This is a genomic window from Paracoccus sp. IB05, assembly GCF_016405985.1.
GTDB lineage: Bacteria > Pseudomonadota > Alphaproteobacteria > Rhodobacterales > Rhodobacteraceae > Pseudogemmobacter.
Map to the genome: position 1 here is coordinate 1 of NZ_JAEFCF010000044.1, position 45,282 is coordinate 45,282.

45 protein-coding genes and 3 pseudogenes are annotated in these 45,282 nt (G+C 62.8%); 25 read left to right on the plus strand and 23 right to left on the minus strand.

What is annotated here, in order from left to right:
• The first annotated feature begins 171 nt into the window (after positions 1 to 171).
• Entirely contained in the window at positions 172 to 429 is a 258-nt protein-coding gene (locus tag JC607_RS21285) for a type II toxin-antitoxin system ParD family antitoxin (protein ID WP_198838827.1), read from the plus strand.
• Positions 426 to 725, plus strand: coding sequence for a type II toxin-antitoxin system RelE/ParE family toxin (locus JC607_RS21290; RefSeq protein WP_198838828.1), 300 nt, complete (start codon positions 426 to 428; stop codon positions 723 to 725). Before JC607_RS21285 ends, JC607_RS21290 begins: the two co-directional genes overlap by 4 nt.
• Positions 726 to 727: 2 nt before the next feature.
• On the opposite strand, the gene JC607_RS21295 is transcribed toward JC607_RS21290, so the two are convergent.
• The 4 genes from JC607_RS21295 to JC607_RS21310 form a co-directional block, all read right to left on the minus strand.
• Positions 728 to 1,438, minus strand: coding sequence for a UPF0149 family protein (locus JC607_RS21295; protein WP_198838829.1), 711 nt, complete (start codon positions 1,436 to 1,438; stop codon positions 728 to 730).
• A 109-nt stretch (positions 1,439 to 1,547) separates the two neighbouring features.
• Positions 1,548 to 2,474, minus strand: a complete 927-nt coding sequence (locus tag JC607_RS21300) for a DUF2493 domain-containing protein (protein WP_198838830.1) — start codon at positions 2,472 to 2,474, stop codon at positions 1,548 to 1,550.
• A gap of 315 nt (positions 2,475 to 2,789) precedes the next feature.
• The gene (locus JC607_RS21305) at positions 2,790 to 3,833 is read right to left on the minus strand and encodes a toprim domain-containing protein (RefSeq protein ID WP_198838831.1); all 1,044 of its coding nucleotides are present in this window, start codon (positions 3,831 to 3,833) and stop codon (positions 2,790 to 2,792) included.
• Entirely contained in the window at positions 3,833 to 8,167 is a 4,335-nt protein-coding gene (locus tag JC607_RS21310; protein ID WP_198838832.1) for a strawberry notch family protein, read from the minus strand. The genes JC607_RS21305 and JC607_RS21310 overlap by 1 nt, the downstream gene beginning before the upstream one ends.
• 636 nt (positions 8,168 to 8,803) lie before the next feature.
• Here JC607_RS21310 and JC607_RS21315 point away from each other — a divergent pair.
• From JC607_RS21315 to JC607_RS21325, 3 genes and pseudogenes are all read left to right on the plus strand, one after another.
• On the plus strand, positions 8,804 to 9,757 hold the full coding sequence (locus JC607_RS21315) for an ATP-binding protein (protein ID WP_198838833.1): 954 nt from the start codon (positions 8,804 to 8,806) through the stop codon (positions 9,755 to 9,757).
• Positions 9,729 to 10,489, plus strand: a pseudogene (locus JC607_RS21320) (IS5 family transposase). The gene JC607_RS21315 and the pseudogene JC607_RS21320 overlap by 29 nt, the downstream one beginning before the upstream one ends.
• Positions 10,490 to 10,595: 106 nt before the next feature.
• Positions 10,596 to 11,651: pseudogene (locus JC607_RS21325) on the plus strand (hypothetical protein).
• A 17-nt stretch (positions 11,652 to 11,668) separates the two neighbouring features.
• Here the strand turns inward: JC607_RS21325 and JC607_RS21330 are convergent.
• The 9 genes from JC607_RS21330 to JC607_RS21370 all read right to left on the minus strand — a co-directional run bounded on the left by JC607_RS21330 (position 11,669) and on the right by JC607_RS21370 (position 19,092).
• Positions 11,669 to 11,968: a type II toxin-antitoxin system RelE/ParE family toxin gene (locus tag JC607_RS21330; protein ID WP_198838835.1), complete on the minus strand. Its 300-nt coding sequence runs from the start codon at positions 11,966 to 11,968 to the stop codon at positions 11,669 to 11,671.
• Entirely contained in the window at positions 11,965 to 12,222 is a 258-nt protein-coding gene (locus JC607_RS21335; RefSeq protein ID WP_198838836.1) for a type II toxin-antitoxin system ParD family antitoxin, read from the minus strand. The genes JC607_RS21330 and JC607_RS21335 overlap by 4 nt, the downstream gene beginning before the upstream one ends.
• Positions 12,223 to 12,623: 401 nt before the next feature.
• Positions 12,624 to 13,319 carry an ATP-binding cassette domain-containing protein gene (locus tag JC607_RS21340; protein WP_198838837.1) on the minus strand — a complete coding sequence of 232 codons (696 nt, stop codon included), beginning with the start codon at positions 13,317 to 13,319 and terminating at the stop codon, positions 12,624 to 12,626.
• 12 nt (positions 13,320 to 13,331) lie between these two features.
• The gene (locus tag JC607_RS21345; protein ID WP_198838838.1) at positions 13,332 to 14,504 is read right to left on the minus strand and encodes an FtsX-like permease family protein; all 1,173 of its coding nucleotides are present in this window, start codon (positions 14,502 to 14,504) and stop codon (positions 13,332 to 13,334) included.
• Positions 14,501 to 15,718: an HlyD family efflux transporter periplasmic adaptor subunit gene (locus JC607_RS21350; RefSeq protein WP_020952599.1), complete on the minus strand. Its 1,218-nt coding sequence runs from the start codon at positions 15,716 to 15,718 to the stop codon at positions 14,501 to 14,503. Before JC607_RS21350 ends, JC607_RS21345 begins: the two co-directional genes overlap by 4 nt.
• 28 nt (positions 15,719 to 15,746) lie before the next feature.
• Entirely contained in the window at positions 15,747 to 16,238 is a 492-nt protein-coding gene (locus tag JC607_RS21355; protein WP_041528415.1) for a cytochrome b, read from the minus strand.
• On the minus strand, positions 16,235 to 16,882 hold the full coding sequence (locus JC607_RS21360) for a protein-disulfide reductase DsbD N-terminal domain-containing protein (RefSeq protein WP_198838839.1): 648 nt from the start codon (positions 16,880 to 16,882) through the stop codon (positions 16,235 to 16,237). Before JC607_RS21360 ends, JC607_RS21355 begins: the two co-directional genes overlap by 4 nt.
• A gap of 109 nt (positions 16,883 to 16,991) precedes the next feature.
• Positions 16,992 to 17,624, minus strand: coding sequence for a DsbA family protein (locus JC607_RS21365; protein ID WP_198838840.1), 633 nt, complete (start codon positions 17,622 to 17,624; stop codon positions 16,992 to 16,994).
• A 79-nt stretch (positions 17,625 to 17,703) separates the two neighbouring features.
• On the minus strand, positions 17,704 to 19,092 hold the full coding sequence (locus JC607_RS21370) for an SLC13 family permease (RefSeq protein ID WP_198838841.1): 1,389 nt from the start codon (positions 19,090 to 19,092) through the stop codon (positions 17,704 to 17,706).
• A gap of 75 nt (positions 19,093 to 19,167) precedes the next feature.
• On the opposite strand from JC607_RS21370, the gene JC607_RS21375 reads away from it, so the two are divergent.
• Positions 19,168 to 19,983: a helix-turn-helix domain-containing protein gene (locus tag JC607_RS21375; protein WP_198838842.1), complete on the plus strand. Its 816-nt coding sequence runs from the start codon at positions 19,168 to 19,170 to the stop codon at positions 19,981 to 19,983.
• Between the two features lie 81 nt (positions 19,984 to 20,064).
• On the opposite strand, the gene tsaA is transcribed toward JC607_RS21375, so the two are convergent.
• The 5 genes from tsaA to JC607_RS21400 all read right to left on the minus strand — a co-directional run bounded on the left by tsaA (position 20,065) and on the right by JC607_RS21400 (position 23,093).
• Positions 20,065 to 20,475, minus strand: coding sequence for a tRNA (N6-threonylcarbamoyladenosine(37)-N6)-methyltransferase TrmO (tsaA, locus tag JC607_RS21380; protein WP_198838843.1), 411 nt, complete (start codon positions 20,473 to 20,475; stop codon positions 20,065 to 20,067).
• Positions 20,472 to 20,828, minus strand: a complete 357-nt coding sequence (locus JC607_RS21385; protein WP_198838844.1) for a DUF5368 domain-containing protein — start codon at positions 20,826 to 20,828, stop codon at positions 20,472 to 20,474. Before JC607_RS21385 ends, tsaA begins: the two co-directional genes overlap by 4 nt.
• A 12-nt stretch (positions 20,829 to 20,840) precedes the next feature.
• Positions 20,841 to 22,178 carry an NAD(P)/FAD-dependent oxidoreductase gene (locus JC607_RS21390; protein WP_198838845.1) on the minus strand — a complete coding sequence of 446 codons (1,338 nt, stop codon included), beginning with the start codon at positions 22,176 to 22,178 and terminating at the stop codon, positions 20,841 to 20,843.
• Between the two features lie 63 nt (positions 22,179 to 22,241).
• Positions 22,242 to 22,691, minus strand: a complete 450-nt coding sequence (locus JC607_RS21395) for an OsmC family protein (protein ID WP_198838846.1) — start codon at positions 22,689 to 22,691, stop codon at positions 22,242 to 22,244.
• A gap of 30 nt (positions 22,692 to 22,721) precedes the next feature.
• Positions 22,722 to 23,093: a DsrE family protein gene (locus tag JC607_RS21400; RefSeq protein ID WP_198838847.1), complete on the minus strand. Its 372-nt coding sequence runs from the start codon at positions 23,091 to 23,093 to the stop codon at positions 22,722 to 22,724.
• A 224-nt stretch (positions 23,094 to 23,317) separates the two neighbouring features.
• Here JC607_RS21400 and JC607_RS21405 point away from each other — a divergent pair, with 224 nt between their 5' ends.
• The 9 genes from JC607_RS21405 to JC607_RS21445 all read left to right on the plus strand — a co-directional run bounded on the left by JC607_RS21405 (position 23,318) and on the right by JC607_RS21445 (position 29,288).
• Positions 23,318 to 23,980, plus strand: a complete 663-nt coding sequence (locus JC607_RS21405) for a Crp/Fnr family transcriptional regulator (protein ID WP_198838848.1) — start codon at positions 23,318 to 23,320, stop codon at positions 23,978 to 23,980.
• A gap of 69 nt (positions 23,981 to 24,049) precedes the next feature.
• Positions 24,050 to 24,262, plus strand: a complete 213-nt coding sequence (locus JC607_RS21410) for a DUF2892 domain-containing protein (protein WP_198838849.1) — start codon at positions 24,050 to 24,052, stop codon at positions 24,260 to 24,262.
• A complete protein-coding gene (locus JC607_RS21415; RefSeq protein WP_198838850.1) occupies positions 24,259 to 24,687 on the plus strand; it encodes a YeeE/YedE family protein in 429 nt (142 codons plus the stop codon). The genes JC607_RS21410 and JC607_RS21415 overlap by 4 nt, the downstream gene beginning before the upstream one ends.
• Before the next feature lies 1 nt (position 24,688).
• Positions 24,689 to 25,123: a DUF6691 family protein gene (locus tag JC607_RS21420; protein WP_198838851.1), complete on the plus strand. Its 435-nt coding sequence runs from the start codon at positions 24,689 to 24,691 to the stop codon at positions 25,121 to 25,123.
• Positions 25,124 to 25,164: 41 nt separating this feature from the next.
• The gene (locus tag JC607_RS21425) at positions 25,165 to 26,049 is read left to right on the plus strand and encodes an MBL fold metallo-hydrolase (protein WP_198838852.1); all 885 of its coding nucleotides are present in this window, start codon (positions 25,165 to 25,167) and stop codon (positions 26,047 to 26,049) included.
• A gap of 13 nt (positions 26,050 to 26,062) precedes the next feature.
• Positions 26,063 to 26,395, plus strand: coding sequence for a TIGR01244 family sulfur transferase (locus JC607_RS21430; protein ID WP_198838853.1), 333 nt, complete (start codon positions 26,063 to 26,065; stop codon positions 26,393 to 26,395).
• A 66-nt stretch (positions 26,396 to 26,461) separates the two neighbouring features.
• Positions 26,462 to 28,198 carry a SulP family inorganic anion transporter gene (locus JC607_RS21435; protein WP_198838854.1) on the plus strand — a complete coding sequence of 579 codons (1,737 nt, stop codon included), beginning with the start codon at positions 26,462 to 26,464 and terminating at the stop codon, positions 28,196 to 28,198.
• A 67-nt stretch (positions 28,199 to 28,265) separates the two neighbouring features.
• The gene (locus tag JC607_RS21440; protein WP_198838855.1) at positions 28,266 to 28,700 is read left to right on the plus strand and encodes a hypothetical protein; all 435 of its coding nucleotides are present in this window, start codon (positions 28,266 to 28,268) and stop codon (positions 28,698 to 28,700) included.
• A 15-nt stretch (positions 28,701 to 28,715) separates the two neighbouring features.
• Entirely contained in the window at positions 28,716 to 29,288 is a 573-nt protein-coding gene (locus JC607_RS21445; RefSeq protein ID WP_198838856.1) for a rhodanese-like domain-containing protein, read from the plus strand.
• A gap of 74 nt (positions 29,289 to 29,362) precedes the next feature.
• On the opposite strand, the gene JC607_RS21450 is transcribed toward JC607_RS21445, so the two are convergent.
• Positions 29,363 to 30,265: a LysR substrate-binding domain-containing protein gene (locus tag JC607_RS21450; RefSeq protein WP_198838857.1), complete on the minus strand. Its 903-nt coding sequence runs from the start codon at positions 30,263 to 30,265 to the stop codon at positions 29,363 to 29,365.
• 104 nt (positions 30,266 to 30,369) lie between these two features.
• Here JC607_RS21450 and JC607_RS21455 point away from each other — a divergent pair, with 104 nt between their 5' ends.
• From JC607_RS21455 to JC607_RS21495, 9 genes are all read left to right on the plus strand, one after another.
• Positions 30,370 to 31,008: a peroxiredoxin gene (locus tag JC607_RS21455; RefSeq protein WP_066816245.1), complete on the plus strand. Its 639-nt coding sequence runs from the start codon at positions 30,370 to 30,372 to the stop codon at positions 31,006 to 31,008.
• Between the two features lie 62 nt (positions 31,009 to 31,070).
• Positions 31,071 to 32,414 (plus strand): bifunctional sulfur transferase/dioxygenase Blh, encoded by a 1,344-nt coding sequence (blh, locus tag JC607_RS21460; RefSeq protein ID WP_198838858.1) that lies wholly within the window; start codon positions 31,071 to 31,073, stop codon positions 32,412 to 32,414.
• Between the two features lie 385 nt (positions 32,415 to 32,799).
• Positions 32,800 to 34,461, plus strand: coding sequence for a thiol reductant ABC exporter subunit CydD (gene cydD, locus JC607_RS21465; RefSeq protein ID WP_233093072.1), 1,662 nt, complete (start codon positions 32,800 to 32,802; stop codon positions 34,459 to 34,461).
• Positions 34,458 to 36,146, plus strand: coding sequence for an amino acid ABC transporter ATP-binding/permease protein (locus JC607_RS21470; protein WP_198838860.1), 1,689 nt, complete (start codon positions 34,458 to 34,460; stop codon positions 36,144 to 36,146). The genes cydD and JC607_RS21470 overlap by 4 nt, the downstream gene beginning before the upstream one ends.
• Positions 36,147 to 36,201: 55 nt before the next feature.
• A complete protein-coding gene (locus tag JC607_RS21475; protein WP_198838861.1) occupies positions 36,202 to 37,779 on the plus strand; it encodes a cytochrome ubiquinol oxidase subunit I in 1,578 nt (525 codons plus the stop codon).
• Positions 37,780 to 37,783: 4 nt separating this feature from the next.
• Positions 37,784 to 38,935 carry a cytochrome d ubiquinol oxidase subunit II gene (gene cydB / locus JC607_RS21480; RefSeq protein ID WP_198838862.1) on the plus strand — a complete coding sequence of 384 codons (1,152 nt, stop codon included), beginning with the start codon at positions 37,784 to 37,786 and terminating at the stop codon, positions 38,933 to 38,935.
• Between the two features lie 12 nt (positions 38,936 to 38,947).
• Positions 38,948 to 39,088 (plus strand): cytochrome bd-I oxidase subunit CydX, encoded by a 141-nt coding sequence (gene cydX, locus JC607_RS21485; RefSeq protein WP_198838863.1) that lies wholly within the window; start codon positions 38,948 to 38,950, stop codon positions 39,086 to 39,088.
• Between the two features lie 255 nt (positions 39,089 to 39,343).
• A complete protein-coding gene (locus JC607_RS21490) occupies positions 39,344 to 40,273 on the plus strand; it encodes an SDR family NAD(P)-dependent oxidoreductase (protein WP_198838864.1) in 930 nt (309 codons plus the stop codon).
• A gap of 164 nt (positions 40,274 to 40,437) precedes the next feature.
• On the plus strand, positions 40,438 to 40,554 hold the full coding sequence (locus tag JC607_RS21495; RefSeq protein ID WP_198838865.1) for a DUF454 family protein: 117 nt from the start codon (positions 40,438 to 40,440) through the stop codon (positions 40,552 to 40,554).
• A gap of 92 nt (positions 40,555 to 40,646) precedes the next feature.
• Here JC607_RS21495 and JC607_RS21500 read toward each other — a convergent pair.
• Positions 40,647 to 41,597: pseudogene (locus JC607_RS21500) on the minus strand (IS481 family transposase).
• Here JC607_RS21500 and JC607_RS21505 point away from each other — a divergent pair.
• Positions 41,580 to 42,797, plus strand: coding sequence for a hypothetical protein (locus JC607_RS21505; protein ID WP_198838866.1), 1,218 nt, complete (start codon positions 41,580 to 41,582; stop codon positions 42,795 to 42,797). The pseudogene JC607_RS21500 and the gene JC607_RS21505 sit on opposite strands and share 18 nt — an antisense overlap.
• Before the next feature lie 209 nt (positions 42,798 to 43,006).
• Here JC607_RS21505 and JC607_RS21510 read toward each other — a convergent pair whose 3' ends face one another.
• The 3 genes from JC607_RS21510 to JC607_RS21520 all read right to left on the minus strand — a co-directional run bounded on the left by JC607_RS21510 (position 43,007) and on the right by JC607_RS21520 (position 44,989).
• Positions 43,007 to 43,570 carry a hypothetical protein gene (locus tag JC607_RS21510; RefSeq protein ID WP_157971292.1) on the minus strand — a complete coding sequence of 188 codons (564 nt, stop codon included), beginning with the start codon at positions 43,568 to 43,570 and terminating at the stop codon, positions 43,007 to 43,009.
• Positions 43,571 to 43,697: 127 nt separating this feature from the next.
• Complete coding sequence (locus JC607_RS21515) at positions 43,698 to 44,555, minus strand: hypothetical protein (RefSeq protein ID WP_198838867.1); 858 nt, start codon at positions 44,553 to 44,555, stop codon at positions 43,698 to 43,700.
• On the minus strand, positions 44,552 to 44,989 hold the full coding sequence (locus JC607_RS21520; RefSeq protein ID WP_112313472.1) for a hypothetical protein: 438 nt from the start codon (positions 44,987 to 44,989) through the stop codon (positions 44,552 to 44,554). Before JC607_RS21520 ends, JC607_RS21515 begins: the two co-directional genes overlap by 4 nt.
• Positions 44,990 to 45,282 lie beyond the last annotated feature (293 nt).

Sequence of the window (45,282 nt, forward strand, 5' to 3'; positions counted from 1 at the left end):
ATGATCGAAGAGGCCGGAAAGAGGGAAAGACTGAGCCCTGTGCGCTCATGACGACGGGAAAATCCGACAACAATCCCGACGAAAGGCAGGAAGGCAGCGCCATGATCGCCACAAGGATTGATAACAGTTATCAAGCGTGGCATTGTGAAACCAGCAATAGCGGAGGTCGAGATGATCAGTGCCGATCTGGGAACACAGCTCGAGAGCTTCGTGGCGAAGCTGGTCGAAACCGGCCGCTACAATTCCAAGAGCGAGGTCCTGCGCGAAGGCATCCGCCTGATCCAGGAACGCGAAGCCCGCCTTGCCGTGCTGGACCAGGCTTTAGCCCGGGGGCTCGCAGATGCTGATTCCGGGCGGGTCAAACCGGCCGGCGACGTATTCGCGCAGCTCGAGGCAAAGTATCAAGCGATGGGCACACCTGCGAAATGATCGTCGAGATCACCGCCGAGGCCGAAGCGGACCTGGAGGCCATCGGCGATTACATCGCACGGGACAATCCCGCCCGCGCGGTCAGCTTTGTCCGCGAACTCGGGCGCAGTTGCATGGATCTGGCTGACTTCCCCGAGGCCTGGCCGGTCATCCCACGATATGAGACACAAGACATCCGGCGCCGCGTGCACGGGCGCTACCTGATTTTCTACCAGATCCGCAGGGATAAGGCGACAGTGCTTCATGTCCTGAGCGGCGCGATGGACGTTGACGCGGTCCTGTTCCCGCAAGGCTGAGGTCAGTGAACAGCGCCGCAGCATTTCTTGTACTTGCGCCCTGAACCGCAGCTGCACGCATCATTGCGACCGGGCTTCGATGCCGCTGAGGGCGCAGCAGTCAGATTGGCGGCCAGCGGCAGACCGGGCATGGATTTCGCCGTATGCGCCTTGGCGAAGGCGTTCAGATCCTCGACCATATCGGGGATCAGATCATGGGCCTCGCGCGACAATTTCGTAGCCTTCCAGCCTTTCCCTTCGGCGAACCCGGTCGAGATACGCGAGAGTTTGCCTGCGAGATTCAGCGCCTTCTTCGCCCGCCGGTCCTTGCTGTCCTCAATCAGATCCCAGGCGTCAGGCCGCAGTCGCATCGCCGCGACGAAACCCATCATCCAGAACTCCCAGATAATGTCCCCGTTGCGCTGATCCTCGTCGAGGACAGGGAAATACTCCCCCGGGATCATCAGCATTCCGGCGACACGGTTGTAATGCGCCATGATGAGATCGAGAGACGCCTGAAGCTCTTCGGCGCTGTCGAACTCAGGCGGGCCGCCAGTCCCCCAGACCTTGGCAAGCCAGACAGACGGCGAAATCATTTCCGGACAGGTGATGAGACCCGCACAAAAACCATCGAATTCGGCGAGGATCATCGGATCGTTGTCTTCGGGCAATGCCGAAAGCACCGCATCGAGGCGATCAAGGTCTTCATCGCTATGCCAAAGTGTAATCGTCATGCTGAGCCTGCCGTCAGGGAGTACGTTCATGTCTTTCCTATACGGGTTCGCTTTGCTGCAAAACACCCGGCCGCAGGTCTGAGCCGTCGGAACCCGTATGGGGTGGCGCTCACGCGCCACCCTTTGCCATGCGGTAGACCGGGATGCCCATCTTGCGGGCCTTGTCAGCGAGATTTTCCTGAATGCCGGTGCCGGGAAAGATGATGACGCCGATCGGCAGGCAGTCGAGCATCTGGTCATTGCGCTTGAAGGGGGCCGCCTTGGCGTGTGTCGTCCAGTCGGGCTTGAAGGCGACCTGCGGCACCTTGCGGTTGCTGGCCCAGGTGGCGGCGATGCGCTCGGCGCCCTTCGGGCTGCCACCATGCATCAAGACCATGTCCGGATGCTTGGCGTGGATCTGATCGAGACGGTCCCAAATCGTGCGGTGATCGGTGGTATCCCCACCCGAGAAGGCAACCTTCGGCCCCGGCGGCACCAGCATCTCGGTTTCCGCGATCTTTTTGGCGGCGAGGAAATCGCGACTGTCGATCATCGCGGCTGTCAGATGGCGATGGTTGGTGCGTGATCCCGAACGCGGGGCCCAATGGGTGCCGGTCACGCGCAGGAAGATGTCGGCGGCGGTTTCGCGGAAGAGTTCCAGGCTCTCGCGGCGTTCGATCAGATTGCCGCCGATGCCGATCAGGCTCTCGAGCTGGACGGATTTAACTTCGCTGCCATCCTGCTCGCGCTGAAGGCGTTTCTGCGCCTGCTCGTTGTCATCCAGTTTACGCTCGATCCGCTCGGCGGCGCGGTGGAAGGTGTTGACGGTCGACCAAAGGATTTCGTCGAGGTCGAAATCGAGGCTGGTATCGGCCATGGTAGAGATGAGGGCGTCGAAGATGTCGGAGACTGCGGTCTGGATGGCCTGGTCTTCGGGGGTGGGCCGGGGATCTGCCTCGCCCTCAGCGGGACGGTAGCCATAGAGCTGCATGTCCTCGATGATATGGCCGGTCGGGGAAATGGTGTGATCGGGCTCGAAACTATCCTGGGCATACATGGGATGCATCCTTCGGCTTGGACCGCGACCGTCGCGGCCTTCTGGCGACGACAAGCCCACGGGGGCTCCGGCCGGGCAGCCCGCGCATTCGCGGGCCCTGATGGCAAAGCCCGGCTGATTTGCTTCGCGATGTAAAGGCGGGGCTTGCCCCGCCGACGGAAATCAGTCGGGCGCCGCCATTGCCGGGCCGGAGCGTTTGTGGGCCGCTCGCCCTCTGAGAAGGCCTCGGCGCGGTCCTCTCGCCGAAGGGGGTTGCTTCCTCTGTCTGCCCGGGCAGGAGCGCGCCCGCCCGATCACCCACCCCGTTCCGGCGGATCAGCGAACGGTCATGAAGCGGCTGACGTCCTCGGGGGCGAGTTGCCCCCGGACCTGCGCCCGAAGTGCCTCCAGACCCGGCCCCGTTAGATCGTCGTTGAAATCCCCCAACATGGGCGAGAGCGGGATAGCCTCGATACCGACCTCGTGTGCCCGGGCGACCAGGCTATCCCGCGCGCCGTCGCCGGCGGGATCATTGTCGCGGATGATATAGAGCCTGCGCAGATCTGCCGGGAAGAGGATGGCTGCGAGATGTCCCGCGGAGAGAGCCGCAACCATCGGCATCTTTGGCATGATCTGACGCAGCGAGAGCACGGTCTCGATGCCCTCTCCTGCCGCCATGACATCTTGCGCCTGACCAAACCGAACCGCGTTGCCGAGCAAATCCCCCATCGCCTTGCGCGGGGACCCGAGAGGCGCTTTCCCGCTGCCATCGCGGGTGAGCCAGGTGCGGTGCACGCCGGTAAGCTTGCCGTCGAGGTCGGTGATCTTGCCGATCAGCGCGGGCCAGGTCTCGGTCGGACCCTCGCATTCCGGACGGTAGTAGCAGTCAGGGTGGAAGCGAAGATTGTCCGTGTCTCGCAAATCCGTCAGGCCACGCTTGCGCAGATAGGTGCCGGCCAGCGTGCCCCGGATGGACCGGGACATGCGCCAGAGCCGTTCTGCAGCGTCAGGTGAACCGGAGGGTGCTGGTGCCGATCTGAGCCTTTTCGGCTCCGGTGCCGGTTCCAGCTGCGGCAGGCTGAGGAACCGCCGGGCCTCCTCGGCGACATCGGCGAAGTTGCTGAGGCCGAGGGTTTCGCGGATCACATCTAGCAGGTCGCCATGCTCGCCGCTCTGGCCATCGGTCCACTTACCTGCTGCCCCCTTGCCCGAGGCTGGCCCGGTGAGGCGGACGAACATCGACCGCCCCGGTTCATTGCGCACATCGCCGACCTGCCAATAGTTGCCCTGTTTGCGGCCATTCGACAGATAGTGCCGGCACACCGCCTCGGCCTGTTGGCCGAGACGCTGCGACAGATCGGCGGCATCAATGCGAGCCATTACGACGCCTCGCGCTCGGTGATGCGTCTGATCGGATAGACCGCCAGCAGCTTGCCAAGGATCGCGGCACCATTCGCACCCACCGGCACGAAGAAACGCAGCTTCCAAGAGATGATCTCGCTGAAGAGCCCCCAGGCCCGAAGCCGCTCCCGCATCGCTTCCGAAAAGCCGGTCAGTTCGATCCGGTTCGCGCCCATTATGCGTGACCGGCGCAGTTGCAGGCCCTCGGCAAGATCGAGGACGGTCCGTCCGTCGAGCAATGCCGCATAGGCCTGCTCCGGCGTCAGGCTCGACGCCCCGCTTGCGGTGGCGTTCGCGGCCCAGGCGGGCGAAACCCGGCGGCCGATGATCCGCTCGCCGTCATCGGTCTGCAGGCGATAGACGCGGGTCTCATCTTGCGGCAGGCGCTTCCAGACCGGCAAAAGCAATCCCGAGACCACATGCAGCGTGGCATCCGAGAATTCCGGCACATCGGCGACCTCGGCCCGCCATGCGGCCGCGAAGGTCTTTTTGTCAGTCTCAACCCAAAGCGTGTCACTCATCATCCTGATGGACATGCTGAAGGCTTCCATCGGACGGATCAAGCGCACACGGCGCTCGATCTCGCCATCGTCAAGCATGATCGAGGTCGTTGGCACCTGCACGGCCGCACGCCCCGAGCGGCTGTTGACCAGCAGCACGGCCCGTGGATCGTCCAACTCGTTGAGCGCGGCATCGAGCAGCAGGGGCGTGTTCCGCCGTCGCTCGGTGATGGTCAGGAGCCGGGTCTCAGCTCCGGTGCCGGGATGGGAGTAGATTACCTGCCGGTCGGTTACGGTGAAGCTTTCGGCCTTCAGCGTCTCGAGGCCCAGATCATAAATGCCGGCCGCCATCGCGCCCTCGACCTTCGCCTCCAGCAGCTGCTCGAAAGCAGTGAAGAGAATGCCTTGCAATTCGATGGTCAGCGCCAGCAGACGGTTGAGGAAGGTGGTGATCGGCGGCAATTCGTCCTTGATGCCGTTTGAGTCCATCAGCTTCAGGCCGGTGGCGGATTCAAACCGTTCCAGCGAGCAGCCCTCGACCCTGCCGCGTACCAGCAGAAGGTAGAGCTGACGCAGAGCCGCCCGGGCATAGGGGCTTTCAAGATTGTCCTCGGGGCGGAACAGCCCCTGCCCGCCGGTCTGGCGCTGACCGCGGGTGATCGCCCCGAGCGTGTCAAGGCGGCGCGCGATGGTGCTGAGGAACCGCTTTTCCGCTTTCACATCGGTGGCAATCGGCCGGAACAGGGGCGGCTGCGCCTGGTTCGTGCGATTGGTGCGGCCAAGGCCCTGGATGGCGGTGTCGGCCTTCCAGCCTGGCTCCAGCAGATAATGCACGCGCAGGCGCTGGTTCCGCGCCGAGAGTTCGGCGTGATAGCTGCGCCCGGTGCCGCCCGCGTCTGAGAAGACGAGGATGCGTTTGCCGTCATCCATGAAGGCCTGAGTCTCGGCGAGGTTGGCCGAGGGTGCGCGGTTCTCGACCGCCAGCCGCGCCGCCGGGCCTTCGCCCTTGCGGATGATCCGACGCGAGCGTCCCGTAACCTCGGCCACCTTATCGGTGCCAAAGTGCTGCACGATCTGATCGAGTGCCCCCGGCACCGGCGGCAGGCCGGCCAGATGCTCGATCATAGCGTCCCGCCGGGAAACCGCCTCGCGGCTTTCAACGGGCTGGCCATCCCGGAACACGGGCCGCGAGGTAACATTGCCCTCGCCATCGCTGAACGGCTCATAGAGCTGCACCGGGAAGGAATGCTGCAGGTAGCTCATGACATATTCGCGCGGAGACAAGTCCGTGTTCAGATCGTTCCATTCCTCGGTCGGGATCTCTGCCAGCCGCCGTTCCATCAGCGCCTCGCCGGTCGAGACGATCTGGATCACAGCGGCATGGCCCGCCTCCAGATCCTCGGCGATCGAGCGCAGCAGGGTCGGAGTTTTCATCGAGGTCAGCAGATGGCCGAAAAAGCGCTGCTTGGTGCTCTCGAAGGTCGAGCGCGCCGCAGATTTCGCCTGCCGGTTCAGCGTGCCGTCCGAACCGGTGATGTTCGCCGCCTCCATCGCCGCATCGAGGTTGTTGTGGATGACGGCGAAGGCCCCGGCATAGGAATCATAGATCCGGCGCTGTTCTGGTGTCAGCTGGTGCTCGATCAACTCGTATTCGACCCCGTCATAGGAGAGCGAGCGCGCGGTATAGAGGCCTAGCGAGCGCAGATCGCGCGCCAGGACCTCCATCGCTGCCACGCCGCCGGCCTCGATCGCCTCGACGAACTCGGCCCGGGTGGCAAACGGGAAATCTTCTCCGCCCCAAAGGCCAAGGCGCTGCGCGTAAGCGAGGTTGTTCACCGTCGTTGCCCCGGTGGCTGAGACATAGACCACGCGTGCGTCAGGCAATGCGTGCTGCAAGCGCAGTCCCGCCCTGCCCTGCTGCGAGGCTGCAACATCGCCACGCTCGCCCTTGCCGCCGGCAGCGTTCTGCATGGCGTGGCTCTCATCAAAGATGATCACCCCGTCGAAATCCGCCCCGAGCCAGTCCACGATCTGGCGCACACGCGAGACCTTTTCGCCCCGGTCGTCGGAGCGCAGCGTGGCATAGGTGGTGAAGAGGATGCCTTCCGACAGTGTGATCGTCTTTCCTTGCGCATAGCGGGAAAGCGGCGTGATCAAGAGTTTCTCCTGCCCGAGGGCCGACCAGTCGCGCTGCGCATCCTCGATCAGCTTGTCGGATTTGGAGATCCAGAGCGCCTTGCGGCGCCCGCGCAGCCAGTTGTCGAGAATGATCCCCGCCGATTGCCGACCCTTCCCCGCACCGGTGCCATCGCCAAGCATGAAGCCCCGGCGGAAGCGGACAGCGCCGGTAGCACCCGCTGCCGCAGCGCTGACCGTGTCCAGGGTCTCGTCCAGCGTCCAGGAGCCAGCGAGGTGATCGCTGTGCGCCTCGCCGGCATGGATCACCGTCTCGAGCTGCGCGTCGGAGAGGCGGGCGCAGATGTCAGCGGGGAGCATGGGCCGATAGGAGGGACGGGGTGGCGCGACCGAGGCCATGGCAGCGGATTGCACGAGTTTGGTCGGATGCGGGGCCGCGTCTGGAATCCGGATCACCTGGAGGGCGTATTCTTCATAGATCGCGTCCGAGAGCCGCGCGGCTTCAGGCGGCGTCCAGTCCAGCGTCTCATAGGCGAGTTCGATGGCATTGGGACTGGTCGACGTGAGCCTAGCAGGCTGGGCTGCACCGGCGCGAGCAAGGTAGGTGCGCACCGTGCGGCCGGCGGCCGGTGCTGTCGGTGCCGGTGGCCGGGGCAGATCGACCACGCAGCGCGGCGGCACCTGGGCTGTGATCCAACCGAGCAGGGTCGCAACATCAGGGGTGATGCCCGAAGAAGCCGGGAAGGAGGAAGGATCCTCGGCCGGGAGCTTGTCGATCACCGTCAGCCGCGTGTCGAAACTGGTGCCATGCTTTGCATAGACGGCACCGTCCACGGCCGCCGTGAAGACCACACGGCCATGCTCTTGCAGCCGGATGAAGGCATCGCGCCAGGCCGGTGCTTCGGGGCCGAAACCCGCACCGGTGATGGTCACCAGCCGTCCGCCGGGGGCGAGCCGCGCCAGAGCGGAAGCGATATGGCGGCAAGCGGCATCACCCACGCGGGTGGTCACATTGGCCAGCGCCGAGAACGGCGGATTCATCAGCACAACTGACGGCACTACCCCGGCATCAAGGTGGTCGTGGATCTGCGCGGCATCGAACCGGGTGACAGGCAGGGCCGGAAAGAGGGCGGCAAGGAGATCCGCGCGGGTATCGGCCAGTTCGTTCAGCGCGAGACTGCCGCCGGCGATGTCGACGAGGATTGCCATCAGGCCGGTGCCGGCCGAAGGCTCGAGCACCACATCCGCAGGCGTGATTGCCGCAGCGGTGACTGCCGCAATCCCGAGCGGAAGCGGCGTGCTGAACTGTTGCAGTGCCTGGCTTTCCTCGGAGCGCCTCGTATGGCTCGGCAGCAAGCCAGCGATCTTCGTCAGCGCCGCGAGGCGCGCCTCGGGCGCTCCCGCCTTGCGGTACAGCGCGCGGCCGAACTTGCGCAGAAACAGAACCGTGGCGACCTCACAGGCCTCGTAGGCGTCTTTCCAACCCCAGAGGCCGGAGGCATCAGATGCGCCGAAAGCGGTTTCCATGGCACCGCGCAGCATCGTGCTGTCGATGCGCTGGCCGCGTTCGAGATGCGGGAGAAGCGCCTGCGCTGCAGCCAGAATGCAGGGCGCGGACAGAACAGGAGTGCGCGCGACCGGCGCTTGCGCCGTGGTCGCGGGGGACAGGTCGTTCATCGGGAAGATCCTCGGGAGAGCAGAGCGCGGGACGGCCCCGGACAGCGCTCTCTCTCAACCGCCCGGAACCTGCCCGTTCCGGCCCCCTCTCGACCTCTCACGCTGAGCCGGACAGGCCCGTAGCCTCGCCGCGATCGCCGCGGCACATCACTCGGCGGACCCCGCCTCTGGCGGGTCCTGCGTCAGGGATCTATGCCCGAAAGGGGGAAGACGGCGACGCCGGCTTCCGTCCGCCAGGACCTGAGCCCGGTCCCGGCTATGCCGGGAGACGCCAAAATCCGCTCAATGCTTCAGTTGGACCACCTTATAGCACCGGGCGCTTCACCGCTGCTGAAGTACTCAGCAACATGGCATTGCTCAATGATCGCGCGACCAAAGAGGCGGCCCAAAGCTGCCGGTCGATCTCGTTTTTTACCGCGTCAGCTTCCCAATCTTGCCATGAGGGTGCATTCGGAAGGTTGGAAATATCCCACGTTATGGTCCGATCCCGCCCGCCTGTGAAACAGAGGAGAGGCGGAGCGGCGAACAGGTTCCCTAGCATGTGGGCCCGCAGGTCAGTACCGAGGAAAACTGTCGGATTGCGCCTAACCAACTAGGAAGTCATAGTGGCGCTAAGGGCAGGTTGGAGCAAATCACATGGACGTTCGAGTTCAAACGGGTTGGGACAATGACCCCGCAGGACGCATCCGAAACTTATCTCTTGCTCCGAATGCCAAGAATTCACTTTTCCCGCTCTTTGAAGCGGTGATGAATTCCATTCATGCCGTCGAAGACAGATTTGGTAAGGATAATCTCAGTAAGGGTGAAGTTTTGATCGAACTCCACCGTACTGAAACTGGAGATATGGAAGGTTTCACGGTTTCCGACAACGGCACTGGCTTCAACGAAAGCAACCTCGCGTCTTTCCGTCGAATGGACTCGCGAGCCAAGGAAAAAATTGGTGGAAAAGGCGTAGGACGCCTTGTTTGGCTCAAGGTGCTGGATGAGGTGCATATCAAAAGCATTTATGATGACGGGTCCAGCGGGCGTTCAGTTTCGTTTGATTTCAAGGTTTCCAACCCAACGGATAACCTGACCTTCTTACCAGCGGATCGCAGCACCGCAGGTTCAATTGTTCAACTGACCCCCTACAAACGGGAATACGCACTTCACATACCAAAGAAAGCAAGCACGGTCACAAATCGGCTTCTGGCACACTTCATCAGCTACTTCATCAACATCAGTCACCCCAAAATCACGGTCTGTGATGTGGACGCCGAAATTGACTTGTTCGACGCGTTCTCAGCCTCTGTTGAACGTGATGCGGACTATCGATTCGATGTAGTGGTTTCGGGTGCTTCCGCTGATTTCGTCTGCCATTGCTTTTTGCTTCCCAAAGCAATCTCAGACGACGAAAGAAGCACGAATGCACTCTACCTTGGCGCGAACGGGCGTGCTGTTAAACGGTTCGATATGGACGGGGTAATAGGTCTAGGTCATGTTGACAAAAGGGATTCACACCGAGCCTGGAGCGTGATTCAAGCTGGTATCTGCGATGGAGACCAGCTTGGCACGAGACCTGATGTCGGACGAGGAGTGGGCGTTCTTTGAACGGTTTATCCTGGCGGTCCGTGCGCCGAACGGGCGCAAACCGACCAACCACCGCCTTGTTCTTGATGGGATTTTCTGGATCGCTCGCACCGGTGCCCCATGGCGGGACCTGCCTGAGGAGTTTGGCAAATGGTCGAGCGTCTACCGGCAGTTCCGACGCTGGACGCTGGCAGGTCTCTGGGAGGACATCATGGACGCCCTGAACCAAAGCGGGGCAGCGCCGGATGCCCTCCAAATGGTCGACAGCACCGTGGTTCGCGCCCATCATCAGGCAGCGGGCGCAAAAGGGGGACTCCGCGACAGGGTTTTGGCCGCTCAAGAGGTGGCTTCACGACCAAGATCCACCTCCGCGTCAATGCAGCAGGCCTGCCCATGAGGACCGAGATCACGCCGGGCCAGACATCCGACTACCTGGGGTTTGATCTGGTCATGGTCGACAACCTGCCTGAGCCGAGCGTCCTGTTGGCCGACAGAGGCTATGACGCTGACAGCATTCGGGAAAAGATGGAGGTGCGTCACGTGCTCACCCAAATTCCCATGCGAAAATCACGTAAGATGCGCGTCGGCGTGGATCATTCGCTGTATTCGTTGCGCAACCTCGTCGAGCGGTGCTTCAACAAGCTCAAGAACGCACGAAGGGTCGCAACCCGCTACGACAAGACCGCCCAGAGCTTCCTCGGCTTCATCGACATCACCTCGATCCGTCTATGGATACGCCATTTGTCAACATGACCTAGAGAGCCCTCGCAGACCATCGCGCGCGCATGCTATATAAGGTATCCAGGTACGCTCTGACAAAACCCTTGGGTAAAATGTAAAATAGCCGTATTTTGCACATATGAAGCCTCAAGCACCTGCCTTCCATGATGAATCTGATACTTTCTCCCTCGACGGTCAGGAGGTGGAACGGGCGTCCGAGGACGATCTTTGGTTCCTGCCCGGTCCGATGGGCGACGAGCCGGATTACCTGCTGCCCGGACCACGGGCTGAACCGCGTGAAACCGAGGTGCTCGACGATTGGCGGAAAGCAGAGGGGGGTCAGCCGCGCGTCTTGCTCGAGTGGCCGGTCGCGTCGGCGCGCTGGACGACCGGCTGAAGCGCGGCCCGGAAGGATGGCGGCACAGGCTTGCCCTGATCGAAGCGGCAGACCTCAGCTGGGTTGTGGGTGACCGCATTTGCCCAGATCGGCTGGCGCTTTGGATATCCATGCGCTTGTCCGGCGTGCAGGACGACACCGCGGCGCTCGCGCGTGTCGGTTGGGCAGTGCGGCGGCTGACGGGTGGACCGGGGCCGGAGCAGGACCTGTCCGCTTTCCTAGACCGTCGTGACCCCGAGAACCTAAGTGATGAGATCGAGCCGTTCGTGGATCGTGCGAGCGGCTGGCTGGATTTGATGGGGCAAGCCGCAGACCTGCACTCGATCACCCGCGCCGCTATGGGCTTTCACCTATGGGGCCTAGCGGGGCTCGGGCAGCACGGTGACCAGATGGAAGCGGCTGTCGCGGCGGCACGGATCGCCGCCTGCGAGGGGAGAGGAGCAGTTTTCGCGCCTCTGGCCATGGGCGGAGCAGGGGGGTTACGCGCCGGCGGTTCACCGTTTGACCGTCTGGCGCGTTGGCTCGATGGCATGTGTGACTGCGATGCGGCAGCTTGACGATATCGAAGCGTGGTCAGTGCGGGCGGAGGCCGAGATGGCATCGCTCTCGGGCAGGACGCCCCCGGCCTTGCGCGCGGTGCTGACCGAATGGCCGCTCGTCTCCGCCCCGATGGCCGCGGCCCTGACCGGCGCCAGCCGCGCCGCCGTCCAGCGCAACCTTGCATGGATGCAAGCGCGGGGTCTGATCCGCGAGGTGACAGGACAGGGGCGGTTCAGAATGTGGAGGGCCACGCACTAACCGCGCAGATCGGGTCGTCAGCCGTCCGGGAAGAGCATCGTCTCGACGTCCATAGCACCATTCAATATGTGCAAAATCGTGATCTGGTCAGCGCCGACTCGGTAAAAGATCAAATACCGGCCATGCACACTGCGACGGATGCCGTGATGCTCGTAGCGGGGCACCACCGGCCAGGCTTGTGGCATTTCGGCTATGTTGAGACACAGCTGGTAGAGTTCGCGCACGAAGCTCAGCGCCCGTGCGGGATTGCCGCGGGCAATGTAGTCACCGATCGACTCAAGATCCGCCTCGGCCTCGGCCGTGATCAGGACCTTCATTCCGTGGGCCGACCCGCACCTTGATACCTGAGCTCGAGGCGCGCGACGACATCAGCCAGCGGCTTGGTCCGTTTTGCATCTTCATCATCAATGCCTCGCGCCAAAGCCTGATCGAGCACGGTCAGTCTAGCCTCGCGTTCCTGAACCAGGCGGATCCCTTCCCGAAGAACCTCGCTCTTCGAATTGTACCGGCCGGTCTCGACGAGCTTCGTGACGAAGTTCTCCAACTGATGCCCGAGGTCTGCGCTGATCATGTGGGACGTCCTCCTGTATCAGGACGAACTTAGCGATCTTGATAATAGTTATCAAGTAGTGGGCAAGTGATGGTGGGTTTTGGTCGATTACCAACCAAGTTCCGGAGGCCAAACTGGTTCGCACCGACTGCCGATCAGTTCGACAATCAGGCTGCTTGGGCGCAGGCCCTTGAGAGCACTTTGGATGATCGTTCGACGACGCGAAGGCACGGGCAGATCACTGTGCAGCATGGTGAGAGAACACCTCTGTGCCACCGTCGCCCAGGATGAGCGCTTCATTGCAGGCTGGCCGGTTTCTGGTCTTGGGCCGGGGGTGTCGGTCTGCGAATGTACCACAGCTACCACGCTGGATTCACCAAATGAATTGCTCACAGGACCTGTGCAAAAGAACTTACCAGCACTCATTGCTTTCCGGAATCTGACACGATGCGCCCATCCTCCAGAGTCAGGATCCGGTCCGCGCGGTCGAGGATCCTGGGATCGTGGGTCACAAGCAGTGTTGTTGTGCCGCGCGCCGCGCCTAACCGCTTGAGGAGGTCCACCACATCGGCGGCACTGTCCTTGTCCAACGCAGCGGTCGGTTCATCTGCCAGCACAAGCGCCGGGTTTCCGACCAGCGCACGCGCCACGGCCACCCGCTGCTTCTGGCCGCCGGACAGGTTCGCGGGCAAGTAATCCATCCGGTCGGACAGCCCGACCAGACCAAGCGCGCGCGCCGCTGCCTTTTGTGCGATGTCATCCGGCACGCCGGGGCGCACCTGTGCCCCCATGACGACATTTTGCGCGGCGGTCAGGCTTTCATGTAGGTTATGAGCCTGAAAGATGAAGCCGAGTTGCTGACGCTGCCGCGTAAGTTCGTCCGCGCCTGCGCCCAGCAATTCGCGGCCAAGCAACCGCACGGAGCCGTCCTGCACGGCCCGCAGGCACCCGACCAGCGTCAGCAGCGTGGTCTTGCCCGAACCCGACGGGCCCATCAGCACCGTGAAACTGCCGCGCGGCAGGCTGAGGGTGATGTCGAACATGGCCTGTTTGCGGGCGTCACCCGTTCCGAACCAGTGGTTGAGTTCCTTTACCGCAACGATGGGCGCATCTGTCATTGTCTTCACCTTTCAGAACAGGTCGGCGGGATCAGCCGCGGCAAGCCGCCGGGTTGCAATCACCCCCGACAGCGCCGAAAAGACGACCGTTCCCACGAAAACGGTCACAGCCATGCCCGGCGTCATCAGCAAGGGCAACGTCGTGACCTTGGCCATCAGCGTCAGGATCGCGGTGCCGATCGCAAGCCCTGGAAGAAAGCCCAACAGGCCCAGCACCAGCGCTTCCTCCAGCACGATGCCCAGAAAGAAGCGCGGGCCATAGCCCATTGCCTTGAAGGTCGCGTATTCGCGCATGTGGTCTGCCACGTCTGCCGACAGCACCTGATAGACGATCACCAGCCCCACCAGCACACCGATCAACACACCAAAGCCGAAGATCACGCCGGTCGGGCGCTGGGTCTGCTGATAGTGCAGATCCTCTTGGGCGGCATCGGCATAGCTGCGTACACGCAGGGTCTTGTCCGAGATCACGCCGCGCAACCGCGCCACGGTTGCGGTGACATCTGCGCCGGGGCGCAGGCGCAGCAGGATGTGGTCGGGCGCGGCGGAGGTTCGCGAAGGGAACAGCGACAAAAAGGTCTGATCCGACACCAGCATGAATCCGTCGCCGCCAAAGCCGCCGCCACCTGCAAAAGTGGACATGGCGGTCAGCGTGCGCCCGAGGGTTTCAAACCGCAGCGGCGTTTGCGGGCGGATCGCGGCGGCCTCGTCCGCAGGCAGGCCGCGTGCCAGCCGGTCAAGGATAGCCACGCCCTGCACCTGCAACAGATGCAGGCCGTCCGACACGGTCGGCGCAAGAAAGGCGGGTCGGGCCGGGTCGATCCCGAATGTGGTGAAGACAATCTCGTTGCCGCCCCGGTCCCAGGGCACATTCCCCACGAACAGGCCCATCCCTTCGGTCACATCCGGGTCGGCCAAAGCTTGCAACATCCATTGACGCGCGACATTGTTTCCCTCGGCCAGAGCATTCGCATTGCCGGCCGAGATCATGACATCTGCCTGAAAAAACCCATAGGGTTTGAGCGTCGCCGTCGCCATCGAGTTCATCAGCCCAAGCTGCACGAACACCAGCACATTGGCGAAAGCCACACCTGCCAGCGCAGCGGCAAAGCGTCCGCGCTTGTGGGTCAGTTGCAGCCAGCCGATGGGAAGTCGCCCGAAGACCCATTGCAAAAGGCGGCTCATGGCGCGACCCGCGCCCGCGCGCCTGTGTCGATGCGGGCGACGGCTTCGAGGTTTGTGTATCGTGCGGCGATGATGGACGACTCGGGTTCCAGCACGACCAGCACCCGGATGACGCGCGCATCCGAATTTGCGGCGGCATCGTCCGAGATCAGCCCCTGCCGTCCAACGGTCAGGCCGATGCTGTCCACCGTTCCACGCAAGGACCGCCCAAGCGCATCGGCGACAATCTCGACCGGCTGGCCAAGGGCCACCGAGGCGATGCGGTCCTGCCAGATTTCCACTTCGGCCATCATCTGGCCGGTGTCGCCCATCTCCATGATCCCCTCGGCAGGCGGACGCTGGCCGGGGGTGGCGTGGATATTCAGGATCGTGCCGTCGATGGGGGCGCGCACCTCGGCCCGGCCAAGGTCCATGCGGGCACGTTCCAGTTCGGCTTCAGCGGCGGCAACATTGCGGGCGGCGACAACAACATCGGGCTGATCGTCAACCGCAAGTGAGGCAAAGCGTGCCAGCGTCGCCTCGGCCCGGGCGACGGCCTGCGCCGCCTCACTCGCGCGCGATTGCGCAGTATCGAGCGTGGCCGTTGTGGCGACCCCGCGTTCGCTCAGTGCCTGTGTCCGCTCAAGACTTGCAGCCGCTTCAGCCGCACCGGCGCGGGTCTGGTCAAGCGTCGCCTGCGCTTCGGCACGGCTGGCCTCGATGGAACTCCGGGTCTGCATCAGCGTCGCCTGCCGCACGGCAAGGTTCGCTTCGGCCTGAAGCACGGCCCCCTCCAGCGCCTGGGCATTGTCCAACCGTGCCAGCGGATCCCCCCGCGCCACCGTGTCACCGATTGCGACCAGAATCTCGGCCACCCGCGCATCCCCCGCCCCATAAGGTGCTGCAACCACGGCCACGTCCCCGCGCGGCATGATCCGCGCCAGTCCCACCACATCGGAGGGCAACAGCGTCTCGGCCAGCTGCACGGGGAGCACGATTTCGGGCGGCAATGCGATCGGGCTGTTGGAACCGCCACCCGGTTGCAGGCCCGACATTTCGTAGAAACGCTGCAATGCGGGCGGCTGGAAATACATGCCGAGTACCCCGCCCGAGAACATCAGCACCGGGATCAGCAGAACCAGCAAATATCTTTTGTGAAACACCTGGCGACGCGGCGGGGGGGCATCGGGACGTTCCAGATCAATGGGCAGGGTGGTGTCATCAGTCAGGGGCATGCCCGGTTTCCTTCACTATTCGGCGCCGTCAATCAGCCGGGCGGATCATCCGCAGCATCAGATTATTTTTGAGAACAATGCGGTGGAACAGCACGGCAAGAACGTGCAGCACGATCAGCGCAAGAAGTGCGATCTTCACCACATTATGGGCCTCGGCGCCAGCCGCGATGTCGCCAAACCATGCCATCGCACCGGTGACCGCCATGGCAGCAAGCAGCACGTAAAAGCCCCAATGTGCGACATGGCTCAGCGTCTTGAGGGGGGCAGGCTCATTTTCCGGCGCGGGCGGCACGCCACGGGTCAACCGCAACACGAGGCGCCAAAGCACGAAGGCCAAGATCAGCATACCCCCCGCGACATGGGCAAAAACGAGTGGCGAAAAGGCAATTTCCTGTCCCTCGGAATAGGCATCCCACGCGGACGAAATTCCGTCCTTGAACATGTATTGCCCCGCCACAAGCACGGCCACAATCCAATGCAGGCCGATTTGAGTGGCGGAGTATCCGGTTGTCTGTTTCATGTGTCCGCCAGCGCGAGTCCGAAACCAAGGAATGCCAGCAGAACCAGTCCTGTGCCACCGCGCTTGGCAAGGCCCGCCAGCATGCCCTCACCCTTTGCCAGTTCCATCTGCGGTGCGGGGGTCGGCGCCTGTTCCGCAATCTCGCCCGAGCCTGTTGCCCGCGCGGGATCTTCTATTGCGGAACCGCCCGGCGCTGTCCCCGCCGCTAGTTCCGGCAGGCTCAGGCTGCTGGTGACCGGCGCATAGCAGATCCCATCCTCCTGACAGCCCTGCCAGGTGATACGCACCTCGCCACCCGCACTGGGCAACAGGATTGAGGCATTGCCGTAATAGACCTCCACCCGGCCAAAGCCCGGATCGTCCTTGATCCGGCCCGCAGATGTCTCGACCGCAAGGGCCGCGCCATCGGCGGTATGGGCGGCGATCTGATCGCGGTAAAGGTAGTAGCCCTCGGCAATACGCCAGCCGATGCTTGCCCGGCCATCACTGACCGACAGCACTTCGATGATGAAGGCATCCTCAGGGTCGAGGGGCCGGCTTCCGCCGCCCCCGAAGGTGAAGGTCTGCGCATGTGCCGGGAACCAGAACACGAGAAGCGCCAGAAGCAGCGCAGCGCAAGAAGGAAGGGAAGGATTGTGTTTCATGGGCGCTGACTTGGAAAAGTTGGCTTAACCAGGCCTTAAGCGATGTCCCCCATGACCGGACACGAATGCGAGAGCATCGCGCATTTGCGGTGCATGTGTTGGGTCCGGTTCAGGCCAGATCCTTGCGCGCCTGTGCTACCAGTTGCTTCAGTTCAGAGCCGGATTTCTTGCCGAACAATGCATCGTTGCCGGCGATGAAGGTGGGCGTTCCCATCAGCCCCATATGGTCACCAAGGGCCATGGATTGCGCAATATGGCCCTCGACATCGGCAGACCGCATGTCGCGTCGCAGCTTTGCCAGATCAAGCCCGACCTCCTGCGCGACCCGCATCGCCGAAGCCTCTTCGGCCCGCCCTCGGATTGCCATCAACCCGCTGTGGAACTGCCAGTATTTCCCCTGTTTCACGGATGCCAGCGAGGCACGGGCGCAAAACTCGGAACTTTCGCCGAAAACAGGCCATTCCCGCAGCACCACACGCAGGTGCGGATCGTCCCCGATCAGCTTGCGGATCACCGGAACGCTGGTCCGGCAATGCGGGCAATTGTAATCGAAAAACTCGGTCAGGGTGACATCGCCCTTCGAATTACCCAGCACGGGCGAGAAGGGCTGCCGCTCTATCGCGTCGCGCAACTCGGGTGGCATGGGATTATCTTGTGCCCGTGCCATGGGCACGCCGACGGACAGGGTAAGGCCCGAGACCAGTCCGAGCGTGGTAAATTCGCGTCGTTGCAGCTTGCGCATGGTCTGATCTCCGGGCTCGTGAAAGGGTTTGATCCAGCCTCTGGCCCCTACCCCTTAACCGGGCCTTAAGCGCCCCCGGTCAGAGCGCGCCCAGCAGTTTCCACCACAGGAAATCTATGGGCAGCAGCACAAGGAAGGTGATCAGCGCCAGCGGCAGGGTGATCCGCAGCAAATGGCCCAGCTTTTCGCCCGACATCTGCATGGCAACCACCAGCGGCCCGACCTGATAGGGAAAGATCACCGTTGAAAACCCGATCACCTGCGTCATCAGCACGGTGTTCAGGCTGAACCCGGTCTGCGCGGCCAGATCTCCGGCCATCGGCGTCAGCACGGCCGGAACACCCGGCACTGTGGTGAACAGCCCCGTCACCGCCGACATCAGCGACAGCGAGGCGAAGTTTGTCGCATCCGCTCCCGGCTCCAGCGGCAGCGCCGCGATCAACGCCTGCCCAAGCATCGCCCCCAGCCCGGAAGCATTGACCAGTGCCCCGAGCGCCAGCGCCCCGGCGACAAAGAGCAGCATCCCGAAATCGACCGAGGCCTTGAAGGCCGGCGGCGTGACCACGCCGAAGCCCGGCAACAGCAGCAGCACAGCCGCCACCAGCCCGATCCAGGCCGAGTTCACGCCATGCAGACTGTCGGTCATCCACAGCGCCAGCGTCGCCAGCAGGATCACCGTCACCCGGATCCGCGCGGCGGGGCTGACCGGCTTGTCGCCTTTGGCGGCCTCGGGCGCAGGCAGGGCTGCGCCGGGCGTATCCGGGAACATCCACAAGACCAGAACCACGACCGCCAAGCCCTTCAGCACCCCCAGCACCGGAAAATGCAGCAGCAGATAGTCCATATAGCCGAAATGCGCGCCATGGATGGTCTCGGCCGCGCCCGACAATACCATGTTCGGGATGTTCGACGGCAGGATGGTGAAGCCGGGCATATTGGTGCCGATCGCCAGCACCGATGCGATGCCGATCCGGCCCTTCGATCCCGGCCCGAACCCCATCTGATCGGCCAGCGCCATGCCGACCGGCACCATCACCACCGCGCGCCCAATCGAGGACGGCATCAGAAAGCTCAGCAGAACCGATACCGCCATCAGCCCCGCAATCAATCGCGGATAGCTGCCGGTCAGCAGCGGCGCAAGGCCTCGTGCCAACATCGCGCCCAGCCCCGATATCGAGATCGCCGCCCCGATGACAAAACCCGAAACGATCAGCCAGACGGCGGTTGAGGAGAACCCGGCAAAGGCCAGATCGGGCGGGGCCAGACCAACGACCAGCAGCACCGCGAAGAAGATCAGACTGGCCAGATAGCCAGGCACAAGGCTCGTGGCCCAAAGCACCAGCGTGATCAGCACGATGCCGAGGATCCGCGCCTGATCCGGCATCAGCATTGGCGGCGGCAGGATCGCCATCACCAGTGCCAGCAGGGCAACGAGGGCTGTAAGAATATGTTTGGCGGAAAACGTCATCTGATCAAACCGAAGAGGCTGGTTGGTATCAGCTCTGATCTAGCCTTGACCGCACCCTTGTGCCAGACTGCGATCATGACAACAGATGTCGCCAAACCGCCAGATTTCGACCCCTCGGATATCGCCTTCACGATAGACCCGGCGCGCCCCATCCTGACTCATGGAAGGGTGATCGCCGCCGGACGCGCGGTGCGCCCGCACAGCCATCCGCGCGGTCAGCTTCTGTGGGCCATGCGGGGCGTCCTGCGCGTGGTCAGCAATTCCTGTATCTGGCTGGTACCGCCAAGCCACGCCGTCTGGATCCCCGGCGGTATGAAACATCAGGTCACAATCGAGGCAGAGGCGGAACTGCTGAACATCTATGTCGACCCTTCGGTCACAGTGCGCCCGCCAACACGGCCGATGCCCTGCTGCGCAGTGCTTTTGCTGACACCGCTGGCGCGCGAACTGATCCGCAGGCTTGGCGACAGCGATACCTCCGCCCCTTTCGATGAGCGGCTGCTCAGGTTCTGCGCCGTGCTGCTCGATGAGATCGAAGGCCTCTCCGAGGCGCCGCTGAACCTGCCCGGCGGTCAGGACGAGCGGCTGGTCCGGGTGACCCGCCATCTGATCTGCCATCCGGAAGACCCGAGCCAGCTTCCCGAACTGAGTCAGATCGCGGGCGCTAGCCCCCGTACGCTGGAGCGGCTGTTCCGCGCCGAGACCGGGCTCAGCTTCCGGCAATGGCGGTCGAAACTGCGTCTGCTCAGCGCGATCGAGGCGCTGAACCGCGGTGAAAGCAGCACGACCATCGCTTTTTCGATGGGTTACAGCAGCCCGAGCGCCTTCATCGCCGCGTTCCGCGAAGTCTTTGGAACGACACCACAGCGCTTTCTGAACAACGGCTCGTAAATCCGGTTACGACGAGGCGATTGCCTTCGCCCCGCCGTAACCATCCACTGGCCTTCGGGACGCTGAGGGCCAGGGGAAGTTCTATGCCTTTGTCGACCTGCCGCCACAGGAAACCGGCTTGATATCCAGTAGAGCCGTGCCATCGAGGCAATCGAGGGGACCGACGACAAGAATATGCCCCTCTACCGCGATCAGTGGCACCCGCGACAGCGCCACCGGATTGGGGCGATGCGGGGAGCGCATGGCAAAAACCCCGCGCTCGCCCCCGTCATGCGGACTGACCGAGCGCAGCACATCGCGCGCTGCGCGGTCAAACCAGTAGAGGAGATCCAGCTCAGACGCCGACAGAGCATGAAGCGCTTCGGCATATTCCGGCAGGATTTCCAGACGCGCTTCCTCCCCGCCCCGTCCCGGGCCACTCGGACAATCCGCCAGCGTCTTCCATGGGGTGCGGATCTGGCCGATGGGCCGCAAAAGGATGGGCGAGTTCATGGCTTTGCCGCCTTGCCGCGCAACAGCGACTGTGCGGTATAGACGAGGATCGCGGCTCCGACCGCACCCGCCACTGACACCAGCAGCAGCACGATCACATCAATCGGGCCACCGATGTCGCCAAAGCCCGAACTGGTCACATTTTGCACGAACAGCACCGCCGCAATGGCGCCGAACGGCATGGCAACCTGCGCCCAGAGGAATTTGCGCCAGGACACTGCCCGATCCCGCATCAGGACGTAGAGATAGGCCGCCGTCACAAGAACGGCAGCGGCCACCATCACCCATAACAGGCCGCGCCCGAAGATTTCCTCGAGCACCGCGATCATCGTCGAAAACGTTAGCTCCTGCATGTTCCCTCCTCCTCAGGCCCTGCCGCGCAGCATTGCGTTATAGGTGGCCTTCAACGCCACCTCCTTCATCAGCCAGCTGATCCACAACTCCTCCAAGGGTGCGATGAGACCGGGGAAGGAGGGCACAAGGTTGTTGTGATAGTCGAATTCCACCAGCATCGCCTTGCCGACACGGGTGATCATCGGACAAGAGGTATAGCCGTCATAGACCGTCGTGCCTTCGCGACCCTGGATGGCGGCGATCAGGTGATCCTCGACCACCGGCACCTGCCATTTCACGCTCGCCGCCGTCTTGCCCTTCGGCACCCCCGCCACATCGCCGAGCGCGAAGATCTCGGGATAGCGCAGGTGGCGCAGGGTCTTCATGTCGCATTCGACCCAGCCCTGGTCGGACCATTTATCCGCCCAGGACAAGCCCGATTGCCGGATCATCTCGGGCGCGCGCTGCGGCGGGATAACGTGCAGATAGTCATAGGGCATCTCGGTGGTGGATTTCACCACGGCGCCCGTCGCCGGATCGGTGGTCATTGTGGCGAATGTTGCCCGTTTCGCCCCGGCGTCGATGGTGGTCAGGGTCTGGCCGTAATGCGGGGTGATCTTGCGCTCGCCGAACAGCATCCGCACTTTTTCCGAGACGATCGGCACCGAGAACAGCACCTGCTGTGGGCAAGCGTAATGGGTCTCGTATTTGCCCTTGGCACCCCCACGGCTGGCGATGTCGTCGATCAGGAACGTATGTTTCAGCGGCGCGCCGGCGCATTTCATCTCGGTCGCGGGGCGGGTGAAGAGACCAATGCCGCCCTCCTCGGTGAACTTCTGCGCGGCCTGCCATGTCTTCGCGGCGTGCTCCGGCCCGGCATAAAGCGCGCCGATGCCGTTCTGCCCGACCATATCCAGCGCAAAGCCCTCGATGGCATCATGGTCCAGCACGAGGCCGGGCGCGACCACCAGAAAATCATAGTCCAGCCGCTTGCCGCTTTCGGTAGAGACGGTCTTTGCCAGCGGGTCGATGGCGGCGGCCTTCTCAGTAATCAGCGTCACGCCTTGCGGCAGCCAGTCGGTGGTCTGGCTGACGACATAATCCGCCGGTTTCAGCCCCGCCGCAACCAGAGACAGCCCCGGCTGATAGAAATGTTCCTTGCGTGGATCGACCAGAGTGATTGCCGCACCGTCCAGCCGCTGGACCAGACGATTGGCAAGCGTCGCACCACCCGCCCCCGCGCCGATGATCACGATCCGCGCCTTGGTCGCCAGCTTCGCCGCCTGCGCCTCGCCACCAAGGCCAAGCGCCAGCGCCCCAACCGCGCCCAGCCCCAACAGGCCACGCCGCGTGCTTCGAAATTCCGTCATCGTGAAGTCTCTCCTCCCTGCAAAACAAGGGCGGGCGGAGGGTGCCCCCCGCCCGCCCTCCCCTCACGCAGCCTCGCGCGTGATGATCTCGGCCTCGCCTTCCAGCAATTTGTGGACCGGGCATTTGTCAGCCATCGCGACCAGAAGCGCGCGGTCCTCGGGGGTCAAATCGCCGATCAGGGTGACGACCCGCTCGAAGGCATGGGGCTTTTCGCCGGTCGGAGCCGGATCGGCGCCCATGCTCATCACCGGCGCGCGCAGGTGGCGCACCTCGACCGACACATCGTCGAGCGTGATTTTCTTGCGACCCGCGACCATGCGGATCGTCATCGTGGTGCAGGCGGCAAGGCCGGCCATCACCAGTTCGAACGGATCGGGGCCGGTGTCCTGCCCGCCATAGGTTCCCGGCTCATCCGCGCCAAGAATGTGGTGGCCCACATTGATATATTGCCCAAAGGGGCCAAAGCCGCTTTCACGGGCCTTCACGACATTGCGTTGCGGAGCATTACTCATGGGATCTGTTCCTTGTCGGGGGAAATGCGTTCAGGTGATCTGCAGCGAGCCTTTGGCAGCCATCATCAGGTCGATCACCTCGGGCGCGGTGACGATCTCGTAGCCGGGCACCATCTGCTCAGTGCTGAACCCGTTATGGATCATGCAGGATTTGCAGATGCCGATCCGGCCACCGCCCGCGATGAATTTCGCCAGCAGATCCGGGACCGGCTCGAAGGGCTTGCCCACGTCGATCCCCGCAGTCGCATCGGGCTGGCCGAGTTCGACCGCTTCGACCATCAAGAGCACCATCGCACTGTGCCCCTTTTGCAGCGCGTTCAGCGACATGGTGAATGCTACGGTGACCTTGGCCGGGTTGGCGCGGCCATCGAACAAGGTTGCGACGAAATCAGCGGATTGCATGGGTCTCTCCTTTAATCCGGGACAGAGCTGGGGCCGGGGCCGGGCAAAATCGCGCCGACCGGGCACCGTTCTTTTTCGAATTGGAACAGGAACCCGCTGCGGGCAAGACTGCCAATCTGCCATGATATGTCGCCAAAGCGACAGACCATCACCGGGCACACCCTGATCGGGCCTGCCCATATTCAGCCGTTCCTGCTAGAATCCTTTTCAACGCAGGAGAGCAGATGGACGACTGGACCGCATATTTCAAAGAAATGGATCAGCTTCCTGCTCCGATGCGCAAATCCCTTCTGCGCAACAGCCGTAAGCTGCAGTTCCCGGTCGGATCGCGCCTGTTCGGGCCGGGGCAGCCCGCAGAGTATCTGCTCCTGCTGGTCTCGGGGAAGCTCAGGGTCACCCAGGTTTCCGACACCGGGCGCGAGGTCGTTCTCTACCGGGTTGGCGCGGGGGAAAGTTGTGTGCTGACCTCGGCCTGCATGCTGGCCTATGACGATCTGGCAACCGAAGGCGTGGCGGAAACCGATATCGAGGCCATCGGCATCCCCCGGTCCACCTTCGACGAGATGATGGCGCTGTCGCCCGACTTCCGCGGCTTCGTCATGCGGGCCTGGTCGAGGCGGGTGACGGATCTGTTGTCGCTGATCGACGATATCGCCTTTCAGCGCATCGACCTGCGGCTTGCCACGCGGCTGCTGGCGCTGGCCGAAGGTGACACCGTCCATGCCACGCATCAGCAACTCGCCGCTGAACTCGGCTCGGCGCGCGAGGTGATCAGCCGGACGCTGTCCGAGTTTCAGCGCCGGGGATGGATCGAACAGGCCCGGGGCGAGGTTCGGCTGATCGACCGGCACGCGCTCGAAAAACTGACGCGGGAGCCGGAACTGTAACCAAGTCACCGACGGGAAGTCGCGGTCGTGGCATCCGCATGCCACGAAACACAGTCCCGAGGTGTCCCGATGATCAAGAATCTTGGCCAACCCGACCGCATCCTGCGCTTGGTGGCCGGAAGTGTCGCAGCCGTGATCGCATGGCTCTACGGGGGCGGCTGGCCGGTGCTCGGCCCCGTGCTTTGGGCCGTGGCGGCCGTATTGATCCTGACCGCAGCCTTTGCCACCTGCCCGGCCTACAGGCTGTTCGGCCTGTCCACCTGCCCGCTGAAAAAGAAATGACCAACTTCAGCCCTCTGACCTCTTTCGCGGGCGGCATGCTGATCGGGCTGGCCGCCGTTCTGCTGATGGCCTTTCACGGCCGCATCTTCGGTGCGACCGGCATCCTGTCCGGCTTGATACGCGGCGGCGATATGCGCGACTGGTCGCTGCGGGCGGCGCTGCTTGCGGGCATGGTGCTGGCACCGGGGTTGGTGCTGCTTGGCACCGGCAACTGGCCCGCGCTGGAGGTGCCGGTATCGATGACCGCGATCATCGGCGGCGGGCTTCTGGTGGGGATCGGCGTCAGCTATGGCGGCGGCTGCACCTCGGGCCATGGCGTCTGCGGCAATGCCCGGTTTTCGCGCCGCTCTATCACCGCGACGCTCAGCTTCATGGCAACCGCATTCCTCACCGTCTATGTCACCCGCCACCTGATCGGAGGTTGAGATGCGCCTGCTTTCCGCACTGCTCATCGGTCTGATATTCGGTATCGGCATTGCCACCTCCGGCATGATCAACCCGGCCAAGGTGCTGAACTTCTTCGACATCGCGGGGAACTGGGACCCGAGCCTCGCCTTTGTCATGGGAGGCGCCCTTGCGGTCGCCATACCGGGATACCGGCTGGTGCTTGTCCGCAAGGCACCCCGGTTCGAGCCGAAATTCCAGCTTCCCGACACGAAGCTGATCGACGTGAAACTGGTTTCCGGCTCCGGCCTTTTCGGCATCGGCTGGGGGATTGCGGGCTTCTGTCCCGGCGGCGCTCTGCCCGCGCTTGGCACACTCCGCCCCGAGGCGCTGGCCTTCGTTGCGTCAATGATCCTAGGCCTCTTCATCGCTCGCGGTCTGAAAGCTCTCGCTGCCCGCTCGCCCCAATCTGCCTGATCGGGCCGCCCGATCCGGCCATCTGATATTCGGAGGATAGCATGTCCTGCAAAGCCGACCTCACCGTGAAACCCGAAGTCATGCCCTTCTTCGATCCGGCCACCAACACCATTTCCTATGTGGTGAAGGATCCCGGATCTGACGCCTGCGCGGTGGTCGATTCCGTGATGGATATCGACTATGCCGCCGGTCGCATCAGCTACGAATCCGCCGATGCCATCATCGCCTTTGTCCGCGAACAGGGGCTGAAGGTCGAATGGCTGATCGAGACCCATGTCCATGCCGACCACCTGTCGGGTGCGCCCTATATCCAGGCGGCGCTTGGCGGCAAGATCGGCATCGGCAGCCAGATCACCGTGGTGCAGGAAACCTTCGGCAAGGTCTTCAACGAAGGCACAGAATTCCAGCGCGACGGCAGCCAGTTCGACCGGCTGTTCAATGACGGCGATACCTATCAGATCGGCGGAATGATGGCTTGCGCCATCCACACCCCGGGCCATACCCCCGCCTGCATGACCCATGTGATGGGCGATGCGGCCTTTGTCGGCGACACGCTCTTCATGCCCGACGGCGGCTCGGCCCGTGCCGATTTCCCGGGCGGCGATGCCGGGGTGCTTTATGACAGCATCCAGAAGGTGCTCGCTCTGCCGCGCGAGACCCGGCTCTTCATGTGCCACGACTATGGCCCGAACGGCCGTGACATCGCCTGGGAAACCACTGTGTGCGAACAGCAGGACCACAATATCCATGTCGGCCAGGGCCGCAGGCGCGAGGACTTCATCGCCATGCGCGAGGCACGCGATGCCACGCTGAAGATGCCGACGCTGATCATTCCCTCGCTTCAGGTCAATATGAAGGCAGGCGAACTGCCGCCCGAGGACGAGAGCGGCAAGCGGTTCCTCAAGGTGCCGCTCGGCGCATTGTAAAGGGCGAGATAGTATGGATATCCAGAAACTCTCGCCCCGGCTCGGGATCTGCGGACAGGTCGAACTGTCGGATATCCCCGAGATCGTCCAGGCGGGCTACGGCCTCCTTGTATGCAACCGTCCAGACGAGGAAGAACGCGGCCAGCCCGGCTTTGCCGAGATCGCAGAAGCAGCTCAGACGGCCGGGCTGGCGACCCTGTATCTGCCCGTCGCCGGGCCCTCCGATTTCGCGCGTCAGGCCCCCGCCATGGCCGAGGCTATGCGAACAGCATCGGGGCCCGTTCTGGCCTACTGCCGGTCCGGTGCCCGATCCTCGATGCTGTGTACCGCCGCAATAGCCCCCTGATCTTGTCTCATCGCCTCGCCCGCGCCTGAAAACGCGCGCGACCTGCCATTGCCGAAAGCGGCCCCCATGCGCCTGTCCCTGACCCGCCATCTGCCCATCCTCGACTGGGGACGGCGCTATTCGAAATCGGATCTGTCTTCCGATCTGACGGCGGCGGTGATCGTCACCATCATGCTGGTGCCGCAATCGCTGGCCTATGCGATGCTGGCGGGCCTGCCGCCGGAGGCGGGGATCTATGCCTCGGTCCTGCCGATCATGCTTTATGCGATCTTCGGCACCAGCCGGGCGCTGGCGGTGGGGCCGGTTGCGGTGGTATCGCTGATGACCGCCTCGGCGGTCGGTCAGGTGGCGGAAAGCGGCACGGCGGGCTATGCGGTGGCCGCACTGACGCTGGCGCTGCTGTCGGGGCTCATGTTGATCGTGCTTGGCCTGCTGCGCTTCGGCTTTCTGGCGAATTTCCTGTCACATCCGGTGATTGCGGGTTTCATCATCGCCTCGGGCCTGCTGATCGCCGCCGGACAGGCGCGGCATATCTTCGGCATCGCGGGTGGTGGCGACGCACTCCCCGAAATCCTGCATCGGCTCTGGCAGCATCTGGCCGAGGCAAACTGGCAAACGCTGGTGATCGGCCTGGCCTCGACCGTCTTTCTGGTCTGGGTGCGCAAGGGGATGAAGCCCGCGCTGAAGCGGCTTGGCGCAGGCGACGGGTTGGCCACGCTGCTGACCCGCGCCGGTCCGGTCTTTGCGATTGTCGTGACCACGGTCACCGTCTGGGCATTCGGACTGCATGAGCAGGGCGTCGCCATTGTCGGCACGATTCCCCAAGGATTGCCGCCCCTCACCCTGCCCGACCTGTCCCCCGGGCTGATCGGAACGCTCGCCCTGCCCGCTGCACTGATCTCGATCATCGGCTTTGTCGAAAGCGTTTCGGTCGCGCAGACCCTTGCCGCAAAAAAGCGCCAGCGCATCGGCCCGGATCAGGAACTGATCGGCCTTGGCGCCGCTAATATCGGAGCGGCTTTTTCCGGCGGTTTTCCGGTGACGGGGGGCTTTGCGCGATCAGTCGTGAATTATGACGCGGGTGCCGCCACCCCTGCCGCCGGCGCTTTCACTGCCATCGGGCTGGCACTGGCCGCGCTGACCCTGACGCCGCTACTCTATTTCCTGCCCCAGGCCACGCTCGCGGCCACGATCATCGTCGCCGTCCTGAGCCTTGTGGATCCGGCGATCCTGCGCCGCACCTGGGCCTATTCGCGGCGCGATTTCGCAAGCGTTGTGGTGACAGTCCTTTCCACGCTTCTGTTCGGAGTCGAGGCCGGGATCTCGACCGGCGTCGCGCTGTCCCTGCTGCTGCACGTCCTGAACACTGCCCGCCCGCATGTGGCCGAGGTCGGCCTAGTGCCCGGCAGCCAGCATTTCCGCAATGTGCTGCGCCACAAGGTCGAAACCCTGCCGGGCGTGCTGATGCTGCGGGTGGATGAGAGCCTTTATTTCGCCAATGCCCGCGCCATCGAGACCCTGGTGCTGGATCGCCTGGCAGCCGACCCCGCCATTCGCGAGGTGGTGCTGATGTGTTCGGCGGTGAATGTGATCGACTTTTCCGCGCTGGAATCCCTTGAGGCGCTGGCCACGGAACTGGCCGCGCAGAAGGTCCGCCTGCATCTGTCGGAAGTGAAAGGCCCGGTCATGGACCGGCTCAAGACCACACATTTTCTGCGCGATCTGAACGGCGAAGTCTTCCTGTCGCAATACGACGCCTGGAAGAGCCTGGCCGCGACAGGCCCAACTGCGAAGGCCGGGTAAACACACTGGATAGCCCAGTCGGCCATCGCAAACCTCCATTGTCACCAACGAGAAAAGGACCGAATCCATGAAAACGACCCTCCTTGCCGCCGCTCTGGCTCTGACCAGCGCAGGCGCGGTCCAGGCTGACGAACCGCACAAACTGGTGACGATCCTGACGGCGCCCGAGGCCCAGACCCAGCTTATGGCGATGGTTCTGACCATGAACGCCGTGGCGCAGGGGGCCGAGGCGAAAATCCTGCTTTGCGGCCCAGCCGGCGATATTGCGCTGAAAGCAGCTCCGGAAACCGCGACAGCAGGCCAGCCCCCGAAAGGCGCAAGCCCGCAAGGCCTTCTGAAGACGATGATCGCGGAAAACGGCGTGCAGGTGCAGGTTTGCGCGATCTATCTGCCGGGCATGGGTGCCGGCCCGGAAGTCCTCATCGACGGCGTGACCGCTGCAGCACCCGACGCCATGGCGAAGGAGCTGATCGACGACGACACGACGGTCATGAGCTTCTGATCCGGAACCATGAATATGAAACAGGTCCTGCCCGCCCTTGGTCTCGCCATCATGTTTCCCTTCGTCGCCCAGGCCCAGGAGAGCGATTCCTACAGCGAAACGAAACTCGGCCTTTACGCAAATGCGACAGAGGCCCATGCCATGATGGAGGCCGATCCTCGCGCCATCCTGATCGATGTCCGCGATCCGTCCGAGCTGATGTTCACCGGCGCCGCCGAAGGACTGGACATCCATGTGCCCTGGATGGTGCTCGATCGTTCCGCATTCAATGCCGAAAAAGGCGTCTGGCCGATGAAGCGCAACGAAGGGTTCGAGGCCAGCGTAAAGGCCCGTCTCGATGCCCTTGGCGTGACACCAGAGGATACCATCATCGTGATGTGCCGCTCGGGTTCGTCACGCAGCGCACCTGCGGCAGATGTGATCAATGCAATGGGCTATACCAAAGTCTGGTCCGTTACCGATGGCTTTGAAGGCGGCACGCTCAAGGAGGGCGCGTCGAAAGGTGTGCGGGCCGTGGACGGCTGGCGCAACTCCGGGCTTCCATGGAGCTATAAGGTGGATCCCGGTATCGCCTGGACGCAGGAATAGCTCTTCGCTTAACCATGCTGCGGCACGGTGTTGCCAAAGACACCCGTGCCGCAGCACCCGCGACAGCAGGAATTTCAGGCCGCGGCCGTTTCCTCGCGCACATTGCGAAGCAGAGCCGCCATCTGCCGGAAGACCGCTGTATGCGGCGATCCAGGACGCCAGGCCAGCACCACCTGGCGCGGACATGCGCCGGGCAGCGGCAAGAGTGCGACACCATGCCCCCGCGTCGCCCCGGCATCCACCGCCAGCTGAGGCAAAAGCGTGATGCCCAGCCCCTCCTCGACCATCGCAACAAGGGTCGGCAGGCTGGTCGCGGCAAATGTTTCATCGGCGTGGAGCGCGATCCCCGGAAAAGCCGAGAGCGCGTGGCGCTGCAAACAATGGCCCCGCTCAAGCAACAACAGCGGCGTGCGGGACAGATCTTCAGGCTCTGCCTGACCCTTGGCCGCCAGCGCATGTTTCTCGCTGACAGCCAGTTGGTATCCATCCTGAAACAACGGCTCAACCACCGCATCGCCCAGATCATGGGGAAGCGCGACCAGAATCAGGTCAAGCCGTCCCTCGGCCAGCCCGGCGGCAAGGCTGTCGGTCAGTTCCTCACGCAGGAATATCCGCAGATCAGGCCAGCGGCGGCGGATCGCGGGCAAGGCGCGGGGCAGCAGGAATGGCCCCAGCGTCGGGATCGCCCCCAGACGGACCTCCCCCTGAAAGGCGCCGCTGTGCTGGCGCGCCGCAGCCTCGATATCCTTGACCTCTGCCAGTATCCGGCGGGCACGCGCGGCAATATCTTCGCCCGCTGGGGTCAGCATGACCGATTGCCGTGTGCGCTCGGCCAGCACAACACCAAGGCGCCCCTCAAGTTCCTTCAACCCGGTCGAAAGCGTCGGCTGCGTCACGTTGCAGACCTCGGCCGCGCGCGAGAAGTTCAGCGTATCGGCAAGCGCGGTCAGAAAGCGAAGCTGGCGAAGGCTGGGCATGTTATTGAAAATCCCGATTACGCTTAGTCATATAATCAATTTCATATATATGTGTAAACCTACTACCTCTTGGTCATCGCAAACACGAACCCAGAGGTTTCCAGATGACCGACGCCCCCGCCCTGCCGCGGCTGAATGAACCGGCCCCCGATTTCGACGCGCCCACCACCCATGGCCGCAAGAAGCTGGCCGATTTCCGCGGGAAATGGCTGGTGCTGTTCTCGCACCCGGCGGATTTCACCCCGGTCTGCACCACCGAATTCATCGGCTTCGCAAAATTGCAGGAACAGTTCGCCGCGATCGACACGCAACTGATCGGCCTGTCGATCGACAGCACCCACTCGCACATCGCCTGGACGCGCAACATCAAGCAGAATTTCGGCACCGAGATCGGCTTTCCGATCATTGCCGATCTCAGCATGAAGGTCGCCCATGACTATGGCATGATCATGCCAGGCGCTTCGGACACGGCTGCGGTGCGGGCCACATTCGTGATCGACCCTGAGGGCGTGCTGCGTGCGATGCTCTACTATCCGATGAATGCGGGCCGGTCTGTGGCGGAAATCCATCGCCTCGTCGTCGCCCTGCAGACGGCCGACACCAATGCCTGCGCCATGCCCGAAGCCTGGGTACCCGGCCAGCCGGTCATCGTGCCGCCCCCGAAAACCCCGGAAGAGGCCGAAGCGCGCGCCGCCGAGGGTTACAATACGGTCGACTGGTATTTCTCGACCCGCACTCTCTGAACATCAAGGCAGGGGTATCATGCCCCTTCCCTACCTGATCTGCGCTGCGAAAGTCCGCCTTCATGACACCGATCCGTATCACAGACAGCTTCTTCATCACCGGCCAGATCCGGGCTGCGGATATGCCCCAGCTTGCCGCGATGGGGTTTGTCGCCATTCTCAACAACCGCCCCGATGGAGAGGAAGCCGACCAGCCCGATCATGAAACCATGCGTCAGGCGGCGGCGGCCGTCGGCATGGGTTATCTCTGGCTGCCGGTGACCGGCTCCACCATCAATGGCGAGGTGGTGGAGACGTTTCGCTCCATGCTCGACGCCGCTTCGGGACCGGTACTCGCGCATTGCCGCTCCGGCGCGCGGTCCTTCACCCTTTGGGCCATCGGCGAGGTGCTGGTCGGTCGGATGAGCTCCGAAGACCTGGCCGAGTTCGCGCAGGTCAGGGGATGCGACGCAAGCGCAGCGCTGAACTGGCTCGTGCATGATGCCCAGGCAAAGGGCCAAACTCTTCCACGAAAGGAACCTCAGATGTCCAGCAAACCCGAAGTGACCGGTTTCTTCGATCCGCGCACCTGGTCGGTGCAATATGTCGTGGCCGACCCGGCAACGAAGGACTGCGCGATCATCGACCCGGTCTATGACTACGACGAGAAATCCGGCCAGACCGGAACGCAACACGCCGACGAGATCCTGCGCTTCGTCTCTGACAAAGGCTATCGCGTGCAATGGATCCTCGACACCCACCCCCATGCCGATCATTTTTCTGCCGCGCAATACCTGAAGGAAAAGACCGGCGCGCCCACCGCCATCGGCGAGAAGGTGGTCGAGGTGCAGAAGCTATGGAAAGGCTTCTACAACTGGCCGGATTTCCCCGAGGACGGTCGCCAGTGGGACAGGCTCTTTGCCGATGGCGATACGTTCATGGTCGGGACGATTCCTGCGCGTATCATGTTTTCGCCCGGGCATACGCTGGCCTCGATCACCTATGTGATCGGTGACGCTGCATTTGTCCACGATACGCTATTCCAGCCTGACAGCGGCACGGCACGGGCCGATTTTCCCGGTGGAAATTCGAAGGTCCTGTGGGACTCGATTCAGGCGATCCTCGCCTTGCCTGACAAGACCCGCATCTTCACTGGTCATGACTATCAACCCGGCGGGCGGGAACCACAGTGGGAGTCGACCGTGGCCGAACAGAAGGCCGAGAATATCCATATGGCGAAATACCGGACCGAGGCAGAATTCGTAGCCGTTCGCGATGCGCGCGATGCAACCCTGCCGATGCCGAAGCTGATCCTGCATGCTTTGCAGGTGAACATGAACGGTGGCCGATTGCCCGAACCGGAGTCCAATGGCAGGCGATATATCAAGCTGCCGCTCGACGTGCTGACCGGCGCGAATTGGGGGTAGATCATCCCTGTAAAGCAACACCGCCAAGACCCGCCGCCGTTTTGAATAGCTGCGGAGTTGATCACTCCGCAGCTATAGAATGCCGTTGCGCGCGGCCTGGAATACTCGGGGAGGAATTTCGAACCGGACCCGGAAGATCTGTAAGCAAATTCACTCCAGCGCCAGATTACCAGTCCTGATTGCAATTCCTGCCGCCGCGCGATTCGGGCCGACAACATGCCGCGCGTCACCCTGCCACGTCGCCGTGGCGGGTCAGAACGATACCTTGTCGCCTTGATCCCTGAAATGATCAGCCCGCATCCACTAATATACTTTCAAAAGTGCATGGTGCCAAACTGCGCCTTGCCAGAGAAACGAGATGCCCCGTCAGACCCGAAATGACCATATGGCACAGAAGGCAGACCGGCCCGATATAGCGGACCTTTTGCCGACGATGGCCGCGCTGGCATGGCTACCTCAGGCTGCCTTGCTTGCCGTTGCGATTGCGGCGGTGGCGAAGGGCGCGGCACTGGTGGAGATCGCGGGATTCGCCGCCCTTGCGGCATTTCTCGGTATCTTGCGGGCGCTGATCACCTCCGCCAGTGAGCGTGCAAGCTTTCTCAGGGCGCGCGAGACGGTGACGGCCCTGCGCAATGCAGCCGTTCTGGCTCTGGCGTCGCGCTCCCCTCTGGATGCCACGCGCACAGCTTCGGGCGAGGCCGCCAGCATGATCGCCGAACAGGCCGAAAGCATCACGCCATGGCTCGCGCGGTTCGGGCCGACACGCGTCAAGGCGGTCGTCATCCCTTTGGCGATTTTCCTGACAATCCTGCCGCTCTCCTGGGCGGCAGCGCTGGTCCTTCTGATCGCATTGCCCGTGATCCCGGTCTTCATGGCGCTGATCGGCTGGCGCGCGCAGGCGGCCAGCAAGGCGCAACTGGTCGAGGTCGGCGCGATGAACGCCTTTCTGCTGGACCGGTTGCGCGGGCTGGCCACGATCCGGGGGCTGGGCGCGGTTGATCGGGTGGCGGAACGCGTCGGGGAGGAAGCGCAATCCCTGCGGGTCCGCACCATGGCAGTGCTGCGCATCGCCTTCATGACCTCGGCGGTGCTCGAGCTTTTCGCCGCACTCGGTGTCGCCATGGTCGCGGTCTATGTCGGCTTTCACCTGCTGGGGGACCTGGATTTCGGCGCCTGGGGCGGCAAGCTCGGGCTGGCGCAGGGCATGTTCATCCTGCTGCTGGCGCCTGCGTTTTTCGAGCCGATGCGCGAATTGTCGGCCATCTGGCATGACAGGGCGGCGGGCCAGGCGGCGCATGAAAACCTGTTGCGGCTGGCGCAGGAAGGCCACCGGCTGCCCGAGGCCGGCCAAGTCTCCGCTCCGCTTCCCGCAGACAGGCTTGCGATCGGCCCGGCGGTTGTTGTCAGGGGCCTGACCTTTGACCACACCGGACCCGACCTCCTTTTCCCGGAGGGGCTGGGCTTTACCGTCAACCACGGCGAACATGTCGCCCTTCTCGGGCCCAGCGGGGCTGGCAAGACCACGATCCTGTCGTTGATCGCGGGGCTGGCGATGCCGAAAGCCGGCCGGATCGAGGTTTTCGGGCAGGAGCTGCGCCCCGAGACCGTCCTGCCCCTGCGCGCGCGGATGGCATGGATCGGGCAGAACCCGCATATCTTCGCCGGATCGCTTGCCGCCAATGTCACCCTGGGCCGCAGCGGCATTGATGATGATACCATCGCCCGCGCATTGGCCGCGCTGCGGCTGGACCATGTGGCGCGCGCGCGCGGAAGCGCCCCGATCGGCGAAGGTGGCGCCGGTCTTTCGGGTGGCGAAGCCCTGCGGCTGGCCCTGGCAAGGATCGCCGTCACGCCGCAGGCGGAGCTGATCCTTGCGGATGAACCCACCGCCCACCTTGATCCCGTCACCGCGGGCAAGATCACCGACGCCCTGCTACGGCTTGCGCGGGGGCGTACTCTGATTGTCGCAACCCATGACCCGCGCCTCGCCGCGCGATTGGATCGCAGCATCCGTCTGGCCCCTCTGGCAGGGAGGGCAGCGGCATGAAGCGCGTCCTGAATGATTTCCGGCCCTTCCTTGGCCTGTTCTGCGCGAGTACCGGCCGGAAACTGCTGGGAGGTGCCGCGCTGGCCGCCCTGACCGGGCTGATGGGCATGGCGCTTCTGGGCCTGTCGGGCTGGTTCATCACCGCGACCGCGCTTGCGGGGCTGGTGCCCGCCACGGCCAGGGCCTTCGATGTCTTCATGCCCTCGGCAGCGATCCGGCTCTTTGCGCTTGGCCGCACGGCGGCGCGCTATGGCGAAAGGCTGGTGACCCATGATGCAACGCTCGGCCTGCTGGCCGCGTTGCGCGGGCGGCTCTTTCGCGGCTGGTCGGCGCCGGGCGCGGCAAGGGCACTGGCGATGCGCCCGGCCCGCCTGCTGTTTCGGCTGACCGCCGATGTCGATGCGCTCGATACTGTTTATCTGCGCGTGCTGGTGCCGCTTGGCACCACCCTCGTGGCGACGCTGGCTGCGGGGATCGCGCTGGCCTTCATCAGCCCGGCTCTGGGGGTCGCGGTCTTTGCGGTGCTGATGCTGACCGGAACTTTCGTCGCGGGGATCACTGCGCGCAGCGCCACCCCCGCAACCCTGCGCCGCGCCGCCCGGATCGAGACCTTGCGCGCGCGCGTCATCGACCTTGCCAGCGGCCAGACCGACCTGCTGATGGCGGGACGGATCCCTGCGCAAAGGGCCGCGCTGGCAGAGGTGGACGCAAGGCTTGCCGCCGACGACCACCGCCTCAACCGGATCGAGGCTCGGGCAGGTCTGGCCCATGGCCTGCTTGCGGCGGTGTTGCCTGCGCTGGTGCTGGTGGCGGCGGCAGCAATCGCCGCCGGGGAGCATATCGGCGCACCGGGTGTCGCGCTTGCCCTCCTCATCACCATGGCCGCAACCGAGCCTTTTGCCGCCCTGCGGCGCGGCGCGCTGGATTTTGCGCGCGCCCGTCTTGCCGCAAGACGCACCGGGCCTGCGCTACTCTGCGCCGCCTTTCCTGTCAGCGCCGAACCCGCCCCCGGTCTCGCAGCGGAATTGCATCACGTCACGCTGCGCCACGATGCGGCCCTTGCGCCGATCCTGCGGGATCTGTCGCTTTCGGTCCGGGAGGGCGAGCATATCGCGCTGATCGGGCCAAGCGGTGTCGGCAAGACCAGCGTGATCCAGTGCCTTGCCGGTGATCTGCCGCCCACGGCGGGAAGCGTCCGCGTCACCGCCACTGCGCGGCTGACACAGCGCACCGAACTGTTCCGTGACGGCCTGCGCGAAAATCTTCGCCTCGGCGCCCCCATGGCAAGCGACGCGCAGATGATGGCCGTTCTGGCGCAGGCCGGGCTGGAAAGCATCATCCATGCGCTCCCTAGTGGCCTCGACACAGAACTCGGCGATGGCGGCCAGGGTCTGTCGGGGGGACAGGCGCGGCGGCTGGCCCTTGCCCGGCTGATGCTGCGCGATGTGCCGCTCTGGCTTCTGGACGAGCCGACCGAGGGGCTGGACGGAGAGACCGCCCGCGATGTTCTGGCCCGGCTGCGCCATGCCGCAGGCAATCGCGCCACGATCACCGCCACCCATATCCGACGCGAAGCGGAAGATGCCGACCGCCTGCTGATCCTGGGGGATGGCGGGATCAAGGCCAGCCATATCCGGGGCAGCCCGGGATTTGAGGCCGCATTGAACGACCTGCGCCCTGACTGAACCGCCCATCATGGGCAAAACAGCTCCATCCACCCGCAGACGCAAAGGCAGCAAGATGGAATTCGACGTTGTAACCCTGTCGCGGCTTCAGTTCGCTTTGACCGCGCTTTACCATTTTCTCTTCGTGCCCCTCACTCTTGGCCTTTCCGTGCTGCTGGCGGCGATGGAGACAGTCTATGTGATGACGGGCCGCCCGATCTGGCGCCAGATGACCAAATTCTGGGGCACATTGTTCGGGATCAATTTCGTGCTGGGCGTCGCCACCGGCATCGTGATGGAATTCCAGTTCGGCATGAACTGGAGCTATTACAGCCATTATGTCGGCGATATCTTCGGCGCGCCGCTCGCCATCGAAGGGCTGATGGCCTTCTTCCTTGAGGCCACCTTCGTCGGGCTGTTCTTTTTCGGCTGGGACAAGATGTCGAAGGTCGGGCATCTCTTCGCCACCTATGCCGTGGCGATCGGCTCGAACTTCTCTGCCTTGTGGATCCTGATCGCCAATGGCTGGATGCAGCATCCGGTGGGCGCGACATTCAACCCCGACACCATGCGGATGGAAGTGACCGATTTCTTCGAGGTGCTCTTCAACCCGGTCGCCCAGGCCCGCTTTGTCCATACCGTCTCGGCGGGCTATCTGACCGCCTCGGTCTTCGTTCTGGGCGTCTCGGCCTGGTATCTGCTGAAGGGTCGGCACATCGCCATCGCCAAACGCTCGATGACCATCGCGGCCTCGTTCGGCCTGCTGGCCTCGGTCTCGGTCGTGGTTCTGGGGGATGAGGGCGGCTATCTGGCCTCGGAACACCAGAAGATGAAACTCGCCGCCATCGAGGGCATGTGGAATACCGAGCCGGCGCCGGCCTCCTTCACCCTGTTCGGCATTCCCGACATGGAGGAGCGCACGACCCATTATGCGGTCCACATCCCCTGGGTCATGGGACTGATCGGGACCCGTTCGCTGACGACCGAAATCCCCGGCATCGAGGAGTTGGAAGCCCATGCCGAAACCCGGATCCGCAACGGCATCCTTGCCTATGATGCGCTGCAGGATTACCGGGCCGCGCCCTCGCGCGAGGCAGTGCCTCCCGAGGCCGTCACGGCCTTCGACGAACACGGCCACGATCTCGGCTATGCGCTGCTTTTGACGAAGTATGTCGAGGATCCGCGCGAGGCGACTGAGGCGCAGATCAAGGCCGCAGCGTGGGATACGGTGCCGCATGTTCCGACGCTGTTCTGGTCCTTCCGCCTCATGGTCGCGATCGGCTTCTTCAACGTCGCGTTGATGGGCTTTTTCGTGGTGCTTTCGGCGCGCCGCAAGCTGGGCGTCAGCCGCTGGCCGCTGAAGATCGCGGTGGCCTCGCTGGCGCTGCCATGGATCGCCGCCGAACTCGGCTGGATCACCGCCGAATTCGGGCGCCAACCCTGGGCGGTCGAGGGCGTTCTGCCCACGGTCGCCGCTGTTTCCGAACTGACCGTGCCGACCCTCTGGCTGACGATCATCGGCTTCACGCTGATCTATTCGGTGCTGATCGTGATCGAGGTCCGGCTGATGCTGGAGGCGATCCGCAAGGGGCCGCAGCCCGATCACGACCCGGAAATGCCCCTTGCCCCCAAACCCCTTGTTGCAGCGGAGTGACGCCATGATCCTGCATGAACTCATCGACTACGGCACGTTGCGCGTCATCTGGTGGCTGCTGCTCGGCGTATTGCTGATCGGCTTTGCCGTGATGGACGGCTTCGACCTTGGGGTGGGGATGCTTTTGCCCTTCGCCGGCAAGACCGATATGGAACGGCGCATCGTCATCAACACCATCGGCCCGGTCTGGGAGGGCAACCAGGTCTGGCTGATCCTCGGCGGCGGGGCGATCTTTGCCGCCTGGCCGCCGCTTTATGCGGTCAGTTTCTCGGGCTTCTACCTTGCGATGTTTGCTATCCTCGCCGCGCTGATCCTGCGCCCGGTCGGGTTCAAGTATCGCTCGAAACGCGAAGGCGCACGCTGGCGGAGGAACTGGGACTGGGCGCTGTTCGTAGGTGGCTTCGTCCCGGCGCTGATCTTCGGTGTCGCTGTCGGCAATGTGCTGCAAGGGGTGCCGTTCCGGCTCGGCTCCGACCTGCGGATCTTCTATGACGGCAGCTTCTTCGGCCTCCTGAACCCCTTCGCGCTGCTGTGCGGCCTGTTGTCGGTCGCCATGCTGGCGATGCACGGGGCGAACTGGCTGGTGCTGAAATCCTCGGGGCCGGTTGCGGCACGGGCGCGGTCCTTCGCCCGGATCGCGGCCCTTGCCACCATCGGGCTCTATGCACTTGGCGGGTTGGCCCTTTGGCTCTTTGTCGATGGTTACCGCATCACCAGCGTGATCGACCCGTCCGGCCCGTCCAACCCGCTGGCAAAAACCGTCGAGACCTCGGCAGGCGGCTGGTTTGCGAACTACGCCACCCATCCCTGGATGCTGCTGGCCCCCGCCCTTGGCTTCGTCGGCGCGCTTCTGGTGTTGTGGGGGCTGCGCTCGGGACGCGAGATCGGAACGCTGTTGTTCTCGAAGCTTTCGATCTTCGGGATCATCTCGTCGGTCGGGCTGTCGATGTTTCCGTTCATCCTGCCCTCGACAGTGCAGCCCGGGGCCAGCCTGACGGTCTGGGACGCATCCTCCAGCCATCTGACGCTCTTCATCATGCTCTTTGTCACCGTAATCTTCTTGCCTCTGATCGCCGCCTACACGGCCTGGGCCTACAAACTGCTCTGGGGCAAGGTCGAGGAAGACGACATCACAGGTGGCGGTCACGCCTACTGAAAGGGAACAGAAATGTGGTATTTTGCCTGGATCCTCGGTCTGCCGCTCGCAGTCTGCTTCGCGGTTCTGAACGCAATGTGGTACGAAATGCTGGAAGACGACGATCAACACAGCCAAGCGAAATCGGTTTCCCCCAAGCAAAGCCAATCCTAAGTTGGAACCGATGCACCGTTTCTATCTAAAAAGCACAATCATGATTTGCGGCGCAATGAAAGCAACTCTCTCTCGTTCGGATCTCATCTTCGCACAGCTCAGCAGAAAACTCGACTAGCGCATCCCCCTGAACGTGTGGGGGACCACCGATCCAGGCGATCCACAATCAGGTGAGAAAGATATACTCAGGCGCATGCAAACAGTGGTGGCACGCAATATTTGCGTCACCCCAACCCAACCAAAGGAGAAGTCTACATGGGTAAGCTAAACGATAAAGTTGTCGTGGTGACGGGCTCGGTCTCTGCGATCCCGGGATATGATTCCATTGGATCGGCAACCATTCGCGAAGCTCTGGCAGAAGGGGCTGCGGGAGTCGTCATCTCCGATATCAACGACGAACTGGGCGAAGCCTTCGCGAAAAGCCTGAACGAACAACATGGCACCGGACGGGCTCTTTATGTCCATACAGATGTAAGAGACCCGAAGGATGTCGAAAAGCTGTTCGATATCACCGAAAAGACCTATGGCCGCGTCGATGCTGTTATGGCCAATGCCGGGGTGGCAACGGCCGAGGACTTCGACAAGGATCCGGAAGCTGTCCTGAAATCCCGTAAGTTCATTCAAAGCATTAATGAGGACGGAGTTTTCCACACCGCCCTCTACGGTTCGCGTCTGATGATCAAGCACGGGACGAAAGGCTCCATCGTGCTGGTATCCAGTATTCACGGTGTCGTCGGTCGCCCCAAGGTCGTGAACCCGGACACGGGCGATGTGCTAATCGATCGCTTCAACTTGATTCAATACACGATGGGCAAGCATGGCGTCGTCGGCCTGTCCAAGGCCTTGGCTCTTCAACTGGCGGAATATGGCATTCGCGTTAATACGGTGAACCCGGGCTATATCATGACTCCCCTGTTTCAGGCTGCGGTCAATGCCGATAAGGGCGAGTTGGCAAAAGAGAAGACGCTGGCAACAGATGCTTTCGACTTCACCCAACTGGCGGCACTGCACCCGCTCTGCAACGACCCGGTAGAACAGGCCGATATCGTTCCACGGGGCAAGTTTGGTGGTCGCATGGGCGTTCCTGTCGAAATTGCCAAGCCCGCAGTCTTCCTGATGTCGGACGAATCTTCCTTTGTTACAGGCCAGAAGCTTGTAATTGACGGGGGGTATACGGCAGGCTGAGATCGCCTTGTGGGAGGCTCCCACACTGGCTCGCTGCATCGCCGGGGTCGAAGTCGCCTTCGCCCGGGTGCGCGCGCTGGTGACCGAACATCTGAGATGACCATGTCCCCCGGCACGACCGCTGTCACCGCAGGTCGGGCGAGCTTACTCGTGCCGGGGTTCTCATGGTCACGCGCGGCTTCATCGGGGCCTTCCTGCCACTGATGTCGACCACGATCTTCCTGATCCTTGCCACAGGCTGCTTTGCTCAGTCGGGTATCTGGAATGCCATCACAAGGTGATCAAACCGGCAAACCCTGCCAACGACAATACATGATTAATCACAACTATTTGAAAATATTGCGCCCTGGGACACAGCCCTCTTAAGCTTCGCTTAGGTGTTTAGTCCCGGCATCTGGTGGATCGGATTTACGATGAATCGATCTGGCTCTGATGTCCAGATTTTGCAGATGTATTCGTAGGGCGTGAGGCCGTTCAGGGTCTTGAGCCTGCGCGCGAAGTTGTAGGCGGACATGAAGTCCTTAAGATGCGTCCGCAGTTGATCATGGCTGTCGTAGTGGAAGCGTTTGACGGTGGCCTCCTTGATCGTGCGGTTCATCCGTTCGACCTAGCCATTGGTCCAGGGGTGTTTCACCTTGGTCAGCCGGTGATCAATGTCGTGTTCACGGCATACGCGCCCGAAGATGTGCTCGAAAGCGCTGGTATCGACGCTGCGATTTGCGAACTGCACTCCATTGTCGGTTAACACCTTGTGGATCGGGTATGGCGCAGCTGCGATCAGGTCGCGCAGAAACTGGGCTGCAGCCATCTTCCCTGCCTTTTGGACGAGGCGAATGAAGGCAAACTTGCTGGTTCTGTCAATCGCGACAAAGAGATAGAGCTTCCCTTCGGCGGTCTGCATCTCGGCAATATCGATGTGAAAGAAGCCGATAGGATAGCGCTTGAACGTCGACCGTTTCGGTTTGTCGCCATCCACTTCGGGCAGTCGAGAGATGCCGTGGCGCTGAAGGCACCGATGCAGCGCTGAGCGTGTCAGGTGCGGGATGGACGGCTGCAGGGCATAAAGGCAGTCGTCCAGCGGTAGCAGTGTATGGCGCCGAAAAGCAACGACGGCCGCCTCCTCGGCCTCCGTCAGGATCGTCGAACGCGGCTCCGACGGCCCGGTCTTCATATCCTCGACCGTCGCGCGCTTGCGCCACTTCGCAACGGTCTTGGGATTGATACCCAGCTCACGGCTCAACTGCGCGAGCGAAGCTTGCGATCGCTGTATTGCTGCTCTGACGGCGTGCGTGGTCGTGGCGCTGCCATGACGAATTTGTCCCATAGGGCATCCTTCCATTCCAGAGAAAGGATCGCACCATCAAACCGTGGGATCAAACACCTAAAGGCTATCGACAATAGATTTGCGTTCCTTGGATATATCGAAAGCTCTGCCCTCGATGACGCCGTAAATGATACCAGAACGGATTTCTCGCTGTCGGAAGATGAAGTTGACAGCATCGTCGATCAAGCGAAAGAGCGCGTTAAGAATTTTCTCGCACCCGAACTCGCCGAGATACGAGAGAAGCAGACCGGAATTGTCGCCGCGCTGCGCATCGAGCACCCCCGTTTCTTGAGTATTCAAGGAACTGACGACGAAATCGCGGAGACCCTTCATTACGGCACAAACCGGAAAGAGGACATCTTCGTCGAAATGTCCCGTCAGTCACTACGGCAATATGAGCGCCGCAAGAACGCTTTCAAAAGGTCAATTGAGAAGAACCTGCCTGATGTGGAGGCGAAAGCGAAAGAGTATGTCGCAGAGTTAAAGCAAGAGTCCGTGTCATCGCTTGCCGAATACGTCATGAAGCGTAAGCTGGTTCTCGACGTGTTCGAAGAAAGTTTAAAATTTAAGCCTGATACCGACCAAGAATCCGAATATGAAGACGTTCTCCACGACATAATCTGCCCTTTGAAATCCACTTCCTCGGATTTGGACTATGACGACCACAATTTGTGGATCGTAGACGATCGGCTGGCGTTCTACTCGTATTTCAATTCTGACACTCGCATGGAAAGACAGGTGTCAGATCCTGCTCACCCGAAGGATAGGCCGGACGTCTCTGTTTTCGACCTTGGCCTTGCCTTCGAAAATGAAGACAAATCGTCCCCCATCACCATCGTGGAGTTCAAGCGCCCGAAAATTGACAACTACACGTTGGAGAAAAACCCCATAACGCAAGTCCGAAAGTATGTTGAAGACATGCGAAAGGCCGGTGAAGCGATCAAGTACGACGGGACCCCTATCCGCTCTATCGAAGAAACTACGCCGTTCATGTGTCACATCATCGCGGATGTAACGCCGAGGCTGCGTGATGTGATGAAGGCTCTCGGGAACTTCCACCGAAGGGCGGGCTCAAACACCTACTATTCGTGGGATTCTTCCTATTCGATTTTCATAGAGGTTTCGTCTTTCAAAGACATTCTCGAGTCCGCCAAGTCGCGCAATCGAGCGTTCTTCGAACGTATCGGGATTTCAGTATGACTGCGTCTGCTTCCTGCGGTTAGCTGCCGCTCCTCTTAGGCACAACGGACGTCCGCTTCCCGCCTTTTGATCGATCTGATAGCACTTGATGGAGGCGGGGCTACGAGCATTTGAAGCAGCAGATCCGCCCACGAAGCTGGGGGCATTATCCTTGGCGACCTCCAGCAGCTCATCGAAGCAATGGATCGTGATCCCGATAATTTAAGGAATCACGCAGCCCTCCGCTGCAGAAGCGCGAGCTGTGCAGCATCGCGCCAGAACGGATCGACCAGGCGCCCTTCGGTCGCGGCAGCCTGCCTGCGCAAACCACTGGCTTCGGCATGTCTGCCCAAATCGGTGAGATGCTGCGCTTCAGCCCGCTGGCGGCAGGCCAGGGTAACCACCGCCCGCGCTTCAGTATCGCTGGCGACGGGCTGGCACCAGGTCACGTGCCGGTTTGAGACTTCGCCAGCGAGCACCAACCCATGTTCCGCATCAAGCACCGCGATCATCTGCGGCGTGAAGCCGAGCGCCGGATCATCGCCACAGGCAACGTCGCCGCTTCCAAGGCGCGTTGACACCAGCATCATCGCATCCACAAGGCTGTCACAGGTGCCGAGATCGACGCTGCGCTCGAAGGCCCACTGCTCGAGCTCGGGATCGAGATAGCGCGCCTCGCCGGAACAGCTTACGGTCAGAGGATAGCGCTGCGCCAATTGAAGCTGCGCAAGGGCCTGGCTGATCAGCACCCGCCCGGCGGATCGAAACCGTTCAGTTGAACCAGAATAGGTCATCGCGGTGTCTCCACGACGGGCAGCGGAAGCCTCTCTCCCACCTCATGACCCGTCGCTTTACCCCGTCCCAGCTCTCCCTCCCTGCCGCGCAGCAGACGCGCGCGGCCGAGGTTGTCGGCATGGCTGGTCAACCATCGCCATCAGTCAGACCTTGATGCCGCGCGGGATCGACCACGAACCCGAACAAACCGGGTTCATATTCGGCCGAAGGGATGAGGAAGCCATAGCGCTCGATGCCCGGTCCGCGCTTCCCGCCCGGTGTCGCGACCGTTTCCACAAAGCCGGGAAAGCGATCCGAACTGACCGCCGCGATCACGATCCAGTCCCGTGCATGCTGGCGCTCGAAGGTCTGGCGATCCCGTTCCCGGGATTCGCCGGCCTGGAGGGCGCGACCATGTATGGCCTCCCAGGCCTCTGGCCAGTGATTGCGCAGCGTCTCATCAGCCAGGCGGCGTTCATAGGCTGTGAACAGTTCCGGCAGCGCCTGCGCGACCGCCGCCCATTCAGCGTCCTCCTCGTAGAACCCGGAGGAGGAACGCAGCAGCGGATGCACGCGGGCATTCTGCTCTGGCGCAAGCTGAATCCCGCCATGCCCGGCGGTGGAATGGCAGAGGACGCCTTCTCCATAGATCGTCGCGCCCTGCGATGGACCCCACGGCGTATTGGCCCGAGAGGCGATCTCACGGCGCCCGAGTGCCACGCGCTCACGTTGGTGTTCGGCACTCTCCGCGACCAGCGCCCGAAACGCGGCCTCATCCGCCACATCGCCGGAATGGCCGTAGAAGTCCCCACGCTTCCATGTGTCCAGCGGGCGAGTAAGTCGCCAGCCCGTCGCCAGGAAATGCCGCCCCTGCCGTGTCGGCACCATGGCGAAGGCGGTGTCGCCGACACGGGCGACCAGCAGGCCGTCGGCGCTGCGCCCAAATTCGATAACGGGCAGATGCCAGGAGGGAGAAGCGGGGGTGATCGGGACCGTGGTGTTCATCCTGCGACCGCCTCCACGGCGTCGATGTCCGTGCCATTCAGAACGGCGTTCAGCCATTCATGCGTGCTGATCCAGCCGATGCTCTTGCGTGCGCCAAGGTCGATGACATGCGCCCCGCCACCGAAAGCCTCGACCCTGGGGCGAGAACAGGTATTGGCATAGTCGAACCCCCAGAGGCCGGTGAGGTTCAGCTCTTCGGCAAGGCGCAGCACGAAGTTGATGACGCCCTCGACGTCGCCCTGATCATCATCATGGATCCAGAGTTGCGAGCCGCTCGGCCCGTCTTGCTGGACAAGATCGAAGCCGTTGAACGCAAGCTCGTCGGCATCCGCCTCTTCGGCGCGCAGGCGGTGGAACAGCGCCATCGCCTTGGCGGCATTCTCAGGCGAACCCGCATCGAGCAGGCAAGAGAAATGGGTGAAGTAGTCGGCCATGACAGGCTCCTTGTCAGAAATGGAAAGCCCGGCGCGAGGCCGGGCCTGGTCGGGATTACGGAGGGAAACGGTCAGATGACCGAGGACGTGGCGGCCGCATGGGCGGCCAGCATCTGGCGGTAGAAACGCCGCCGGGCGAGCCTGAGGCCAGGATCCTTGCGGATAGTGGGATGGAAGGCGCGGGCAGCGGCGCGCAGAACTGTGAACGCGGTAGGGCCTAAAGTCGGCAAGGATCAGTTTCGAGGCATCGATTATGTGGACAGGATGCCGACGGTGGCGTTTTGCCCTATGCT

Bases quoted from the DNA above. Each gene is read 5' to 3' on its own strand.
- JC607_RS21355 (WP_041528415.1), bottom strand. From the start codon at position 16,238: ATGAAACAGACAACCGGATACTCCGCCACTCAAATCGGCCTGCATTGG.
- JC607_RS21470 (WP_198838860.1), top strand. From the start codon at position 34,458: ATGAAGCGCGTCCTGAATGATTTCCGGCCCTTCCTTGGCCTGTTCTGC.
- JC607_RS21445 (WP_198838856.1), top strand. From the start codon at position 28,716: ATGAAACAGGTCCTGCCCGCCCTTGGTCTCGCCATCATGTTTCCCTTC.
- JC607_RS21390 (WP_198838845.1), bottom strand. From the start codon at position 22,178: ATGACGGAATTTCGAAGCACGCGGCGTGGCCTGTTGGGGCTGGGCGCG.
- blh (WP_198838858.1), top strand. From the start codon at position 31,071: ATGACACCGATCCGTATCACAGACAGCTTCTTCATCACCGGCCAGATC.
- JC607_RS21310 (WP_198838832.1), bottom strand. From the start codon at position 8,167: ATGAACGACCTGTCCCCCGCGACCACGGCGCAAGCGCCGGTCGCGCGC.
- JC607_RS21455 (WP_066816245.1), top strand. From the start codon at position 30,370: ATGACCGACGCCCCCGCCCTGCCGCGGCTGAATGAACCGGCCCCCGAT.
- JC607_RS21440 (WP_198838855.1), top strand. From the start codon at position 28,266: ATGAAAACGACCCTCCTTGCCGCCGCTCTGGCTCTGACCAGCGCAGGC.
- JC607_RS21520 (WP_112313472.1), bottom strand. From the start codon at position 44,989: ATGGCCGACTACTTCACCCATTTCTCTTGCCTGCTCGATGCGGGTTCG.
- JC607_RS21300 (WP_198838830.1), bottom strand. From the start codon at position 2,474: ATGTATGCCCAGGATAGTTTCGAGCCCGATCACACCATTTCCCCGACC.
- JC607_RS21350 (WP_020952599.1), bottom strand. From the start codon at position 15,718: ATGCCCCTGACTGATGACACCACCCTGCCCATTGATCTGGAACGTCCC.
- JC607_RS21330 (WP_198838835.1), bottom strand. From the start codon at position 11,968: ATGAAGGTCCTGATCACGGCCGAGGCCGAGGCGGATCTTGAGTCGATC.
- JC607_RS21410 (WP_198838849.1), top strand. From the start codon at position 24,050: ATGATCAAGAATCTTGGCCAACCCGACCGCATCCTGCGCTTGGTGGCC.
- JC607_RS21360 (WP_198838839.1), bottom strand. From the start codon at position 16,882: ATGAAACACAATCCTTCCCTTCCTTCTTGCGCTGCGCTGCTTCTGGCG.
- JC607_RS21430 (WP_198838853.1), top strand. From the start codon at position 26,063: ATGGATATCCAGAAACTCTCGCCCCGGCTCGGGATCTGCGGACAGGTC.
- JC607_RS21475 (WP_198838861.1), top strand. From the start codon at position 36,202: ATGGAATTCGACGTTGTAACCCTGTCGCGGCTTCAGTTCGCTTTGACC.
- cydB (WP_198838862.1), top strand. From the start codon at position 37,784: ATGATCCTGCATGAACTCATCGACTACGGCACGTTGCGCGTCATCTGG.
- JC607_RS21365 (WP_198838840.1), bottom strand. From the start codon at position 17,624: ATGCGCAAGCTGCAACGACGCGAATTTACCACGCTCGGACTGGTCTCG.
- JC607_RS21375 (WP_198838842.1), top strand. From the start codon at position 19,168: ATGACAACAGATGTCGCCAAACCGCCAGATTTCGACCCCTCGGATATC.
- JC607_RS21295 (WP_198838829.1), bottom strand. From the start codon at position 1,438: ATGACGATTACACTTTGGCATAGCGATGAAGACCTTGATCGCCTCGAT.
- JC607_RS21305 (WP_198838831.1), bottom strand. From the start codon at position 3,833: ATGGCTCGCATTGATGCCGCCGATCTGTCGCAGCGTCTCGGCCAACAG.
- JC607_RS21285 (WP_198838827.1), top strand. From the start codon at position 172: ATGATCAGTGCCGATCTGGGAACACAGCTCGAGAGCTTCGTGGCGAAG.
- JC607_RS21315 (WP_198838833.1), top strand. From the start codon at position 8,804: ATGGACGTTCGAGTTCAAACGGGTTGGGACAATGACCCCGCAGGACGC.
- JC607_RS21395 (WP_198838846.1), bottom strand. From the start codon at position 22,691: ATGAGTAATGCTCCGCAACGCAATGTCGTGAAGGCCCGTGAAAGCGGC.
- JC607_RS21385 (WP_198838844.1), bottom strand. From the start codon at position 20,828: ATGCAGGAGCTAACGTTTTCGACGATGATCGCGGTGCTCGAGGAAATC.
- JC607_RS21420 (WP_198838851.1), top strand. From the start codon at position 24,689: ATGCGCCTGCTTTCCGCACTGCTCATCGGTCTGATATTCGGTATCGGC.
- JC607_RS21370 (WP_198838841.1), bottom strand. From the start codon at position 19,092: ATGACGTTTTCCGCCAAACATATTCTTACAGCCCTCGTTGCCCTGCTG.
- tsaA (WP_198838843.1), bottom strand. From the start codon at position 20,475: ATGAACTCGCCCATCCTTTTGCGGCCCATCGGCCAGATCCGCACCCCA.
- JC607_RS21450 (WP_198838857.1), bottom strand. From the start codon at position 30,265: ATGCCCAGCCTTCGCCAGCTTCGCTTTCTGACCGCGCTTGCCGATACG.
- JC607_RS21490 (WP_198838864.1), top strand. From the start codon at position 39,344: ATGGGTAAGCTAAACGATAAAGTTGTCGTGGTGACGGGCTCGGTCTCT.
- JC607_RS21425 (WP_198838852.1), top strand. From the start codon at position 25,165: ATGTCCTGCAAAGCCGACCTCACCGTGAAACCCGAAGTCATGCCCTTC.
- JC607_RS21495 (WP_198838865.1), top strand. From the start codon at position 40,438: ATGGTCACGCGCGGCTTCATCGGGGCCTTCCTGCCACTGATGTCGACC.
- JC607_RS21505 (WP_198838866.1), top strand. From the start codon at position 41,580: ATGACGAATTTGTCCCATAGGGCATCCTTCCATTCCAGAGAAAGGATC.
- JC607_RS21400 (WP_198838847.1), bottom strand. From the start codon at position 23,093: ATGCAATCCGCTGATTTCGTCGCAACCTTGTTCGATGGCCGCGCCAAC.
- cydD (WP_233093072.1), top strand. From the start codon at position 32,800: ATGGCACAGAAGGCAGACCGGCCCGATATAGCGGACCTTTTGCCGACG.
- JC607_RS21415 (WP_198838850.1), top strand. From the start codon at position 24,259: ATGACCAACTTCAGCCCTCTGACCTCTTTCGCGGGCGGCATGCTGATC.
- JC607_RS21510 (WP_157971292.1), bottom strand. From the start codon at position 43,570: ATGACCTATTCTGGTTCAACTGAACGGTTTCGATCCGCCGGGCGGGTG.
- cydX (WP_198838863.1), top strand. From the start codon at position 38,948: ATGTGGTATTTTGCCTGGATCCTCGGTCTGCCGCTCGCAGTCTGCTTC.
- JC607_RS21515 (WP_198838867.1), bottom strand. From the start codon at position 44,555: ATGAACACCACGGTCCCGATCACCCCCGCTTCTCCCTCCTGGCATCTG.
- JC607_RS21340 (WP_198838837.1), bottom strand. From the start codon at position 13,319: ATGACAGATGCGCCCATCGTTGCGGTAAAGGAACTCAACCACTGGTTC.
- JC607_RS21435 (WP_198838854.1), top strand. From the start codon at position 26,462: ATGCGCCTGTCCCTGACCCGCCATCTGCCCATCCTCGACTGGGGACGG.
- JC607_RS21335 (WP_198838836.1), bottom strand. From the start codon at position 12,222: ATGATCAGCGCAGACCTCGGGCATCAGTTGGAGAACTTCGTCACGAAG.
- JC607_RS21405 (WP_198838848.1), top strand. From the start codon at position 23,318: ATGGACGACTGGACCGCATATTTCAAAGAAATGGATCAGCTTCCTGCT.
- JC607_RS21290 (WP_198838828.1), top strand. From the start codon at position 426: ATGATCGTCGAGATCACCGCCGAGGCCGAAGCGGACCTGGAGGCCATC.
- JC607_RS21345 (WP_198838838.1), bottom strand. From the start codon at position 14,504: ATGAGCCGCCTTTTGCAATGGGTCTTCGGGCGACTTCCCATCGGCTGG.